Below are 57,671 nucleotides of genomic sequence, written 5' to 3' on the forward strand. Positions count from 1 at the left end.
GCGGGGGCCGGATTTGAACCGACGACCTTCGGGTTATGAGCCCGACGAGCTACCAGGCTGCTCCACCCCGCGTCCGTGGAAGCGCACTATACTCTCCGCGCTGATTGATGCAACCCCTTTTTGCAGATAAAAGCCAAATTAACAGCCAGTTGCTGAAGGATTCCCCCATCTGGCTAATTATTGAACTGTTCCGCGCGAGGTCAAAGCGGATGCATTTCATTCTGCCGGGGGCTTTGCTATCGTCGCGGGGCGAACAGTTATAAAAAGAGAAGAGAATGAAATTACATTGGGTGAAGTATGCACTCACTGGCGCGTTGATTACGCTGCTGGCGGCCTGTAGCTCTAAACCGACCGATCGCGGTCAGCAATATAAAGATGGCAAACTGGAACAGCCGCTGGCGCTGGTGAATCAGCCCAATGCCAAAGGCGCGCCGGTCAATGGCCGGGACTTTGGCGAGCAGGTTCGTCAGATTCAGTCCGCCTCGTCTGCGCTCTATGGTCGCCAGAACGGCACCTACAGCGCGATTGAGAGCTGGCTGATGGCGGGCGCCGACACCCGCCAGCTTCGTCAGTACGGGCTGAACGCCTGGCAGATGGAGGGCACGGATAACTACGGTAACGTGCAGTTTACCGGTTACTATACGCCGGTGGTGCAGGCGCGCTACACCCGCCAGGGTGAATTCCAGTATCCGATTTACCGCATGCCGCCGCGCAAACGTGGTGCAAAACTCCCGAGCCGTGCCTCTATCTATAGTGGCGCACTCGATGACCGCTACATCATCGCCTACAGCAACTCGCTGATTGATAACTTCATGATGGATGTGCAGGGCAGTGGCTACGTCGACTTTGGCGATGGTCGCCCGATGAGCTTCTTTGGTTACGCCGGTAAAAATGGCTGGGGTTATCACAGCATTGGTAAGGAGCTGATCGATCGCGGTGAAGTGAAGCGCGAAGATATGTCGATGCAGGCGATTCGTCAGTGGGCGCAGGAGCACTCGCCGCAGGAAGTGCGTGCGCTGCTGGAGACAAACCCCTCTTTCGTCTTCTTTAAGGCGGAGCCTTTCACGCCGGTGCGCGGTGCCAGTGCGGTGCCGCTGGTAGCGAAAGCCTCTGTGGCTTCTGACCGCTCTATTATTCCGGCAGGCACGGTACTGCTGGCGGAAGTGCCACAGTTGAATGAGAAGGGCAAATTCAACGGCAAGTATGAGATGCGCCTGATGGTGGCCCTCGACGTGGGCGGTGCGATTAAAGGGCAGCACTTTGATATCTATCAGGGTATCGGCCCGGACGCGGCGCATCTGGCGGGCTTCTATAATCACTACGGACGCGTCTGGGTGCTCAAGGCCGCGCCGGGGGCCGGTCAGCCGCTGTTCTCCAGCCCGCAAAACGGCAACAGTGGTTCACTGCTTCTGGGCGCTAACTGATTTCTTCTCTGCGGGCCTGCGGGCCCGCACGACGTAACAGGTTCAACTATGAAAGTGTTAAACGACGCCTGGCATCAGCGCTTTGGCGGCACGGCGCGTCTCTATGGTCAGGATGCGCTGCAACGGTTTGCTGACGCTCACTTCTGCGTGATCGGTATCGGTGGCGTCGGCTCCTGGGCCGCAGAGGCGCTGGTGCGCACCGGCATTGGCAAAATTACCCTGATTGATATGGATGATGTCTGCATCACCAACACCAACCGGCAGCTTCATGCGCTGCAGGGCAACGTCGGTAAGGCGAAAACAGAGGTGATGGCTGACCGTCTGCGCGCCATCAATCCTGACTGTGACGTGATCTGCATTGATGACTTTATTACGCCCGATAACACCGCGGAACTGATGGCAGCCGGTTTCGACTACGTGATTGACGCGATCGACAGCGTGCGGCCTAAAGCGGCGCTGATCGCCTGGTGTCGCCGCAATAAGATCCCGCTGATCACCACCGGTGGCGCAGGCGGGCAGATTGATCCCACCCAGATCCAGGTCGCCGATCTGGCGAAGACCATCCAGGATCCGCTGGCGGCAAAGCTGCGTGAGCGACTGAAAGGTCTGGGCGTGGTGAAAAACAGCAAAGGAAAACTGGGCATCGACTGCGTTTTTTCCACCGAAGCGCTGGTCTATCCGCAGGCGGATGGCAGCGTCTGTGCGTCACGCGCCACGGCAGAAGGGCCAAAGAGAATGGACTGTTCGTCTGGCTTTGGTGCGGCCACCATGGTGACCGCCAGCTTTGGCTTTGTCGCCGTTTCGCACGCGCTGAAGAAATTTCTGGCGCGCGCAGCCCGTCAGGATGCCGTCAGCGCCTGACGCGCGGCCTGCCGGACGGCGTCGGCCAGCGCCTGCAGGCCACTGCTGCGTGAAGCACTGAGCTGAGCGCGCAGTCCCAGCGTATCAAACAGCGTCAGGGGATCGTCTGCCAGCAGCTGGTCAGGCATCCGGCCCTCAACGGCGGTCAGCAGTACCGCCAGCAGGCCACGTACGATGCGTCCTTCGCTGTCACCGTAGAAATGCAGCGCGCCATCCTCACGCAGCTGGCTGCCCAGCCAGACCCGGTTTTCACAGCCGCTCAGCTCAATGTCCGCGGTTTTCAGCGCCTCCGGCAGAGCCGGCAGCTGACGACTCAGCTGAATCAGCTGACGATAGCGATCTTCCCACTGATGAAAGTGGCTGAAACGCTCTGTCAGGCTGGCAACGGTAATCTGCTCGCCAAACGGGTGTGGCGCTAACAGCGATGAACACATAATCAAAACTCCGATAACAGCGCGACGGCGCTCTTCATGGCGCGCACCAGCGCATCAACATCCTGCAGGTTATTATAGGGGGCAAAAGAAGCCCGCAGCGTGCCGCTGACGCCCAGCGCCGCCAGCAGCGGCTGCGCACAGTGCTGACCGGCCCGCAGCGCGATGCCCTGTTCGGCCAGCAGCGTCACCAGATCGCTGTGATGCTGATCGGCAAAATCAAAGGCCAGCAGGCTGGCACTGCCACAGCGGAAGCTGCGGAAACCCGGCAGCTCCGCCAGCTGCTCCTCGGCCAGCGTTGCCAGCTGCTGGCTCCAGCGCTCCATCTGCGTCAGGTCGTACTGCGACAGCCAGCTCAGCGCGGCACTTAAGCCCACCACGCCCGCCACATTCGGTGTTCCTGCCTCGAAGCGCCACGGCACCGGCTGCGGCGTAAAGCCCGTAAAATCGACATCGGTAATCATCTTGCCGCCGCCCTGCCAGGGTTCCATCGCCTCCAGCAGTTCAGCTTTACCATAGAGCGCACCGATGCCCATCGGCGCGTAAATTTTATGGCCGGAAAAGGCGTAAAAGTCGATATCCAGCGCCTGCAGATCGGGCGGGCAGTGCACCACCCCCTGCGCGCCATCGACCATCACCCTGGCACCCACATCGTGCGCCAGCTGAATCGCCCGGGCGAGATCGGGACAACCGCCAGTAACGTTCGACATCTGGCCGACCGCCAGCAGGCGGGTGCGGCGGTTCAGCAGGGCGGGCAACAGGCCGATATCGGGCAGCCGGTCCGGCCCTAAGGGCCATTTCACCACGCGCGCACCGCAGGCCTGGGCGGCCATCAGCCAGGGCACCAGGTTTGCGTGATGCTCTGCTTCGCTGACCACAATCTCGTCGCCGGGCTGTAAGCGCGGACGCAGCCAGCTGTTTGCCACCAGATTGATCGCTTCGGTGGTGCCGCGTGTCCAGACGATCTCACGATCGTCCGCGGCGTTAAGCCAGCGGGCAACCTGAGATCGCGCCTGCTCATAGCGCTGGGTCAGGGCCTGCGCGGCGGCAAACTGACTGCGGTGCACCGTGCCCGCACTCAGGCTGTAAAACTGCTGCGTACTCTCAATAACAGCCTGGGGTTTCAGCGTGGTCGCTGCGCTGTCGAGATAGACACCGGCGTCGGCGAGTGCGGGAAACTGCTGGCGAAATGCGGTGGGATTAAATGCGGTCATGCCTGGCTCATAGTGTGAATAATCAGGACCACACTGAAAGCGTGGTCGGCGTCTGGCAAAGCTGGAAAAGCGCGTTATGCTGAATATTGCAAGGTTTGAACCAAACCCGCATAACGATCGGACGTTCACTGGTCGATCTCACTTATCGGCTGCCTCTGGTTAGCGTAACGCGGGTGGTTTGATGCAATCAATCTACAAGGAGATAGCAGATGAATAAACTTACCGCAGTGCTGGCCGTGTGTACTCTGGCTTTTACCCTGGCGGGCTGTTCAAGCAATTACGTGATGCATACCAATGATGGACGCACCATTGTTGCTGATGGCAAGCCTAAGGTTGATGATGATACCGGTATGATCAGCTATAAAGATGCGAATGGCAACGAGCAGCAGATTAACCGTACTGACGTCAAAGAGATGGTTGAGATGGGCCAGTAAGCAGCAAAAAAAAGCACCGCAATTTGCGGTGCTATTTAAAATCACTATGGACAGACAGGGTAAATCTACAGGAATTAAGAGTTCGATCCGCAATCGTCGGATCAAAAAATTGCAAACACAACATCACGACCACAAGCCAAAAGCTTTCAGAAAATCTGCGAACTCACTCACAAATCTAAAAACTTTTCGTTCCGGCTCAGGAAGTGCGGCAACTATAGGTATTTGCTGGTGGTTCCTCAACGGACAAATTATAATGCCTCGGATTAAAAATTCTAATACGTAAACGCTTTGTATAAGCCCGCGTATTTTTCGCCGATCCGGATACGGAAAACCATGTCGAAACGCCTTCCTCCTCTCAACGCACTGCGTGTTTTTGACGCGGCTGCGCGTCATCTCAGCTTTACCAAAGCCGCTGAAGAGCTGTTTGTCACCCAGGCAGCTGTAAGCCATCAGATAAAGTCTCTGGAAGATTTTCTCGGGTTAAAGCTGTTCAGACGGAGGAATCGTTCGTTATTACTGACGGAAGAAGGACAAAGCTACTACCTCGATATCAAAGAGATCTTCTCGGCGATAAACGAAGCGACCCGCAAGCTGCAGGCGCGCAGCGCCAAGGGGGCGCTGACCGTCAGTTTACTGCCGAGCTTTGCCATTCAGTGGCTGGTTCCCCGTCTCTCCAGCTTTAATATGGCTTATCCGGGGATCGATGTGCGCATCCAGGCCGTAGACCGCGACGAAGAAAAACTGGCCGACGATGTCGACGTGGCGATCTTTTACGGACGCGGTAACTGGCCGGGGCTGCGGGTGGAAAAACTCTATGCCGAATATCTGCTGCCGGTCTGTTCACCGTCGCTGATGACCGGCGATAATCCGCTGAAAACGCCGATGGACCTGTCGCGCTTTACGCTGCTGCATGATGCCTCCCGCCGTGACTGGCAATCCTATATCCGGCAACTCGGCCTGCAGCATATTAATGTGCAGCAGGGGCCGATCTTCAGCCACAGCGCCATGGTGCTGCAGGCGGCGATTCATGGTCAGGGCGTGGCGCTGGCAAATAATGTCATGGCGCAGAGCGAAATCGAAGCGGGGCGGTTAATCTGTCCGTTTAATGATGTCTTAGTCAGTAAAAATGCTTTTTATCTGGTTTGTCATGACAGTCAGGCAGAACTGGGTAAAATAGCGGCCTTCCGACAGTGGATCCTGGCAAAAGCCGCAACCGAACAAGAAAAATTCCGCTTTCGTTACCAACAATAACATCTTGATTTATTTGCATTACGATGCAAAAGCACCCTGAGGATCGGTTAATGTCCAGTCGTGCCATGTTTGTTTTTGCGGCTATCAGCGGTTTTCTGCTGGTGGCTTTTGGCGCATTTGGTGCCCACGTTTTACGTCAGTCGCTGGGCGCGGCTGAAATGGCCTGGATTCATACCGGGCTGGAATATCAGGCTTATCATACGCTCGCGGTGATGGGCCTGGGGGCGGCGATGTTGCGCCGTGCCAATATCTGGTTTTACTGGAGCAGTGCGCTGATGGCGCTCGGCACCGTGCTGTTCAGCGGCAGCCTCTACTGTCTGGCGCTGTCGCATCTGAAGTTTTGGGTTTTTATCACCCCCGTGGGCGGAATCTGTTTCCTCGCCGGTTGGGTATTGATGTTGATTGGCGCGCTGCGTCTTAAACGAAAGGCAGAACGCCATGAATAAAGTTTTACTCTATTGTCGTCCCGGTTTTGAAAAAGAGTGCGCGGCGGAAATCAGCGCCAAAGCGGCAGAACGTGAAGTTTACGGTTTTCCGCGGGTCAAAGAGGATGCCGGCTATGTGCTCTTTGAGTGCTATCAGTTTGAAGATGCTGAGCGTCTGGTGCGGGAACTGCCGTTCCAGGAGCTGATCTTTGCCCGGCAGATGCTGGTCGTGGGCGAACTGCTGCGCGACCTGCCGCAGGAGGATCGCATTACGCCGATTGTCGGTATGCTGACCGGCGTTGTTGAGAAGGGCGGCGAACTGCGTGTTGAAGTGCCGGACACCAACGAAGCCAAAGAGCTGACCAAATTCTGCCGTAAGTTTACCGTGCCGCTGCGCGCGGCCCTGCGTGAAAGTAAGATCCTGCTCAACTACGAAAGCCCGAAACGGCCGGTGGTGCATGTCTTCTTCATCGCACCAGGCACCTGTTATGTCGGCTACTCCCTGCCGGAAAACAGCTCGCCGTTTTACATGGGGATTCCGCGCCTTAAGTTTCCATCGGATGCGCCAAGCCGCTCCACCCTGAAGCTGGAAGAGGCGTTTCACGTCTTTATTCCGGCCGATGAGTGGGATGAGCGCTTAGCCAGCGGTATGTACGCCGTCGATCTGGGTGCCTGTCCGGGCGGCTGGACCTATCAGCTGGTCAGACGCAGCATGATGGTTTACGCGGTCGACAACGGTCCGATGGCCCCGAGCCTGATGGAAACCGGTCAGGTGATGCACGAAAAAGCGGACGGTTTTAAGTTCCGTCCGCCACGCACCAATATCAGCTGGCTGGTGTGTGACATGGTGGAGAAACCGGTTCGCGTGGCAAATCTGATGGCCGACTGGCTGGTCAACGGCTGGTGCCGTGAAGCGATCTTCAACCTCAAGTTGCCGATGAAAAAGCGTTATGAAGAGGTAACGCAGAATCTGGCGATGCTTCAGGAGAGGCTGAATGAGAACGGCATCAATGCTCAGATCCAGGCGCGTCAGCTCTATCACGATCGCGAAGAGGTGACGGTGCACGTCCGTCGCATCTGGGCCGCCACAGGGGGGCGTCGCGACGAACGTTAATCACCGGGCTGAGTGTTGCGGCACTCAGCCACGATAACGCAGCGTGTTCAGATTGCCTGCCAGCAGCAGATCCCGTTTCAGCGTCGCGACCTGACGGCTGATTTCAGCCATCTGCTGTCCTTCCGCGAGCTTTTCCCGCCATTTAGCCGGCACCTTATCGAGTTGCTGATAGATCCCCTCCAGCGTGTGAAACTCTGCGAGCAGCTGTTTCGCGCTTTTCGGGCCGATACCGCTGACACCCGGGATCTTACTGCTGCTGATCCCGCATAATCCCCAGAAGTCGGGCAACCGCTGCGGGGGAACGCCAAATTCGGCGTCGATAAAGGGCTGGTCGAGCCAGCGCTTCTGGAAGTAATCGCGGATGCGGATTTCCGGAGCCAGCAACTGGCAGTAGCCTTTATCCGTGGAGACAATAGTGGCCTGATGGCCGGCCTGGGCCATTTTGACCGCCAGCGTCGCCGCCAGATCATCTGCCTCATCCTCGCCCGCCATCCAGCAGCTTACCCCGGCGGCACGAAAGGCTTCCTGCAGCGCCGGCATCTCCGCCTGCAAATCCTCAGGCATCGGCGGACGCCCGCTTTTGTAATCGGCTAACAGCTGATGACGCCAGCCCTGATGACGCGCGTCGCCATCAAATACGGCCACGGCGTGCGTCGGGCGGGTGTGGCCTAAGACCTGACGCAGCGCGGCGACGCAGCCTTCGACACAGGGGGAGCCCTGAACCGCATGGAGACGGCGTATCAGGTTCAGCGCATCAACAATAACAAGATGAAGAGCCATGAGAGTCCGGGCAGCCCGATGGGCTGCCTCCTGGTTTATTTAATGATTTCGTAGCAGGGGATGTAGGCGGTGCCGGGCAGTTTCATACGCTGCTGAGCAACGAAGCCCTGCAGCAGCTCGTCCATGCGGTGCATGATGTCGGCATCGCCATGCAGCCGGTAACGTCCCTTCTCACGGATTTCGCGGATCCCGATCTCTTTCACGTTACCGGCTACGATGCCTGAGAAGGCCCGGCGCAGGTCAGCAGCCAGCTTTTCAGGAGGCTGGTTGGTGTAGAGATTGAGGTTCGCCATGTTTTCATGGGTCGGCAGGAAAGGGATCTGCAGATCGGGCTCGATGCGGATGGACCAGTTGAAACTATACGCATCGCCGGTTTCGCGACGATTCTCTTTGACCTGCGGCATCGCTTTCTTCATCAGACGCGCCACTTCGGCTGCATCATTAATGATGATCTGATAATGCTTACGCGCCTGCTCGCCCAGCGTGTTAACAATGAAATCATCCAGCACGCGGAAGTAGTCGGCACTCTCTTCCGGTCCGGTCAGGATCAGCGGCAGCACCTGGTCCTTGTTCTGCGGGTTCATCAGAATGCCCAGCAGGTAGAGCAGCTCTTCGGCGGTGCCGACCCCGCCCGGGAAAATGATAATGCCGTGGGCAATACGCACAAAGGCTTCCAGACGCTTCTCAATGTCCGGCATGATGATCAGCTCATTGACCAGCGGGTTAGGCGGTTCCGCCGCAATAATTGAGGGTTCGGTGAGACCAATAAAGCGGCTGTCACGGTAGCGCTGCTGCGCATGGCCGACGGCGGCCCCTTTCATCGGGGCTTCCATGACGCCGGGTCCGCAGCCGGTACAGATATTCAGCTCACGCAGGCCCAGCTGTGTGCCGACATTGCGGCAATACTGATATTCAACCGCGTTAATGGAGTGACCGCCCCAGCAGACCACGGTGTTGGGGTACTCACCGATGTGCAGTGCCCGTGCATTACGCAGAATGGAGAAAACGGTGTTGGTGATCGTGGCGGAGTCATTCTCTTCACCCGCGGTTAAGCGCCCCGGCATGGCGAGCTGGCCGCTGACAAACAGGATGTCGCGCAGTACCGCAAACAGGTTCGCCTGCAGGGAGCGGATGATGCGGCCATCCACAAAGGCCTCTTCCGGTGGGTTGATCAGCTCCAGTTTGACGCCACGCTCACGGCGCAGCACGTTGATGTCGAAGTTTTCAAAGCGGGAGAGCAGTTCGTGGCTGCTGTCAGTCTGGCTGCCAGAGTTAAGCACGGCCAGAGAGCAATTGCGGAACAGCTGATAGAGGTCGCTGCTGGCGGTGCGCTTGAGCATATCGACTTCCAGCTGCGAGAGCAGATCCATTGAGCCAAGGGGGCTGATATGGGTAATCAAATGAACTCCTTTACACCCGCCTGGGTGCGTGTTGGCACTGCAACGGCAGTGACGAAAATCCCTGGTCGGCAACCCGCAGATTGCCGCCATCACCAGAGTAGCCTTGTCGGCCCGCCCAGCTCAAGCGGAACTGCGCTTCCTTCATGCAGCCTGCGAGAGCTCTCGCAAACTACTGACGCACCAGACGCGAAAAACCGGGCGAGAAGGGCACATTCGTGCGCCATGGGTTGATGTCCAGCCCGCCGCGCCGCGTGTAGCGCGCATAGACCGTCAGCGCTTCCGGGTGGCAGAACCGCATCACATCGTTAAAGATGCGTTCGACACACTGTTCATGAAATTCGTTGTGCTGGCGGAAGGAGACCAGATAACGCAGCAGCGCTTCGCGGTGAATGCGCGGACCTTTGTAGCGGATCATCACCGAGCCCCAGTCGGGCTGATGGGTAATCAGGCAGTTTGATTTGAGCAGATGGCTGACCAGCGTCTCTTCCACGATTTCGCTGCCTGCGGCATCGGCCAGATAGTCAGCGTTAAAGCGATAATCCTCGATAGCGATATCCTGCTCATCAATGCAGCTCCCCTCAAAATGGCCGATCGGCTGTCCTTCGATTTCATTCAGACGGAACAGCGCCACCCGCACGTCACCTTCAGCACAGGCGCGGAGATCGCGCTCCAGCGTCTGACGCACCTCACCCCAGTCGGCAAAGCGGGTCTGGTTGAAACTGTTGAGATAGAGCTTGAAGCTTTTCGACTCGATGAGGTTGCGGCTATGCGCATCCAGCACCACTTCACCCACGGCAACCTGCGGCAGCCCCTTGCTGTTCAGCCAGGAGAGCTCATACAGCGTCCAGATATCGCCGCCGGTAAACGGCAGACTTTCAGGAAACAGGCCAAGAGGTTCGCGGTTCAGGCTGCGCGGCACCGCCTGCAATAAGCCATTGTCATAGCGATCGTGATAGGCTGTGGGCTTGCCCAGCGTCAGGTTGCTGAGTGCCTGATCCTGTTCGTGTGTAGTCATTGCGGTTACCACCAGAATTCATCAAAGTGGCTAAGTGTAACCCATCAGAAGTGAGAATATGAATGATGCAGCAAACTGCCGCCGCGTTGCGCGACTTTACCACCCGTTACTGCCAGCACTGGCTGGCGCAGAGGGGTCATGCTCCGGCCAGCCGCGATCTCGCCGGCGTCGCGTCGCCCTGCGCGCTGGAGGAGCGCGAGGAGCAGGTCATCTGGCAGCCGCAGCCTTTTAGTCTGCCGCCGACACTGGATGGAGTAGAGCGGGCCGTGGATCTGCAGCTGCAGCCATCAGTTACCGCCTTCTATACCACCCAGTTTGCCGGCGACATGCTGGCGCGTCATGGTGAGAATCAGCTGACGCTGTTGCAGGTGTGGAGTGAAGAGGATTTCCTGCGGCTTCAGGAGAACCTGATTGGGCATCTGGTTATGCAGCGCCGCCTCCGACAGTCACCGACGCTGTTTATCGCCACGACGGCGTCAGACGAGGAGATCGTCTCCCTCTCTAACCTGACTGGCGAGGTGATTCTGGAACAGCCTGGCCGTAAACAGCGCCAGATTATTGCGGAAAATCTTGAGATGTTTCTTAAGTCATTACAACCGGTTATCATCTGAATTGCAGTGATTTGCCGCCTCGCTTGTGAGAGATCTCTTACATGTGATGTAAGAGATCGCTATATAAAATCTGAGCCATCCGGAAGGCTGCAATGTAAAAATATTGTGAATCATCAACTTAATGGCGATTATCTGAATTTGTGCCGCACATTTTGTAAAGTTCAGCTGTAAGTCACTTGTGTGCGTAACGAGTTCTGTCAAAATATTTCCCACTGCAGGATGCTCAGGAAAAAGATATCGTCAGGATGATGATAAGCCATGAGGCAGGAACGTAACGGAGCTTACGGCACACGGAAGGTTTCAGGATGAAACAGGATCGCTCAGGATTGAGTCAGGGACACCTCCAGGATGGAGAACGGGAGCCCCTCGGACGAGGTGGCGGGCCAGGATGCTTAGGAATCATCAGGACGATGCGCGACAGGAGTTCGCACTGGACAAGTTGTCACGGAAGAGCAGGGAGCATTAACGTAGCAGGATGGCTGCAAACGAACCGGGAGCACTGTTTATACAGTGCTCCCTTTTTTTGTGCCTGTGCCAACAAGTGATATGCTTGCCGCCCATTTTTTGACGGCTAGCCGGAGGAGGCGCATGACGCCTGAACAATTGATTACGCAGCGGCTGGAGCAGCTGGAAGCGGTGATGCGTGAGTACCAGCTCTGGCAGAGCACGCCGCCTGCCGTGGAGGCGCTGGAGAGTCGTGAACCCTTCTGCCTCGATACGCTTGAGCCGCTGCAATGGCTCCAGTGGGTGCTGATTCCGCGGATGCACGCCCTGATGGCGGCCGGCCATCCGCTGCCGCAAAACTTTGCCGTCGCGCCCTATTATGAGGTTGCGCTGGTGCCTGACCAGCCCGGCATTGCGCCGCTGCTGCTCACGCTGCGTCAGCTGGATGCGTTGCTCAGGGATGCGGCCCACTGATGCTGGAGATACTCTATCAGGATGCGTGGCTGGTTGCGGTCAACAAGCCCAGCGGCTGGCTGGTGCATCGCAGCTGGCTGGATCGGCATGAAACCGTGTTTGTGATGCAGACCGTGCGGGATCAGATCGGCCAGCATGTCTTTACCGCCCATCGTCTGGACAAGCCGACCTCCGGGGTGCTGCTGATGGGGCTATCGAGTGAGGTTGGCCGCCAGCTTTCTCAGCAGTTTGAACAGCATCAGATGCAGAAAACCTATCACGCCGTGGTGCGTGGCTGGCTGGAGAGCAGCGGGACGCTGGACTATCCGCTGGTTGAAGAGCGGGACAAAATCGCGGACAAGCACGTCACTGAAGCACGCGCCGCGCAGCCCGCGGTCACCGACTATCAGTCGCTGGCCACGGTCGAGATGCCGGTCGCCATCAGCCGTTACCCCACCTCGCGCTACAGTCTGGTTGAGCTCTCACCTAAAACCGGTCGCAAACATCAGCTGCGCCGTCATATGTCCCACCTGCGTCATCCGATTATTGGCGATTCGGCGCATGGCGACCTGCGTCAGAACCGGGGCGCCGCGCAACATTTTGGCGCTGACCGGCTGATGCTGCACGCCAGCAGCCTGGCCCTGACCCACCCGGTGACCGGCGAGCCACTGGTGCTGCGCGCCGGGCTGGATAGCGTCTGGCAGAGGCTGATGACGCAGTTTGGCTGGCAGGATTGCATTCCTGAGGTGCCGCGGGTTGAGTTTGAGGCCGCGCCAGGACAGGATAACGTTTCAGAATAAGGGAGAGATCAGATGGCAAAGATTGGCATTTTTGTGGGGACGGTTTACGGCAATGCGCTGCTGGTGGCGGAAGAGGCCGAGCCGATTCTGCAGCAGCAGGGGCACAGCGTGACCCTGTTTGATGACCCGACGCTGGCGGACTGGCAGGCCTTTGCAGGCGATGTGGCGTTAATCATCACCTCAACCACCGGGCAGGGCGATTTTCCTGACACCATTTCCGGTCTGTTCCATGCCATAAAGGATCAGCTGGGGCACCAGCCCGCGCTGCGCTATGGCGTCATTGCGCTGGGCGACAGCAGTTACGACCACTTCTGTGGCGCGGGCAAAGCCTTTGATGCGCTGCTGCAGGAGCAGGGCGCACAGCGGGTCGGTGAGGTGCTGCTGGTGGATGCCACCGAAAATCCAGAACCGGAAGCGGTGACCTCGCCCTGGGTCGATGCCTGGGGCGCGCTGCTCTGATCGCCTCGCCCGGGCTCTCTGCCAGCTGACGGCAGGGAGACGCCGGGCACGGCTCACGTCACCGGAGCCGGATTAAAGACCGCCAGCTGATTACGGATACCCCAGCGATCGGACCAGGTCTGCTTCCTGCCACTGGCGATATCAAGAATTAACGCAAACAGCCGCCAGCCGACCTGCTCAATACTCTCTTCTCCGGTGGCAATCGTGCCGGCATTGATATCCATCAGGTCGTGCCAGCGCTCGGCCAGCGCGTTACGGGTTGCCATCTTGATGACCGGAATGGCCGCCAGTCCGTACGGGGTGCCGCGACCGGTGGTGAAGACCTGCAGCGTAATGCCGGAGGCGAGCTGCTGGGTGCCGCAGACAAAATCGCTGGCGGGCGTTGCCGCGTAGATCAGTCCGCGGCGGGTGGGGCGCTGACCGGGGGACAGCACTTCCACAATGGCGCTGCGCCCCGATTTGGCGATGGAGCCGAGCGCTTTCTCCACCACGTTCGCCAGTCCCCCTTTTTTATTGCCCGGTGACGGATTGGCGCTGCGGTCGGTGTTGCCCTGGTCGAGGTAATTGTCATACCAGGCCATCTCTTCAAGTAAACGCCTTCCGACCTCCTCATTAATGACCCGCGGCGTCAGCAGGTGAATGGCATCCCGCACCTCCGTGACCTCAGAAAACATCACGGTAGCCCCGCAGCGCACCAGCAGATCCGAGGCGAACCCCACCGCCGGATTCGCCGTCACGCCGGAAAACGCATCGCTGCCGCCGCACTGCATGCCGACAATCAGTTCCGAGGCGGGACAGGTTTCGCGCTGACGCTGATTCAGCCGCTGAAGATGACGCTCTGCCACCTGCAGAATCGCCTTTACCATCGCACCAAACCCCACCAGCTTTTCATCCTGCAAACGCACGATGTCATCATCATCCAGCGAAATCGCCTGCACGTCGGGGGTGCCGGTCAGCAGACGCTCCGGCTGTAACTTTTCGCAGCCGAGGCTGATGACCATCACTTCACCGCCGAAATTCGCATTCAGCGCCAGGTTGTGAATCGTGCGAATCGGCACCACCGCTGCAGGGGCGTTGATTGCCACGCCGCAGCCGTAGAGGTGATTCAGCGCGACCACGCCATCCACATTCGGATAGCGCGGCAGTAACTCCCGTTCGATGATCTGCACCACATGATCCACCACACCCGCCACACAGTGGACGCTGGTGGTGATGCCGAGCAGGTTACGGGTGCCCACGCTGCCATCCGCATTGCGGTAGCCTTCGAAGGTGTAGCCTTCCAGCGGCGGCAGGTCGGGCGGGACCTGGGTGGCTAACGGCAGGCTCGCCAGCGGCGGCGCCTCCGGCAGCGCCACCAGTGACTCATCGATCCAGCTGCCGCAGGCAATATCCCGCACGGCATAGCCGATCACTTCGCCATAACGCACGATCGCCCCTCCCTGGTGAATCGTCTGCAGCGCGACTTTATGCCCCTGAGGCACATGTTCCGTCAGCGTCAGGCCATCCGCAAACTGCGTGCCAGCGGGCAGACCCAGCGTGTTGACCACAATCGCCACGTTGTCATGCTCATGGACTCTGATGCAGAGCGGCTGTTCATCTGTTGTGGGGGTCATCGCCTATCTCCTGTCGAGCGCACCGGCTTGTCCGGCTCGCATAATCTGACCTGTTACATGCGGTGTATTAGCCAGCTTCAGTATAAAGAGGGGAAGCAGGTCACACATTGTGCAACTGACCACTATTACGCCGATCTGCCGCGCTGTTTTGGGTCGATTCTCCAGAAGCAAGTGAAACGCCTCACAAAGCGGAGGGGAAAGGGCGACCGGGCACGGTTTCTGCGGCGCTATTTGCCGCTTTCGTGAGCCATGCCGCAGGGGTTCGTGCATCCGCCAGACAATCACTTCATAACGGCCGTTATTCCAGGGCGATACGCCAATGTGCTCGCCACAGGCTGTTTTTATACTGAGCGCCGTTAGCCAAAGTCAGGTTATCTGTCACGACGTATTAGCCCGTCCTGAACCAAAGAGATCGCCGTGTTTAACCCAACTTCTCTCTGATACCCAACGCGATGTGTATGCAGTCAGAGCGAATGTAGCTCACGCTATATTTCAGGAGTGCATCATGAATAGTTTCAGCCAGACTGCGGAAGCGGTGCAGAAGCGCACCAACGCCCGTTACTGGATTGTGGTGATGTTATTCATCGTCACCTCATTCAACTACGGCGACCGCGCCACCATTTCGATAGCCGGTTCGGCGATGTCCAAAGATATCGGCCTCGATTCGGTCGGACTGGGCTACATCTTCTCTGCTTTCTCATGGGCGTACGTAATTGGTCAGATCCCAGGCGGCTGGCTGCTCGATCGTTTTGGCTCAAAGCGCGTCTACTTCTGGAGTATTTTTACCTGGTCGCTGTTTACCCTGCTGCAGGGCTTTGTCGATATCTTCAGCGGCTTCGGCATCATCGTGTCACTCTTTCTGCTGCGCTTCCTGGTGGGGCTGGCTGAAGCCCCCTCTTTCCCTGGCAACAGTCGCATCGTAGCCGCCTGGTTTCCGGCGCAGGAGCGTGGCACCGCGGTGGCGATCTTCAATTCAGCGCAATATTTCGCCACGGTGATCTTTGCGCCCATCATGGGCTGGCTGGTGTCGGAAGTGGGCTGGGCACACGTCTTCTGGTTCATGGGCGGGCTGGGGATCATCCTGAGCTTCATCTGGCTGAAGGTGATCCACGATCCCACCGACCACCCCGGCGTAAACAAAGCCGAACTGGCCTACATGGAGCAGGGCGGGGCGCTAATCAATATGGATGTCAAAAAGGAGAGCCGCAGGGTGAGCTGGAGCGAAAAGTGGTTCCAGATCAAACAGCTGCTGACCTCCCGCATGATGCTCGGCATCTACCTCGGCCAGTATTGTGTTAACGCCTTAACCTACTTTTTTATCACCTGGTTTCCGGTCTATCTGGTGCAGGCGCGCGGCATGTCGATTCTCAAAGCGGGCTTTATCGCTTCGGTGCCGGCGGTGTGTGGCTTCCTCGGCGGGGTGCTGGGTGGGGTGATCTCCGACTGGCTGATGCGCAAAACCGGCTCGCTGAATATTGCACGTAAAACGCCGATTGTGCTCGGCATGTTGCTCTCTATCTCAATGGTGATGTGTAACTACACCGAAACCGAGTGGCTGGTGGTCTTCTTCATGGCGCTGGCGTTCTTCGGTAAAGGGATCGGCGCGCTGGGATGGGCGGTGATGGCGGATACCGCCCCCAAAGAGATCAGTGGCCTGAGCGGCGGCCTGTTCAACATGTTCGGCAACTTCTCCGGCATCGTGACGCCCATCGCCATCGGCTACATCATCGCCACCAGCGGCTCCTTTGAGGGTGCGCTGATCTATGTCGGTATCCATGCCTTCGTCGCCGCCTTCAGCTTCCTGGTGATCGCCGGTGATATCAAACGTGTTGAACTGAAAACCCGGCCGGTTAAGGACGCCTCATGACGACGCAAAGTTCACCCGTGATTACGGCGATGCAGGTTATCCCGGTCGCCGGTTACGACAGTATGCTGCTCAACATTGGCGGCGCGCACAACGCCTGTTTTACCCGCAATATCGTGGTGCTCACCGACAGCGCCGGACACACCGGCGTGGGTGAAGCGCCCGGCGGCGACACCATCTATCAGACCCTGGTGGCGGCCATTCCGCAGGTCGAAGGCCAGCAGATTGCCCGCATGAATCGTCTGGTGCAGCAGGTGCACAAAGGGAATGCGTCGGCTGACTTCACCACCTTTGGCAACGGTGCCTGGACCTTTGAGCTGCGGGTCAACGCCGTGGCCGCGCTGGAAGCGGCGCTGCTCGACCTGCTGGGACAGTGTCTGGGCGTGCCGGTGGCGGAACTGCTGGGGCCGGGCAAACAGCGGGATGAAGTCACGGTGCTGGGCTATCTCTTCTATCTCGGTGACCGCCGCAAAACCGATCTGCCCTATCAGAGTGGCGAGCAGGCCAGCCACGACTGGTATCACCTGCGTCATCAGGAGGCGCTCACCAGCGAAGCGGTAGTGCGACTGGCGGAGGCGGCGGCGGATCGCTATGGCTTTAAAGATTTCAAACTTAAAGGGGGCGTGCTGCCGGGCGAGCAGGAGATCGCCACGGCGGTGGCGCTGAAGCAGCGTTTTCCCGGCGCGCGCATCACGGTGGACCCCAACGGGGCATGGCGGCTGGATGAGGCCATCATGCTCTGTAAGGGGATGCAGGATGTGCTGAGCTACGCCGAAGACCCCTGCGGGGCAGAGCAGGGCTATTCGGGACGTGAAGTGATGGCCGAGTTCCGGCGCGCGACCGGCCTGCCGGTCGCCACCAATATGATCGCCACCAACTGGCGGGAGATGAACCACGCGGTGATGGTTAACGCGGTCGACATCCCGCTGGCGGACCCGCACTTCTGGACGCTGAGCGGGGCCGTGCGGGTCGCCCAGCTGTGCGATGAGTGGGGCCTGACGTGGGGCTGCCATTCCAATAACCATTTCGATATTTCGCTGGCGATGTTCACCCATGTCGGTGCGGCCGCGCCAGGTAACCCGACCGCGATTGACACCCACTGGATCTGGCAGGAGGGCGATCAGCGCCTGACGAAAAACCCGCTGCAAATCCGCAACGGAAAGATTGCCGTGCCGGATGCGCCGGGTCTGGGGATCGAGCTCGACTGGGACCAGGTGCACAAAGCCAGTGAGCTCTATCAGTCACTGCCCGCCGGTGCGCGCAACGACGCCACGGCGATGCAGTATCTGATCCCCGGCTGGACATTTGATCGCAAGCGCCCGGCATTTGGCCGTGCAACAGCATAAGGAGCAGGAGATGAGTTCAACACCTAAAGTGACCGCCATGCAGGTGATCCCGGTTGCCGGCTACGACAGTATGCTGCTGAATCTCAGCGGCGCGCACTCGCCATTCTTCACCCGCAACATTGTCATTATCAAAGATAACGCCGGACATACCGGTGTCGGTGAAATCCCCGGCGGGGAGAAAATTCGTCAGACGCTGGAAGATGCCGCCTCGCTGGTGGTCGGCAAAACGCTGGGCGAATATAAAAATACCCTCAGCCTGGTGCGCACGACCTTTGCCGATCGGGATGCGGCCGGTCGCGGCAACCAGACCTTTGATCTGCGCACCACAATCCATGTGGTCACCGGCATTGAGGCAGCACTGCTGGATCTGCTGGGTCAGCACCTGGGCGTTAACGTCGCCTCGCTGCTGGGTGACGGGCAACAGCGCGACCGCGTGGAGATGCTCGGCTACCTCTTCTATATCGGCGACCGCAGAAAAACCGCCCTGCCATATCAGAGCCAGCCGGACGATCCGTGCGACTGGTATCGCCTGCGTCATGAAGAGGCGCTGACCCCTGAGGCCGTGGTGCGCCTGGCGGAGGCCGCCTATGAGAAATATGGCTTCAACGACTTCAAACTCAAAGGCGGTGTGCTGCGCGGCGGCGAAGAGGCCGAAGCGGTGACGGCGCTGGCAAAACGCTTTCCCACGGCGCGTATTACCCTCGATCCCAATGGTGCCTGGTCGCTCAATGAGGCGATCCTGCTCGGCAAACAGCTCAAGGGCGTGCTCGCCTACGCAGAAGATCCCTGTGGCGCGGAGCAGGGCTACTCCGGGCGGGAAGTGATGGCGGAGTTCCGCCGCGCGACCGGCATGCCTACCGCCACCAATATGATCGCCACCGACTGGCGGCAGATGGGACACACCCTGTCGCTGCAGTCGGTCGATATTCCGCTGGCCGACCCCCATTTCTGGACGATGCAGGGCTCGGTGCGGGTCGCACAGATGTGCCACGACTTCGGCCTGACCTGGGGCTCCCACTCTAATAATCACTTCGACATTTCGCTGGCGATGTTTACCCACGTTGCCGCGGCCGCGCCGGGCGCGATCACCGCCATCGATACCCACTGGATCTGGCAGGAGGGGAATCAGCGTCTCACCAGAGAGCCGTTCCTGATCAAAGGCGGCATGGTGCAGGTGCCGCAGAAGCCCGGTCTCGGTATCGAGCTGGATATGGATCAGGTGATGCAGGCCCACGCGCTTTATCAGAAGCAGGGGCTGGGCGCGCGTGACGATGCCGAAGCGATGCAGTTCCTGGTGCCAGGCTGGACTTTCGATAACAAACGTCCGTGCCTGGTTCGTTAATCTTTCTGGCTCACGCGGAGCCGTCGTCACAGGAGTTCAACCATGAGTAATGCAGCCTGGCCCAACGGATTTCGTCGTCGCCTGTTAGCGGGTGAAACCCTGATTGGCAGCTGGTGCGCGCTGGCCAGTCCGATCTCTACCGAAATCCTGGGGCTGGCCGGTTTTGACTGGCTGGTGCTGGATGGGGAGCATGCGCCCAACGATATCACCACGTTTGTGCCACAGCTGATGGCGCTGAAAGGGAGCCACAGTGCGCCGGTCGTACGGCCGCCCTGCAACGAGCCGGTGATCATCAAGCGCCTGCTGGATATCGGGTTTAACAACTTCCTCGTGCCCTTTGTTGAGACAGAAGAGGAGGCGCGGCGCGCGGTCGCCTCAACCCGCTATCCGCCCGCCGGTATTCGCGGCGTGTCGGTCTCCCATCGCAGCAACATGTACGGCACCCTGCCGGATTACAACCAGAGCATCAATGACAACATCACCGTGCTGGTGCAGATCGAAACCCGGCAGGCGGTTGACCACATCGACGCCATAGCCGCAGTCGACGGCGTGGACGGCATCTTCGTCGGGCCGGGCGATCTCTCTGCGGCGCTGGGCTACCTCGGCCAGCCCGCCCACCCGGAGGTGCTGGACGTGATTAAACACATTTTTGACCGTGCCAGAGCGGCCGGGAAGCCGGCGGGCATTCTGGCCCCGGTGGAGGCGGACGCCCGTCGTTATCTGGAGTGGGGAGCCACCTTTGTGGCGGTCGGCAGCGATCTCGGGGTATTCCGCAGCGCCACCCAGGCGTTGTGCGACAAATTTAAGCGCTAAGCAGCAAGGAGACATGCAATGAAGATTGGATTTATTGGCCTGGGCATCATGGGTAAACCCATGAGCAAAAATCTGCTGAAAGCGGGCTATTCACTGGTGGTGCGCGATCACCACGCCAGCAATGAAGCTGAACTGGCTGAACTGGGCGCGACCGTGGCAACCTCGCCGAAAGAGGTGGCTGAGCAGTGCGAGGTGGTCATTACCATGGTGCCCAACTCGCCGCAGGTGAAAGCGGTCTGTCTGGGAGAGGGCGGCATTATCGAAGGCGCGAAGCCGGGCCTGGTGGTGATCGACATGAGCTCGATTGCGCCGCTGGCGAGCCGGGAAGTGCACGATGCGCTGGCAGAGAAAGGGATCAGCATGCTGGACGCCCCGGTCAGCGGCGGGGAGCCGAAAGCGATTGAAGGCACGCTTTCCGTCATGGCCGGCGGAGAGAAAGCGGTGTTTGATCGCTGTTACGACATCATGAAGGCGATGGCGGGATCGGTGGTGCACACCGGTGATATCGGCGCAGGCAACGTCACCAAGCTGGCCAATCAGGTGATTGTCGCGCTGAACATCGCGGCGATGTCCGAAGCCCTGTCGCTGGCGACCAAAGCGGGGGTCAGTCCGGAGCTGGTGTTCCAGGCGATTCGTGGCGGCCTGGCGGGCAGCACGGTGCTGGAGGCGAAAGCGCCGATGGTGATGGATCGCAACTTCAGACCAGGCTTCCGCATCGACCTGCATATCAAGGATCTGGCGAACGCCCTGGATACCTCGCACACGCTGGGCGCACATCTGCCGCTGACGGCGGCGGTGATGGAGATGATGCAGGCGCTGCGTAATGATGGCCAGGGAACGTCCGACCACAGTGCGCTGGCCTGCTATTATGAGAAGTTAGCGAAGGTTGAAATCGCCCGCTAAATCCCGGTGCCGGTCTCCGCGGAAACCGGCCGGGTTCAGCACCGTTTCAATGACTCAACTGTGCTCGGATTGCCTATGAAAATCGTAATCGCACCGGATTCATATAAAGAGAGTTTATCCGCCCTGGAGGTGGCATCGGCGATTGAAGCGGGATTCCGTGACATCTTTCCCGATGCCCACTACGTGAAAATACCGGTCGCCGACGGCGGCGAAGGAACGGTAGAAGCGATGGTCGCGGCGACGAAAGGAAACATCGTCAGGCTGAAGGTGACCGGGCCACTGGGCACACAGGTCGAGGCTTTCTATGGCCTCTCCGGCGATGCGTCCACCGCCTATATCGAAATGGCGGCGGCCAGCGGACTGGAGCGCGTGCCCGCCGCCCAGCGCGATCCGCTGATCACCACCTCGTTCGGCACCGGCGAGCTGATCCGGCATGCGCTGGATAAAGGGGTCGGCCACATCATTATTGGCATTGGCGGTAGTGCGACCAACGATGGCGGCGCCGGGATGATGCAGGCGCTGGGCGCCCGGCTGCTGGATGATCGCGGCCAGCAGATTGGTTACGGCGGCGGGTCGCTGCCTGACCTCGCTTCCATTGAGATTGATGCACTGGATGCCCGTCTTCGGCAGTGCCGCATTGAGGTGGCGTGTGACGTCACCAATCCGCTGACCGGAAAAGAGGGCGCTTCGGCTGTTTTCGGTCCGCAGAAAGGGGCGACACCGGCACTGGTGCAGCAGCTCGATCAGGCGCTGACCCACTACGCCGCGATTATTCAGCGCGACCTCGATATCGACGTGCTGCATATCCCCGGCGGCGGTGCGGCGGGCGGCATGGGGGCGGCGCTGCACGCCTTTTGCCAGGCAGAACTGCGGCGCGGCATCGAAATTGTCACGGAGGCGCTGGGGCTGGCGGAGCAGGTAAAAGATGCCGACCTCGTGATCACCGGGGAAGGCCGCATCGACAGCCAGAGTATCAATGGCAAGGTGCCGGTGGGGGTCGCCAGCGTGGCAAAGCGCTTCAACAAGCCGGTGATAGGCATCGCCGGCAGCCTGACGGCGGATGTGGGGGTGGTGCATCAGCATGGTATCGATGCGGTGTTCAGCGTGCTCTACAGCATCTGCACGCTGGATGAGGCGCTCGCCACGGCCGGCAAAAATGTAACGATGACGGCGCGTAACGTCGCCGCCACGCTAAAGCTGGCCGGCTTTCACTGATCCTGCGGCCAGCCCCGGATTACCCGATGCCCAGCAGCTGCCGGGCTTCACGCGCCACGTTCTCCATCTCATCCTGCAGCTCCAGCAGTTCCGGCTCCAGGGCGGCAATATCGCTGGCCTGCAGCAGCTCTCTCTCCAGCTGGTGGCAGAGCTGCTTCATGCGCGGCACGCCGCTGTAGCTGGCACTGCCGTGCAGCTTGTGAATAATCTCCCGCAGGGCCGTGACCTCATTGGCGGCCATAAACTGCGCCATCTTCGCGTGAACTTCCGGTAAAAACTCCAGCAGCATCCGCAGCAGATCCCGTGCCAGGTCGGGTTTATTCGCCGCCTGCCGCAGTGCCAGCTGCCAGTCGAGCGTCGGCAGTATCGGCGGCAGTTCCGGCACGGCGACCACCGGTGCGGGCGTATAGCGCGCCAGCAGCTGCCTCAACTTGCTCTCATCAATTGGTTTGGCAAGATAGTCATTCATGCCCGCTTTGATGAGCTGCTCGCGTTCGCCATCAATGGCGTGAGCGGTCACCGCCACGATGGGGGTCGTGGCGTGCAGCGGCAGACCACGGATGATTTCGCTGGCGCGAATACCATCAATGTCAGGCATCTGAATATCCATCAGAATCACATCCAGCGACTGCTGGCGCGCCTCGCGGATAGCGTGTTCGGCGCTGCTGCACAGCAGGATATTCTGCACCTGCTCCTCCAGCAGCGCACCAATCAGCTTGAGGTTGGCAGGGTTATCATCCACTGCCATCACCGTCAGCGGCAGGCGCGGGGAGAAGGGCAGCTCGCTGATCTGGCGGGTGTGCAGATCCAGCAGCATCGGCAGGAGTCGCGTCAGGGAGATTGGCTTCGCAATGCAGCCGTCAATGCCGCGCACCTTCAGTTCATCAGCCAGCAGCATCATCGGGCTGGGCAGGGCCATCAGCACATTATCTGCCCGATCCAGCAGCGCATTGATCCTCCCCTCGTTCAGCAGCTCGGGCTGGCTGATGCTGACCGGCATCGCCATCAGCAGCAGCGGATAGTGGGACGCCGGCAGGCCCTCCAGCGTTTCGCTGTAGTCGATCTGCAACGGCGTGGCGCTCAGCATCTCCAGCGCCGCGCGGGCGACGGTGGCATCCGCCTCGACATAGGCGATGCGGGACTGTGACAGCGCTTCCAGCACGCGCGGCATACCGGGCGCGTTGGGGTTGAGATCCAGCTGCACGCGAATCACAAAGGTAGAGCCCTGATCCGGCTGGCTGCTGAAGGTGATATCCCCGCCCATCTCCCGCACCAGTTTCTGGGTGATGACCAGCCCCAGCCCGGTGCCGCCATGACGGCGCGAAATACTGGCGTCGGCCTGGCGGAACGCCTGAAACAGCTGCGTCTGCTGCTGCTCAGAGATACCGATGCCGCTATCCTCTACCTGAATCTCCAGCTCGACGCGCGTCTGGGTCATAACGCGCTGCGTGACGCGCAGGCCGATATGGCCCTGTTCAGTAAACTTGATGGCGTTGCCAATCAGGTTGATCAGAATCTGCTGCAGGCGCAGCGCATCGCCGATGACGTTGTCCGGCACGCTGCTGTCGCACACCACCGTCAGCTCCAGCCCCTTGTCATGCGCCGACGGGGCCAGCAGCACCAGGGTCTCATCCAGGGTGGCACGCAGAGGGAAGGGGATCGCCTCCAGCATCAGCTTGCCCGCTTCCAGCTTCGAAAAATCGAGCACGTCGTTAATGATGCTGAGCAGGTTGTTTGCCGAGCGCTCGATGGTCTGCATGTAGTCGCGCTGGGTCGTGCGCAGCTGAGTTTTCAGCATCTGGCGGGTAAAGCCCAGCACGCCATTAAGCGGCGTTCGCAGCTCGTGCGACATGTTTGCCAGGAACTCCGATTTGATGCGCGCCGCTTCCTGAGCGCGCTTCTTCGCCAGATCCAGTTCGACGTTCTGAATCTCCAGCTGCTCCAGCGTTTCCCGCAGATCGTACGTCGCCTGGTCGATGTTGTGCTGCATCTCTTCGTGATAGGCGGTCAGCGACATCGCCATGGCGTTGATGCCGTTTTTCAGCGTGCTGAGTTCGCCCAGCATGTACCCCTCAACGCGGCTGTCGAGCTGACCGCGGCGGATGCGGTCAACGGTGGTCACCATGTTGCGGATCGGGCCGGTGACATCACGCATCAGCCGATAGGCAAACAGCATCGCAAGGCAGAGGCAGAAGAGCAGCATCAGGGTGGCGACAAACACCTCTTTATACTGCTGCAGGCGCACCGACTGCAGATCGAGTTCAATCGCCACATAGCCCAGGGGGTTACCCGAGGGTTTGACCTTTTCATCGGGTAATTCATCCAGATCGTAACGCTCGGCCGTGATCGGCGTGCGCAGAATCAACAAATTACCGTGACGCTCCATGGAGACATCATCGGGCAGGGCGTGGATATCTTCCTGCTGCAGCAGGCTGAGATTCTGCCGGTTATTGGAGGTCACGTAGAGCTGGTTATGATTATCAAACACGGAGATCGCCCGGACGATGCCGGAGTGGCGGCGGTGCAGTAAACTCACCAGCTCCCGCATCGCATCGCGATCGTCCCAGGTCATGCTGTATTCGCTGGAGATAGCCAGCGGTTCGATGATATTCGCCCCAGCATCGATCACCTGGCGCTGCAGTTCATTGTAGCGATGGACCACAAAAAATGAGCTGAGCAGCAGGCCAACCATCAGCGTGGGTGCCAGAATTAAAATCATCATTCGCGCCCGCAGGCTGTATTTGGTCATAATAGTCGCCTGGCTACTCCGGCATTAACCTCCCTGCACATCCTGTCGACAGCACCGTGCAGGTCGTTTCGATAAAGAGAACTGATAACACTATGGCGCAATTTTACGTTGCAAAACAGCGCGTGGCGACACAACAGCGGATCACCGTCACCATCGATGAGCTCGATCCGTTCGGTCAGGGCGTGGCGCGTCACAAAGGCAAAACGATTTTTGTCGCCGGTGCCTTGCCGGGTGAGCAGGCGGAGATCACGCTGACAGAGGATAAACGCCAGTTTGCCCGGGGGAAAGTGAAACGGCTGCTCAGCCGCAGTCCGGCACGCGTTGCACCGCGCTGTCCCCACTTTGATCGCTGCGGTGGCTGCCAGCAGCAGCATGCAGAGGTGGAGCTGCAGCAGCAGAGCAAAGCTCAGGCGCTGAGCCGGATGCTGAGCCAGGCCGCCGCGCAGACGATCGCGGTGGAGGAGGTGATCGCCGGTGAACCCTGGGGCTACCGGCGTCGCGCCCGTCTGGGTCTGCAGTGGCAGAATAAAGCGCAGCGGCTGCAGATGGGATTTCGCCAGGAGGCGAGCAACGATCTGGTCGATATTCAGCACTGCCCCGTTTTAGTGCCCGAACTTGAGGCATTGCTGGTGCCGCTGCACCACTGCCTGAGTGCACTGCGCGCCGTCAGGCGTCTCGGTCATGTGGAACTGGTGCTGGCGGATAACGGCCCGCTGATGATCCTGCGCCATCTTGATGCGCTGCACCCGGACGACCGTGAAAAACTGGAACAGTTTTCGCATAAGCATCAGCTGATGCTCTTCCTGGATGCGGGTGATGAAGGGTTAACGTCGCTAACGACTCAGACACCTTTTTATCACTCTCACCAGCTTAAGCTAACCTTCAGTCCACAGGACTTTATTCAGGTTAACGATGCGGTGAATCAGCAGATGGTGGCAAAGGCGATAGCCTGGCTCGATCTGCAACCGGAAGACCGGGTTCTGGATCTCTTTTGCGGCATGGGAAACTTCACACTTCCTATAGGAATCTTCGTACAAAATGTGGTTGGTGTGGAGGGGGTTGCAGCATTAGTGCGGCAGGCAGCGTATAATGCTGATTCGAATAATCTTAAAAACGTCAGTTTTTTTCAGCATAATCTGGAAGAGACGGTGTCGCGCCAGCCGTGGGCGGCACAGGGATTTAACAAGGTATTACTCGATCCGGCACGCGCCGGGGCTGCGGGCGTAATGGCACATGTGGTTAAACTTGCGCCAGAACGCGTGGTCTATGTGTCGTGTAATCCAACAACACTCGCCCGCGACAGTCAGGTCTTGCTGTCGGCAGGCTACCAATTGGAAAGGGTCGCGATGCTGGATATGTTCCCTCATACCCGTCATCTCGAATCCATGGTGCTGTTCAGAAAAACATAAGCGATGTATGTCGTTGTGCAGGAGAGGTTATGGTTGCGGTCAGAAGTGCGCATTTAAATACTGAGGGGGAATTTGCCCTCGACCAGTGGATCGCCAGTCTCGGTATCGCCAACCCGCAATCATGTCAACGCGTTGCCGATACCTGGCGCTACTGTGAAGCGCAGACGCAGGACCATCCCGATCAGTCGCTGCTGCTGTGGCGCGGGATCGAGATGGTGGAAATCCTCTCCATGCTCAGCATGGATATCGAAAGCCTCTGTGCGGCGCTGATCTTCCCGCTGGCTAACGATGAAGTGGTGAGTGAGGAGGAGCTGGAAACCGCCGTCGGCAAAGGCATCGTCTCGCTGGTGCACGGCGTGCGCGACATGGACGCCATCCGCCAGCTGAAAGCGATTCACAACGACTCCATGGCCTCTGAACAGGTCGATAACGTCCGCCGTATGCTGCTGGCGATGGTCGAAGATTTCCGCTGCGTGGTGCTGAAGCTGGCCGAACGCATCATGAACCTGCGCGAAATGAAAGATGCGCCGGAAGATGAGCGGGTGCTGGCGGCCAAAGAGAGCACCAACATCTATGCCCCGCTGGCCAATCGTCTCGGCATCGGTCAGCTCAAATGGGAGCTGGAAGATTACTGCTTCCGCTACCTGCATCCCGACGAATACAAGCATATCGCCCGGTTACTGCATGAGCGGCGTATCGACCGCGAGCAGTATATCGACAACTTCGTCAGCAACCTGCGCAAAGAGATGGCCAAAGAGGGCGTGCGAGCCGAGGTCTACGGTCGTCCGAAACATATCTACAGCATCTGGCGTAAGATGCAGAAAAAGTCGCTGGCCTTTGATGAGCTGTTTGATGTGCGGGCGGTGCGCATCGTGGCCGATCGCCTGCAGGATTGCTACGGCGCGCTGGGCACGGTGCATACGCTCTATCGCCATCTGCCCAGCGAGTTTGATGACTATGTCGCCAACCCGAAACCCAACGGCTATCAGTCGATTCATACCGTGGTGTTAGGCCCGCAGGGCAAAACGGTGGAGATCCAGATCCGTACCCGCCAGATGCATGAAGATGCGGAGCTGGGGGTGGCGGCGCACTGGAAATACAAAGAGGGCCCAACCTCGAGCAGCGCGCGTGGTGCTGCCGGCCACGAAGAGCGCATCGCCTGGCTGCGTAAGCTGATTAGCTGGCAGGAGGAGATGGCGGACTCGGGCGAGCTGCTTGAAGAGGTGCGCAGCCAGGTGTTTGATGACCGGGTCTACGTCTTTACTCCGAAAGGGGACGTGGTGGATCTGCCTGCCGGATCGACACCGCTCGACTTTGCCTACCATATTCACAGCGACATCGGTCACCGCTGCATCGGCGCAAAAATCGGCGGCCGCATTGTGCCGTTTACCTATCAGTTGCAGATGGGCGACCAGGTTGAGGTGATTACCCAGAAGCAGCCGAACCCGAGTCGCGACTGGCTCAACCCGAACCTGGGCTACATCACCACCAGCCGCGGACGCTCGAAGATCCACAACTGGTTCCGCAAGCAGGATCGCGACAAGAACATTGCCGCCGGACGGCAGATTCTGGATAACGAGCTGAACCAGTTCGATATCAGCCTGCGCGAGGCGGAAAAACTGCTGCTGCCGCGCTATAACGTGACCTCGCTTGAAGAGCTGCTGGCGGCGATTGGCGGCGGCGATATTCGTCTCAACCAGATGGTGAACTTCCTGCAGGCGAAGCTGAACAAGCCGAGCGCCGAAGAGGAAGATCGCGAGGCGCTGCGCCAGCTGACGCAGAAAGCCTACACTCCGCCAGCGCGCAAAGAGAGCGGGCGTGTGGTCGTGGAAGGGGTGGGCAATCTGATGCACCATATCGCCCGCTGCTGCCAGCCGATCCCGGGCGACGATATTGTCGGTTTCATCACCCAGGGGCGCGGCATCTCTATCCACCGCGCCGACTGCGACCAGCTGGCCGAACTGATTTCCCATGCCCCGGAACGCATCGTCGATGCGGTGTGGGGCGAAAGTTACTCCAGCGGCTATTCGCTGGTGGTGCGGGTGACGGCCAACGATCGCAGCGGGCTGCTGCGCGACATCACCACCATTCTTGCCAATGAGAAAGTGAATGTGCTGGGCGTGTCGAGCCGCAGCGACACCAAAAAACAGCTCGCCACCATCGACATGGACATCGAGATCTACAACCATCAGGTACTGGGACGTGTCCTGGCGCGTCTGAACCAGGTCTCTGATATCATTGACGCCCGTCGCCTGCACTGATTGTCAGTCAGGCCCTGCGGCAACCGGCAGCGTGCGGTTGCGCGGGCGCAATCTGCACCCCGGGGCGCTGCCGGACGCGCGTTACTGCATCCGTCAGCGCCTGTCATGCGCCTCTCTGTTTCCTGTCATCTGACCATCAATCAAGGATCTACCCGAATGAACGCTATTGAGCGCCTGCTTGGCATTATGAAAACCCTGCGCGATCCCGAGCATGGCTGTCCGTGGGATCGTGAACAGACCTTTGCCACCATCGCGCCCTATACGCTGGAAGAGACCTATGAGGTGCTGGACGCCATCCAGCGCGAAGATTTCAGTGACCTGCGCGGCGAGCTGGGCGACCTGCTGTTTCAGGTGGTCTTTTATGCCCAGATGGCGAGTGAAGCGGATCGATTCAACTTTGAGGATGTCTGCCACGCCATCAGCGACAAGCTGGAGCGCCGTCATCCGCACATCTTTGGCGAGGCCACGGCGGAAACCAGCACGGAGGTGCTGAAAAACTGGGAAGCGATTAAGAGCGCCGAACGGGCAGAGAAAGCGCAGCATTCGGCGCTGGACGATATCCCCAAAGCACTGCCTGCGCTGATGCGCGCCCATAAAATCCAGAAGCGTTGCCATAATGTCGGCTTCGACTGGACCACCCTGGGACCGGTGGTGGCGAAAGTGCATGAAGAGATTGATGAGGTCATGCACGAGGCGCAGCAGAGCGTGGTGGACAGCGAAAAACTGGAAGAGGAGATTGGCGATCTGCTGTTCGCCACCGTCAACCTGTCGCGCCATCTGGGCAGCAAAGCAGAAACCGCGCTGCAGAAGGCCAACGACAAGTTTGAGCGCCGCTTCCGCGCGGTGGAAGCGATAATTGCCGCGCAGGGACTGAGTATGCCGGGGGCGACGCTGGAACAGATGGAGGCCGCCTGGCAGCAGGTCAAAGCCGGGGAGAAGTGATGATTATTCCAGCGCTGTGCATAAAGTCGCCGTTTGCGCTTACACGATTCAGCGCGCCATCAACTTTGTGACGTACGTCAACATTTCTTTGGCGGCTATCCGCTATGTTAGCCGCAGCAATGCGTTGGAGGATGGCTGTGATTCATCAATTGTGGCTGATAGCGGTTTCCAGTATACTGTTTTCCCGTCCTGGTTATTCCACCGTCTTTAAACCTAAACTCTCAGGTTCAGCATGACAACGAATTATATTTTTGTGACCGGCGGGGTCGTTTCCTCTCTGGGTAAAGGCATTGCCGCAGCCTCCCTCGCAGCCATTCTCGAAGCCCGTGGTCTGAACGTGACCATCATGAAGCTGGACCCGTATATCAACGTGGATCCAGGCACCATGAGCCCGACGCAGCACGGCGAAGTTTTCGTCACTGACGACGGCGCCGAAACTGACCTGGATCTGGGTCACTACGAGCGCTTCATCCGCACCAAAATGACGCGTCGCAACAACTTCACCACGGGTCGTATCTACTCAGATGTCCTGCGCAAAGAGCGCCGGGGCGACTATCTGGGCGCAACCATTCAGGTTATCCCGCACATCACCAACGCCATCAAAGAGCGCATCATTGAAGGTGGCGAAGGTCATGATGTCGTGCTGGTCGAAATCGGCGGCACGGTAGGCGATATCGAATCGCTGCCGTTCCTGGAAGCGATTCGTCAGATGGCCGTCGATGTGGGCCGCGAGCACACCATGTACATGCACCTGACGCTGGTGCCTTATATGGCGGCGGCGGGTGAGGTGAAAACCAAACCGACTCAGCACTCTGTTAAAGAGCTGCTGTCGATCGGTATCCAGCCAGACGTGCTGATTTGCCGTTCTGACCGTGCCGTACCGGCTAACGAACGCGCCAAAATCGCCCTGTTCTGTAACGTCCCTGAAAAAGCGGTGATCTCGCTGAAGGACGTCGATTCCATCTACAAGATTCCTGGCATGCTGAAATCGCAGGGCCTGGATGACTATATCTGCAAGCGCTTCAACCTGAACGCACCGGAAGCCAACCTGGCCGAGTGGGAGCAGGTGATTTACGAAGAAGCCAATCCGGGTGGCGAAGTCACCATCGGTATGGTGGGCAAGTATGTTGAGCTGCCGGATGCCTACAAGTCCGTGATCGAAGCGCTGAAACATGGCGGCCTGAAAAATCGCGTGACCGTGAACATCAAACTGATCGATTCGCAGGATGTGGAATCACGCGGTGTCGAATTGCTGAAAGATCTGGATGCGATTCTGATTCCGGGTGGCTTCGGTTACCGCGGTGTGGAAGGCAAGCTGATGACTGCGCAGTACGCGCGTGAAAACAATGTGCCGTACCTGGGTATCTGCCTGGGCATGCAGGTCGCGCTGATGGAGTTTGCGCGCAATGTCGCCGGGATGCCGGGCGCCAACTCCACCGAATTTGTGCCAGACTGTAAATACCCGGTGGTGGCGTTAATCACCGAATGGCGTGACGAAGAGGGCAACGTCGAAGTCCGCAGCGAGCAGAGCGATCTGGGCGGCACCATGCGTCTGGGCAGCCAGCAGTGTCAGTTAACGCCGGGCAGCCAGGTTCGCCAGCTCTACGGCTCTGACACCATCGTTGAGCGCCATCGCCACCGCTATGAAGTCAACAATATGCTGTTAAAGCAGATTGAAGCAGCCGGTCTGCGCGTGGCGGGTCGCTCTGGTGATGATCAGCTGGTTGAGATCATCGAGATCCCGAACCATCCGTGGTTTGTGGCTTGCCAGTTCCACCCGGAGTTCACCTCGACACCACGCGACGGCCATCCGTTGTTTGCCGGCTTTGTGAAAGCCGCGCATGAGCATCAGAAGCGTTTAGCGAAGTAAGTTTCACAAACAGCGCGCGAACTTTTCGCGCGTTGTTTGTCTTAGGATTGACTAACTTGTACTGAGGAAAATCGTAATGTCCAAAATCGTAAAAGTCATCGGTCGCGAAATTATCGACTCACGTGGTAACCCGACTGTTGAAGCTGAAGTGCATCTGGAAGGCGGTTTCGTAGGCCTGGCCGCTGCGCCATCAGGTGCTTCTACCGGTTCACGCGAAGCGCTGGAACTGCGTGACGGTGACAAATCACGTTTCCTGGGCAAAGGCGTAACCAAAGCCGTTGCTGCAGTAAACGGTCCGATTGCTGAAGCGGTAAAAGGCAAAGACGCGAAAGATCAGGCGAACATCGACAAGATCATGATCGACCTGGACGGTACTGAGAACAAATCTAACTTCGGTGCAAACGCCATTCTGGCTGTTTCCCTGGCAGCGGCAAAAGCGGCGGCGGCGTCTAAAGGTCAGCCACTGTATGAGCACATCGCTGAACTGAACGGCACCCCAGGCAAATACTCTATGCCTCTGCCAATGATGAACATCATCAACGGTGGCGAACATGCCGACAACAACGTCGACATCCAGGAGTTCATGATTCAGCCGGTTGGCGCAGCTAACGTGAAAGAAGCCATCCGTATGGGTTCTGAAGTGTTCCACAACCTGGCAAAAGTGCTGAAAAGCAAAGGCATGAGCACCGCTGTCGGTGACGAAGGCGGCTACGCACCAAACCTGGGTTCCAACGCTGAAGCACTGGCTGTTATCGCAGAAGCGGTAAAAGCAGCAGGCTACGAGCTGGGCAAAGACATCACCCTGGCGATGGACTGTGCGGCATCTGAGTTCTACAAAGATGGCAAATATGTTCTGGCCGGTGAAGGCGGTAAAGCGTTCACCTCTGAAGAGTTCACCCACTTCCTGGAAGATCTGACTAAACAGTATCCGATCGTCTCTATCGAAGATGGCCTGGACGAATCTGACTGGAACGGCTTCGCTTACCAGACCAAAGTTCTGGGCGACAAAATCCAGCTGGTGGGTGATGACCTGTTCGTAACCAACACCAAAATCCTGAAAGAAGGTATCGAAAAAGGTATCGCTAACTCCATCCTGATCAAATTCAACCAGATCGGTTCTCTGACCGAAACTCTGGCTGCGATCAAAATGGCGAAAGACGCGGGCTACACTGCGGTGATTTCTCACCGTTCAGGTGAAACCGAAGATGCGACCATCGCTGACCTGGCGGTTGGTACTGCAGCAGGCCAGATCAAAACCGGTTCAATGAGCCGCTCTGACCGTGTTGCTAAGTACAACCAGCTGATCCGTATCGAAGAAGCGCTGGGTTCTAAAGCGCCATTCAACGGTCTGAAAGAAGTTAAAGGTCAGTAATGACCCGGTGCTGATGCCACGTTGCGTGGCATCGCATAAACAGAAAGCCCCGCCCTGTGCGGGGCTTTTTGTTTATGCAGTGTACAGTCACGGATGGCAGGGCCCGATCAAGCGGCAATCCTGCCGGCCCGTGCAGTTCCCTGCGCGCGGAGAAAAGGCACAACGCGTGGTTGAGCTGCGCGACAAATCTGCCATAATCAGCGCCCCGATTTATCCAGGCGAGTAAAAAATGTTCTACCCGATTAACGAAATGTTCCAGACACTGCAGGGCGAAGGTTACTACACCGGCGTGCCTGCTCTCTTTATCCGCCTGCAGGGATGCCCGGTGGGCTGTAGCTGGTGCGATACCAAACATACCTGGGACAAACGGGCAGATCGGGAGACCTCGCTGGGCGACATTTTGATCAAAACGGTGGAGAGTGACGCCTGGGGCGATGCCGACGCGGCGACCCTGCTTCGCGCCATCGAACAGCAGGGCTGGACGGCGCGGCACGTGGTGATTACCGGCGGTGAACCGGCGATATACGATCTGCGCCCGTTAACCGCTGCGCTGGAACAGCAGGGTTTTCAGTGCCAGATTGAGACCAGTGGCACTCACGAAATCCACTGCTCTGAACGGACCTGGGTGACGGTGTCGCCGAAGGTGAACATGCGCGGCGGCTACGACGTGTTGCCGCAGGCCCTGAGCCGGGCTGATGAAATCAAACATCCGGTGGCGCGCCAGCGTGATGTCGAGGCACTGGATGCGCTACTGGCGGGCATTGAGGACAGCAAACCGCGCATCATCGCGCTTCAGCCCATCAGCCGCAAAGAGGAGGCGACCCGCCTCTGCATTGAGACCTGCATCGCCCGCAACTGGCGTCTGTCGATGCAGACCCACAAATATCTCAATATCGCCTGATTTTCATCGCGGCGGTTTCTGCGCGCGGAGGGGGGCGTGCAGAGCAGGGGATAGCAGAGGCGAAAAAGGGGAGCCGCGTCGGATCGAAGGATTCGATCCGACAGGGTCAGCCGCGGTAAACGCAGCCCGCAGTACAGGTTTCTTTGATCATGACCGCGCTTAACAGCGGCAGTTGCGGCTTCATCTGATCCCAGATCCATTTCGCCAGCACTTCGCTGGTGGGATTTTCCAGGCCGGGAATATCGTTCAGGTAGTAGTGGTCCAGCCGATCGTAGACCGGCTTAAACGCCGCTTTCAGTTCAGCAAAATCCATAACCCAGCCGGTATGCGCATCCACTTCGCCGGTAATCTCCAGACGAACCAGGAACGAATGACCGTGCAGACGGCCACATTTGTGTCCGGCCGGCACATTCGGAAGATGGTGCGCGGCCTCGAACTGGAATTCTTTAAACAGGGTGGTAGACATAGTGGTTCTCAGACATTAAAAAACCGCTGGATTCTACCTGATTACCGCTTTTTTCGCACCCGCTGCGCACGAAGCGTTCTTTTTCTTCACCCCTCTTCCTCTGATGTCCAGCTAATTAACTGATATAGCGCCGCTTTGCTTACCACTTTTGCTGATTAATCCTACCTGAAAAACCATTTAGTCATTTTGGTTATTTGATATGTCGAAGGCGTATTTAATCGTTAATATACAGCCCGGTAACCTACGCACTCTTCCGCCATTTTACGGTCCGGACTTCTGATACTGGAATTTTTAACGCGATGACGACTCAGGCACCTGGTTCAATGCTTCCGCTCTCTCCGGAACAACTCGCCCGCTTACAGGCGGCGACGACAGATTATTCCCCGACTCAACTGGCGTGGCTGTCAGGCTATTTCTGGGGCAGGGTAGAACAGGCACCGGGTAGTGCCGTCGCCAGCAGCACACCGCCTGCGGCGGCCGCTGAAGCACCGGTTATCACACTGCTTTCCGCCTCACAGACCGGCAATGCCCGTCGTCTGGCCGAGCAGCTGCGTGATGACCTGCTGGCCGCGAAGCTGAACGTCAACCTGGTGAACGCCGGTGATTACAAGTTCAAACAGATTGGCCAGGAAAAGATGCTGGTCGTCGTCACCTCGACCCAGGGCGAGGGCGAACCGCCTGAAGAGGCGGTGGCGCTGCATAAGTTCCTGATGTCGAAAAAGGCACCGAAAATGGACGGGGCCGCCTTTGCCGTGTTTGGCCTGGGCGACACCTCCTATGAATTCTTCAGTCAGGCGGGCAAAGATTTTGACAGCCGACTGGCCGAGCTGGGCGGCGAGCGCCTGCTTGATCGCGTGGATGCGGATGTCGAGTATGCGGAGCAGGCCACGGCCTGGCGCAGTGCGCTGACAGCGATCCTCAAAGCGCGCGTGCCGACTGAATCGCCGGCGCAGGCGGCCGCGACAGTGGCAGGCAGCGTCAACGAAGTGACCACCAGCCCCTACAGCAAAGAGGCGCCGCTCAGCGCCAGCCTGGCGGTGAATCAGAAAATCACCGGACGGGATTCCGACAAAGATGTGCGCCATATCGAAATCGATCTGGGCGACTCCGGTCTGCGCTACCAGCCCGGCGATGCACTGGGCGTCTGGTATGAAAACGACGCGGCGCTGGTTAGCGAACTGCTGGAGCTGGTCTGGCTGAAAGGCGATGAACCGGTTGAGGTTCAGGGCCGCACGCTGCCGCTGGCCGAGGCGCTGCAGAAGCATTTCGAGCTGACGGTGAATACGGCGCAGATTGTTGCGCAGTACGCTCAGCTGTCGCGTAACGCCGAACTGCTGGCACTGGTGGATGATAAAGCCAGGCTGCAGCACTATGCGCAGCAGTACCCCATCGTCGACATGGTGCGCCTGGCTCCGTCTGAGCTCAGCGCAGAACAGCTGACCGGACTGCTGCGTCCGCTGACGCCGCGACTCTACTCTATCGCCTCCTCTCAGGCAGAGACCGATACCGAAGTGCATATCACCGTGGGTGCCGTTCGCTTTGATATCGAAGGTCGCCAGCGTGGCGGCGGCGCATCTACCTGGCTGGCCGATCGGATCGAAGAAGAGGGCGAGGTCCGGGTGTTCATCGAACATAACGACAACTTCCGCCTGCCGGCCGATCCGGATGCTCCGGTCATCATGATCGGGCCGGGCACCGGCATCGCTCCCTTCCGCGCCTTTATGCAGCAGCGCGATAACGACGGTGCGGGCGGCAAAAACTGGCTATTCTTTGGCAATCCCCACTTCACCGAGGATTTCCTCTATCAGGTCGAGTGGCAGAAATATGTGAAGGATGGTCTGCTGACCCATATCGACCTCGCCTGGTCACGCGATCAGGCTGAAAAGATTTACGTTCAGGATAAGATCCGCGCGAAAGGTGCCGAAGTGTGGCGCTGGATTCAGGAGGGCGCGCATCTTTATGTCTGTGGCGACGCCAATCGCATGGCAAAAGACGTCGAGCAGGCATTGCTGGATGTGGTGGTCGAACACGGCGGAATGGATCGTGAAACGGCCGACGAATTTTTAAGTGAGCTGCGCATTGAGCGCCGTTATCAGCGAGACGTTTACTAATGAGCGATAAACACCCTGGACCGCTGGTTGTAGAAGGCAAATTAACCGACGCTGAGCGTCTGAAGAAGCAGAGCAACTATCTGCGCGGCACCATTAAAGAAGATCTGGAAGAGGGTCTGACCGGTGGATTTACCGGCGACAACTTCCTGCTGATCCGTTTCCACGGCATGTACCAGCAGGACGATCGCGACATCCGTGCCGAGCGTGCTGAGCAGAAGCTGGAGCCGCGCCACGCCATGATGCTGCGCTGCCGTCTGCCGGGCGGGATCATTACGCCGACCCAGTGGCTGGCTATCGACAGATTTGCCACCGACAAAACCCTTTATGGCAGCATCCGTCTGACCAACCGTCAGACCTTCCAGTTTCACGGCATTCTGAAAAAGAACGTGAAGCCGACGCATCAGATGCTGCACGAAGTGGGGCTGGACGCGCTGGCGACCGCCAACGACGTCAACCGTAACGTGCTCTGCACCTCGAACCCGGTTGAGTCGGAGCTGCATCAGGAAGCGTATGAGTGGGCGAAGAAGCTCTCTGAGCATCTGCTGCCGCGCACCCGTGCCTATGCCGAGATCTGGTGGGATAAGGAAAAGATCGCGACCACCGATGAAGAGCCAATCCTCGGTGAAACCTATCTGCCGCGTAAGTTCAAAACGACGGTGGTGATCCCGCCGCACAACGACGTGGATCTGCACGCCAACGATCTGAACTTCGTAGCGATCGCTGAAAACGGCAAGCTGGTGGGCTTCAACCTGCTGGTGGGCGGCGGCCTGTCGATTGAGCACGGCAACAAAGCGACCTACGCACGCACCGCCAGCGAGTTTGGCTACTTCCCGGTGGATAAGATCCTCGACGTGGCTGAAGCGGTTGTCACCACCCAGCGCGACTGGGGTAACCGTACCGACCGTAAAAACGCCAAAACCAAGTACACCCTGGAGCGCGTGGGCGTCGAGACCTTTAAGGCGGAAGTGGAAAAACGGGCCGGCGTGACCTTTGAGCCGATCCGCCCGTATGAATTCACCACCCGTGGCGATCGCATTGGCTGGATTAAAGGCATCGACAATAAATGGCACCTGACGCTGTTTATCGAGAATGGTCGCCTGCTCGACTATCCGGGCCGTCCGCTGAAGAGCGGCATTGCTGAAATTGCGAAAGTCCATCAGGGCGATTTCCGCCTGACCGCCAACCAGAACCTGATTGTGGCGGGCGTGCCGGAGAGCGAGAAAGCGAAGATTGAAGCGATCGCCCGTGAACATGGTCTGATGGATCACGTCACGCCGCAGCGCGAAAACTCGATGGCCTGCGTGGCCTTCCCGACCTGTCCGCTGGCGATGGCGGAAGCAGAACGCTTCCTGCCCGCCTTCGTGACCAAAGTCGAGGGCATCATGCATGCGCACGGCGTCGGTGATGAGCACATAGTGTTACGCGTTACCGGTTGTCCGAACGGTTGTGGTCGTGCCATGCTGGCAGAGCTGGGTCTGGTGGGTAAAGCGCCAGGCCGCTATAACCTGCATCTGGGCGGAAACCGCACCGGAACGCGTATTCCCCGCATGTACCGTGAGAACATTAACGAAAGCGAAATTCTCGCCACCATTGATGAGCTGGTGGGACGCTGGGCCACCGAGCGCCAGGCCGCAGAAGGCTTTGGTGACTTCACCATCCGCGCGGGCATTGTCGCGCCGGTGCTGGACCCGGCACGCGACTTTTGGGAGGAGGCAAAATGAGTCATCCTGACCTCGCAGCACTGAATGAGATGTCCAAAGTCCAGCGTGCAATGGCGCTGGCGGCGACCAATGCGCAGCTGGAGAAGGCGTCAGCAGAAGAGCGGGTCAGCTGGGCGCTGGAGCATCTGCCGGGCGCCTATGTGCTCTCCTCCAGCTTCGGTATTCAGGCCGCGGTGTCGCTGCACCTGGTGACGCGTCAGCAGCCCGATATTCCGGTGATCCTGACCGACACCGGCTATCTCTTCCCGGAGACTTATCGTTTTATTGATGAGCTGGCTGACCAGCTCAATCTCAACCTCAAAGTGTTCCGCGCCGAAACCTCTCCGGCCTGGCAGGAAGCGCGCTACGGCAAACTGTGGGAGCAGGGCGTCGAGGGGATTGAGAAGTACAACGAGATCAACAAAGTCGAACCGATGAACCGCGCGCTGGAAACCCTGGGCGCGCAGACCTGGTTTGCCGGTTTGCGCCGCGATCAGTCGGGCAGCCGGGCGAATCTGCCGGTGCTGGGCGTGCAGCGCGGCGTCTTTAAGGTGCTGCCGATTATCGACTGGGATAACCGGAAGATTCATCAGTATCTGGAACAGCATAAGCTGAAATACCATCCGCTGTGGGATGAGGGCTATCTCTCGGTGGGCGATACCCACACCACCCGCAAGTGGGAGCCGGGTATGGCAGAAGAAGAGACCCGCTTCTTCGGTCTTAAGCGTGAGTGCGGCCTGCACGAAGGCTGAATCCCGCGCCTCTTCTCTCCCCCCTGGCTGGCGGGAGAGAAGGGCGTCACTGCCCGGTCTCAGACGCCGGTTAAGCCACTGAAGGCTTCCGCTGCCCGCGTTACATTCACCTTTGTCACCTCATACTGCGCCACGGCGACAAAAGGATCTTCCGCTAAGATCGCCTCCAGCCGTTCACGCTCAATATCCCTCACCAGCAGCATGCCGCCGGTGCGCGGATCTTTACGTCCCGCCGCAATAAAAATGTCCGCGTCAAAATAGCGATTGAGCCAGTCGATATGGCCAGCCAGCAGGGTTTCAACTTCCTCTACCGGACGAATGTAATTCAGAAAGACGACGTACATGTCAGATCCTCACACGTTGGGATTGGTCAGTTCTCTGAGCAGCGGCAGCAGCACGCTGACACTGTCATGGGTTCGCCGGGCTATCTGACCCGGCAGCCAGCGGTCAAGGTAGTTCAGATTATCCAGGTCAGTCTGATGGAGGGTGACGCCATCGGGAAAGTGGCGGCTGCGGTGACGCTGCAGCGCGCCATCTTTATTTCCCAGCGTCCAGTTACTGGCGGTCACATCCAGCAGCGGAAAGCCCGCCCTGTCAAAGGCATTCAGCCCGCTGACATCTTTGCGGGTCAGCTGATGACTGGCGGCGGGAATGCCGAGCTGGCGGGCCAGCAGCAGCGCCCGATCGCTGGTCTGCTTGCGTACCGCCCGGGGCGTATTCATGCCGCTGTTAAAATAGAGGTGATCGCCGGTGATCAGGCTGTTGAGATCGATGACCAGCAGGGTGTTCTTCTTCTCACGCGCGCTCATCCGCTCCACGTAGTCATCCATGCCGTGCAGATCGGCTTCTCCGGCGCTCAATGCCACAAAGCGGACGCCATAGTGCAGCGGTTTCTGACTCAGCTGCTGCGCCAGTTCCAGCATCACGCCCAGCCCTGAGGCGTTATCATCCACCCCCTGCAGACGCAGGCCGCCCAGATTGCGGTGAACCTGGGCGCTGTTCAGCGGCGTCCAGGTATCCAGATGGGCCACGATCAGGATCTCCTGCGGCACGCTGCCGGCGCGTGCGGCAATGACCGAGGTGGCGGTCAGCTTGTGCCAGCGCCGCGAGCCATCCTCTTCCTGCCAGTTGTAACCGGTGTTGAACTGGCGGGTATTGGTCTGATAACCCAGCGCGGTAAATTGCTGCTGCAGATAGTCAGCCGCCATCAGCTCGGCCGGGCTGCCGCTCATCCGGCCCGGGAAAAAGGTGGCGATGTGCCGGACCTGCTGCTCGGCAAACTGGCCGGGCGGCGTGGCCAGTGCCAGTGCCAGCGGGGAGAGGAGTGCGCCAGACAAAAGAGTGGCAACCCTCAGACGGAGGGAACAAAACATAGTGCATCCTTTTTTTTATTTGTCCGGAGCGGGCCTGTACAGGGGTCAGGGCCGCTCATGCCGGGCGTATTATACGCTTTTTGTTCCGCAATCCTGTTAGTGGAATCGGGCGCTGTCGCCTCCGGCACAGAGAGGCAGACCTTTGCGCTGGCACTTATCTGCTTTTGCAGCGCAGCAGGTGCGGAGGAATCTGTGAGCCTGTTCACGAAAAAGCCATTACATTTCATCTGTTAAGATCAAATTATTCTGTGCTTTGCGACACCGTTATTCCATTCGGTAACTACTCATTCCAATTCGTAATTTCATCTGGATAAACTCAGCGACGTATAGTCCCGTTAATACAAAGTTAAAACATCAGGGTTAACGTGGACTATTTGCCTCTTTTTGCCGATCTCTCTGGCCGCCCGGTTCTGGTTGTCGGCGGTGGAGATATTGCGGCGCGAAAAATTGAACTGCTGCGTCGCGCCCGCGCGCGCGTTCAGATCGCCTCTCGTGAACTCTGCCCGGAACTGCAGGAACTGCTGGATAAGCAGGAGCTGGAGTGGGTGGCGACCGAATTTGATCCGGCTCAGCTGGATGGCGTTTTCCTGGTGATTGCTGCCACCGACGATAACCATCTCAACACCCAGGTTTTTGAAGCCGCTAACGCGCGGCATAAGCTGGTTAACGTGGTCGACGACCAGCCAAAATGCACCTTTATCTTCCCGTCGATTGTTGACCGCTCACCGCTGGTAGTAGCGATCTCCTCCAGCGGCACCGCGCCGGTACTGGCACGCATGCTGCGCGAAAAAATCGAAACGCTGCTGCCCGCCAGTCTGGGTCAGATGGCGGAGGTAGCCGGACTCTGGCGCGATAAGGTCAAACAGCGCTTCAGCCGCATGTCCGATCGTCGGCGTTTCTGGGAGCGGGCCTTCGACGGTCTGTTCGCCAGTCAGATGTCCGCCGGTAACGTCGAAGAGGCGAAGCGCACGCTGGATCGTGAACTGCTGGAAGAGCCAACCCGTCAGGGCGAGATCTTTCTGGTCGGTGCCGGGCCGGGCGACAGCGGCCTGCTGACGCTGCGTGGCCTGCAGGTAATGCAGTTAGCCGATGTGGTGCTCTATGACCATCTGGTCAGCGAAGAGGTGCTGGACCTGGTGCGTCGTGACGCCGACCGCATCTGCGTCGGTAAACGCGCCAGCGCGCATACGTTGCCGCAGGAAGAGATTAATCAGTTGATGGTTTCACTGGCGCTGAAAGGTAAGCGCGTTGTCCGCCTCAAGGGCGGCGATCCCTTTATCTTTGGCCGCGGCGGCGAAGAGCTGCAGGCGGCACAGCAGGCGGGCGTGCCGTTCCAGGTGGTGCCGGGCGTCACCGCGGCTGCCGGTGCGACGGCCTATGCCGGGATTCCGCTGACCCACCGCGATTATGCCCAGAGCGTGATGTTTATTACCGGTCACTGCCGTCCCGATGGCGATGATATTGACTGGCCATCGCTGGCGCGTGCGCGTCAGACGCTGGCGATCTACATGGGCACGGTTAAAGCGGCTGCTATCAGCGCGGCGCTGATTCAGCATGGTCGTGCACCATCAACGCCAGTGGCGGTGATCAGTCGCGGCACCCGTCAGGATCAGCAGGTGCTGACCGGCACCTTAGAACACCTTGAGGCGCTGGCCGCCTCGGCACCTACTCCGGCGCTGCTGGTGATCGGAGAGGTGGTTAATCTGCACGGGCAACTCGCCTGGTTTAAACATTCAGCACAGCAGGGGGCTCGCGAGTCCGCCGTTGTCAATCTGGCTTGAGGGAAAATCATGGACCAAAAACGACTCACTCATCTGCGTCAGCTGGAGGCGGAGAGCATCCATATCATTCGCGAAGTGGCTGCAGAGTTCAGCAACCCGGTGATGATGTACTCCATCGGCAAAGACTCTTCGGTCATGCTGCACCTGGCACGCAAAGCGTTCTATCCGGGCACGCTGCCGTTTCCGTTGCTGCATGTGGACACCGGCTGGAAATTCCGCGAGATGTATGAATTTCGTGACCGCACCGTGAAAGCGATGGGTGCCGAGCTGATCGTTCACCGCAACCCGGAAGGGGTGGCGATGGGCATTAACCCGTTTGTCCACGGCAGCGCCAAACACACCGATATCATGAAAACGGAAGGGCTGAAGCAGGCCCTGGACAAATATGGTTTTGACGCGGCCTTCGGCGGCGCACGTCGCGATGAAGAGAAGTCGCGCGCCAAAGAGCGTATCTACTCGTTCCGTGACCGCTTCCATCGCTGGGATCCGAAAAACCAGCGTCCTGAGCTGTGGCACAACTACAATGGTCAGATCAACAAGGGCGAAAGCATCCGCGTTTTTCCGCTGTCGAACTGGACCGAACTGGATATCTGGCAGTACATCTTCCTGGAAAACATCGAGATCGTGCCGCTCTATCTCGCCGCGCCGCGTCCGGTGCTGGAGCGTGACGGCATGCTGATGATGATTGATGACGATCGTATCAATCTGCAGCCGGGTGAAGAGATCACCCAACGGATGGTCCGTTTCCGTACCCTCGGCTGCTGGCCGCTGACCGGCGCAGTAGAGTCCGAAGCGCAGACGCTGCCGGAGATCATCGAAGAGATGCTGGTGTCCACCACCAGTGAGCGTCAGGGCCGCATGATCGACCGCGACCAGTCCGGTTCGATGGAACTGAAAAAACGCCAGGGTTATTTCTAAGGAGACGCCAGATGAATACCGTAATTGCACAACAGATTGCCGACCAGGGCGGCGTTGAAGCCTGGCTGACCGCTCAGCAACACAAGAGCCTGCTGCGTTTTCTGACCTGCGGCAGCGTGGACGATGGAAAAAGTACCCTGATTGGGCGTCTGCTGCACGACACCCGTCAGATCTATGAAGACCAGCTCTCTTCACTGCACAACGACAGCAAACGTCACGGCACCCAGGGCGAGAAGCTCGATCTGGCGCTGCTGGTGGACGGTCTGCAGGCGGAGCGTGAGCAGGGCATTACCATCGACGTGGCCTACCGCTACTTCTCGACCGAAAAGCGTAAATTCATTATTGCCGACACGCCGGGCCATGAGCAGTACACCCGCAACATGGCGACCGGGGCGTCTACCTGCGACCTGGCGATCCTGCTGATCGACGCGCGAAAAGGCGTGCTGGATCAGACCCGTCGTCACAGCTTTATCTCGACGCTGCTGGGCATTAAGAACCTGGTGGTGGCGATTAATAAGATGGATCTGGTGGACTACAGTCAGGAGCGCTTCGAGGCGATCAAACAGGATTATCTCGATTTCGCCGCCCAGCTGCCGGACGATCTCGACATCCGCTTTGTGCCGATGTCGGCGCTGGAAGGGGATAACGTTGCGACGGCCAGCCAGACCATGCCGTGGTACACCGGCCCGACGCTACTGGACGTGCTGGAGACCGTGGAGCTGAAGCGCGTTGTCGACCATCAGCCGATGCGTTTCCCGGTGCAGTATGTGAACCGTCCTAACCTCGATTTCCGTGGCTATGCCGGTACCCTGGCGTCAGGCAGCGTGCAGGTGGGTCAGCGCGTTAAAGTGCTGCCGTCTGGCGTGGAGTCGACGATTGCCCGCATTGTGACCTTTGATGGCGATCTGCAGGACGCGGGAGCAGGGGAGGCGATTACCCTGGTGCTGCAGGATGAGATTGATATCAGCCGTGGCGATCTGCTGGTGGACGCCAGCGAAACGCTGACGGCGGTGCAGTCGGCCAGCGTAGACGTGGTGTGGATGGCGGAGCAGCCGCTGCAGGCGGGTCAGAGCTACGATCTGAAAATCGCCGGTAAGAAAACCCGTGGCCGGGTCGAAAAGGTGCTGCACCAGGTCGACATCAACTCGCTGGCGACCCATCAGGTCGATGCGCTACCGCTGAACGGAATCGGTCGCATTGAGATCGTCTTCAATGAACCGATGGTGCTCGACAGCTATCAGCAGAACCCGGTGACCGGCGGCATGATCTTTATCGATCGCCTGAGCAACGTCACGGTCGGGGCGGGCATGATCCATCAGCCCAACCAGGATGTGCCGGCCAGTACAGGTGAATTCAGCGCCTTTGAGCTGGAACTGAATGCGCTGGTGCGCCGTCACTTCCCACACTGGAACGCGCGCGATCTGCTGGGCGGTCAATAATGGCGCAGCACGACGACAACGTGGTGTGGCATGACCATCCGGTCACCCGCGCGGCACGCGAACAGCAGCACGGCCATCAGGGCGTGGTGCTGTGGTTCACCGGGCTGTCGGGCTCGGGGAAATCCACGGTCGCCGGTGCGCTGGAGCAGGCGCTGCACCGCATCGGTGTCAGCACCTATCTGCTGGATGGGGATAATGTGCGTCACGGCCTGTGCCGTGACCTCGGTTTCAGCGATGACGACCGTAAAGAGAATATCCGTCGGGTCGGCGAAGTGGCGAAACTGATGGTGGATGCCGGATTAGTGGTGCTCACCGCCTTTATTTCACCGCATCGCGCCGAGCGGCAGATGGTGCGCGATCTGCTGGAACCGGGACAGTTTATCGAGGTGTTTGTCGATACGCCGTTAGCGGTGTGCGAGGCGCGCGATCCTAAAGGGTTATACCGCAAAGCCCGTGCCGGAGAACTGCGAAACTTCACCGGCATCGACAGCGTTTACGAAGCCCCGGAGAGCCCGGAAATTCAGCTGGATGGCGAACAATTGGTTACAAAACTGGCCGCCCAATTGTTAGACCTGCTGCGTGACCGCGATATCATCAGATCCTGAAGAGACAGCGGCAAATCGTCTCTGATTTGCCGCCCTCGCACCAACAGGATGCCTATGCAGAACATAACCCCACTGCTCGCTCGTAAAGATGACACCACCCCGGATGAGCCGCGCTCACTGCTGCCGGGCTGCGTGATCGGCTTTCTCGCTTACTGGTGTGCGCTGGCGATCCCGTTCCTGCTGTTCGGCTCCAACACGCTGTTTTTCTTTCTTTATACCTGGCCATTCTTTCTGGCGCTGCTGCCGGTTGCGGTGGTCGCCGGTATTGCCCTGAATACCCTGCTCAGCGGACAGTGGCTCTGGACCGCACTCGCCACCGTGATTCTGGTGGTCTCTCTCTTCTGGTTAATGTTCTCTTTTCTCTCCGGCTGGTAAGCGCTGATGCCCCTGCGCTGATGTGCAAACGCATCGGCCGGTTACAAATCTTTTCCCCCTGGAATCGCTGCTGATTCATATTTTGTGCAGACGCGCGGCAAAGCGCGCCATTTTCTCCGCTGGTGTGGAGTCCTGTGCAAAGTTATGGGATGATTGGGCCGTTTTAAGGGGGCGGGATGGGAAAACTGACGTTACTGTTACTGGTGCTGCTCGGCTGGCTGCAATATTCATTGTGGCTGGGGAAAAATGGCATCCACGACTATACGCGCGTCAATGATGATGTCGCGGTGCAACAGGCTAACAATGCCAAACTGAAATCGCGCAACGATCAGCTGTTTGCCGAAATTGATGACCTCAATGGCGGCTCGGAAGCGATCGAGGAGCGTGCACGCAATGAGCTGGGCATGATTAAGCCCGGTGAGACCTTCTATCGTCTGGTGCCTGACCAGAACAAACGCAACGCGCAACAATCAGCGCAAAACCAACAACGATAAAACATGAATACTCTGGCCTCCCTTGCGGATGTGATTGCCGTGGTGCCCGCGGCCGGGATCGGCAGCCGCATGCAGGCAACCTGTCCTAAGCAGTATCTGACGATTGGTCAGCACACCCTTCTGGAACACAGCATTGCACGTCTGTTTTCCCATCCTGCCATTAAACAGGTTATTGTCGCCCTCAGTCCCGACGATCAGCACTTCGCCTCACTGCCGCTGGCGCGCGATCCGCGCGTGCTCAGGGTTACCGGCGGAGAGACCCGCGCCGAATCGGTGCTGGCTGGCCTGCAGGCCGCGCAGGGTTCCGCGTGGGTTCTGGTTCACGATGCTGCCCGTCCCTGTCTGCATCCCGACGACCTGCAGCAGCTGCTCAACGTGCGCGAACAGAGCCACGTCGGCGGGATTCTGGCCGCACCGGTGCGCGACACCATGAAACGTGGCGAGCCGGGCAAAGCCGCGGTGGCCCACACGGTAGAGCGTGACGATCTCTGGCACGCCTTAACCCCCCAGTTTTTCCCGCATGCGCTGCTGACAGCCTGCCTGACGCGGGCACTGACCGAGGGCGCAACCATTACGGATGAGGCCTCGGCGCTGGAGTATTGCGGCTACCATCCGCTGCTGGTCAGCGGACGCAGTGATAACATCAAAGTCACCCGGCCAGAAGATCTGGCGCTGGCGGCTTTTTATCTGAGTCAGATTCAATTAAAGGAGAGCGCATGATGCGTATCGGTCACGGTTTTGACGTTCACGCCTTTGGCGGAGAGGGTCCGTTAGTGATTGGCGGTGTGCGGATCCCGTTTGAGCAGGGGTTTATCGCCCATTCCGATGGTGATGTGGCGCTGCATGCGCTGACGGATGCGCTGCTGGGCGCGGTCGCCATGGGCGATATTGGCAAGCTGTTTCCGGATACCGATCCCGCGTTTAAAGGCGCGGACAGCCGCGGCCTGCTGCGCGAGGCCTGGCGTCGTATCGAAGCCAAAGGCTATCGCATCGGTAACGTGGATGTCACCCTGATTGCCCAGGCGCCGAAAATGCTGCCGCATGTGCCGCAGATGCGCATCAACATCGCGGAGGATCTGGGATGTCACATGGATGCGGTCAATGTCAAAGCCACCACGACCGAAAAGCTGGGCTTTACCGGGCGCGGTGAAGGGATCGCCTGCGAAGCGGTGGCCCTGCTGCTGAAAGCCGACACTCAATGACGCTTCACTATCTGCACGGCACGCCCGTTGCCACCGGCGTCATCAAAGCCAGCCCGGAAGATTTTGTAGTGGTTGAAGATCTCGGTTATGGCCCGGATGGGGAAGGTGAGCATCTGCTGGTGCGCATCCGTAAAGTGGGCGCGAATACCCGCTTCGTGGCGGAGGCGCTGGCGAAATATCTCGGTGTGCATCAGCGTGACATGAGCTATGCCGGGATGAAAGATCGCCATGCCGTGACGGAGCAGACGCTCTGTTTACGTCTGCCGGGGAATGCGATGCCCGATCTGCGCGGTTTTGCGCTGGAGGGGGTTGAGATCCTGCAGGCGGTACGCCACAAGCGCAAGCTGCGCACCGGCGCGCTGGCCGGAAATGCGTTCCGGCTGGTCATCCGCCAGATCAGTGACCGTGAGGCGGTTGAGACGCGCCTGACGCAGATTCGTGACGCGGGTGTGCCGAACTATTTCGGTGAGCAGCGTTTCGGGCGCGGCGGCAATAACCTGGTGATCGCAGAGAAGTGGGCGCGTAACGAGATTATCCTGCGCGATCGCAACAAGCGCAGCCTGATGCTCTCTGCCGCGCGCAGTGCGCTGTTTAATCAGGTGACCAGTGCGCGTCTGGCGCAGCAGGGTGGCCTGAGTCAGGTCCTTAACGGCGATGCCCTGCAGCTGACCGGGCGAGGCAGCTGGTTTGTTGCGCAGCCGGATGAGCTGGAAGCGTGCCAGCGTCGGGTTGAACAGCATGAACTGCGCATCACCGCGCCGCTGCCGGGGCGGGGCGAGCCGGGTCCGCAGGCGGATGCGCTGGCTTTTGAAGAGCAGGTGCTGGCTGGCGAAACCCTGCTGACCGGCCTGATTGAGCGCGAACGGGTGGATGCCGCACGCCGTGCCATGCTGGTCGTGCCGCGCGATCTGCGCTGGAGCTGGTGGGATGAGGTGACGCTGGAGCTGACGTTCTGGCTGCCCGCAGGCAGCTTCGCCACCAGCGTCGTCAGAGAACTGCTGGTTCAGGCCGACGCGTCCGATCAGATTGATGAGTAATCTTCGCCGCAACCTGACCCGCTGTGTGGGGAATGTTGCGGCAACCCCCCTCTGCTGTGTGATTTACGCCTACCACTTCCTTGCGTGCCTCGCTAGAATGCAAAAATCGCCGCCCATTCCTCACCTGTTGCCATGCCGTTCAGACAGGTTCAGTCGCGGCGACCAGTCGAATAAAAAAAGGTCAGAACGAAATGCGGATATTGCTCAGCAACGATGACGGCATTCATGCGCCAGGTATTCAGACTCTGGCGAAAGCCCTGCGGCAGATTGCTGACGTGCAGGTGGTTGCCCCCGATCGTAACCGAAGCGGTGCGTCAAACTCGCTCACCCTGGAAACGCCCCTGCGAACGTTCACCCATGAAAACGGCGATATCGCGGTGCAGATGGGTACCCCGACCGACTGTGTCTATCTGGGGGTGAATGCCCTGATGCAGCCGCGGCCCGATATTGTGGTGTCAGGCATCAATGCCGGTCCCAACCTGGGGGATGATGTGATTTACTCCGGTACAGTCGCGGCGGCGATGGAGGGGAGACACCTGGGCTTACCGGCGATCGCCGTTTCGCTCAATGGTCATCAGCACTACGAGACAGCCGCGGCGGTGACCTGTGCGCTTCTCCGGGCGCTGACGCATGAGCCGCTGCGCACCGGTCGCATTCTCAATATCAACGTGCCCGATCTGCCGCTCTCCGAACTCCGGGGCATTCGCGTGACGCGCTGTGGCAGCCGCCATCCGGCCGATCAGGTGATTGCGCAGCAGGACCCGCGCGGCAATACCCTCTACTGGATTGGCCCGCCGGGTGAAAAACTGGATGCCGGGCCGGATACGGACTTCGCCGCCGTGGATCAGGGTTATGTCTCTGTCACCGCGCTGCACGTCGATTTAACGGCGCACAGTGCACAGGAGGTGCTCAGCGACTGGCTGGCGAAAGCTGAGGTGAATCTGGCATGGTGAATCGGCGTATTGAGACGTTGCTGTCACAACTGCGTCAGCAGGGCATCCATGACGAAAACCTGCTGAAAGCCATCAGCGAGGTGCCACGCGAACGCTTTATCGATGAGGCGTTCGAGCACAAGGCCTGGGACAATGTCGCCCTGCCTATCGGCTCCGGTCAGACCATCTCACAGCCTTACATGGTAGCGCGGATGACCGCGCTGCTCGGGCTGAATCCCCATTCGCGGGTGCTGGAAATCGGCACCGGTTCGGGTTATCAGACCGCCATTCTGGCCCACCTGGTTGATCACGTCTATTCCGTGGAGCGGATTAAAGGGCTGCAGTGGCAGGCCAAGCGCCGGCTGAAACAGCTCGATCTGCACAATGTCTCCACCCGCCATGGCGACGGCTGGCAGGGCTGGCCATCCCGAGGCCCGTTCGATGCGATTATCGTCACGGCGGCCCCGCCGGAAATTCCGATTGCGCTGATAGCGCAGCTGGCAGAAGGCGGCATTATGGTGCTGCCGGTGGGGGAAGATCAGCAGGTACTGAAACGGCTGCGTCGTCAGGGAAAAGAGGTGACGGAAGAGACCATCGAGCCGGTGCGTTTTGTTCCGCTGGTGCAGGGCGACCTGGCCTGACCCTCTACGTATTTCTTCACAACTGTTTCATGGCACCACGTACCTGATGTTGTTACTATCCGGTTTACCTAACGAAAACACAGCTTTTATCGCGTCACGCAGAGCATTCTGCTGGCAGATACAGTGAAACAGATAGATCAGAGTTGCCATCACGGGGGATTAATGAGCACGGGAAGCACACTTTTTCAGTTACGCCGTCTGGCGGCGCTTTCACTGGTAGGTTTCTGGCTGGCAGGCTGCAGCTCCAGCGACAACTCGCAGGCGCCCATCAGTCGCGTGGGCGACAATGGCGGCATGAACAGCAGCCCGTCTGACACAGGCATGGTTTCGGGCGGCGTACCTGCCACACCTGCCCAGGGACAAATGTTAAGCACAAATTCAGGATCTGCTCCCCGTAGCGGTGGAATGATTAGTACCAGCGATAATGTTGAGACACAAAATGGCCGGATTGTGTACAACCGCAGTTATCAGAATATTCCAAAGGGCAGTTACTCCGGTGAAACATATACCGTTAAGCGCGGTGACACATTGTTTTACATTGCCTGGATTACCGGCAACGACTTCCGCGATTTAGCCCAGCGCAACAACGTTCCGGCGCCCTATAGCCTGAATGTGGGGCAAACGCTGCAGATTGGAAATGGGTCAGGTCAGCCGATTACGGGCGGAAATCCCATTACCGTTGCTGATGCAACGCAGAGCGGTGTTCCGGCGTCGCCACAAATTAAAGCGCCTGTTGTTGCACAGCAACCTGTTATTACGTATTCTGATGATTCGGGTAATTCGGGTGGCAGCAAATTGTTGCCTTCGAAAGGAGCAAATGTTGCAACGACAACAGCTCCAGTCGTTACCGCCCCCCCAACGGTGAGCAGTACCACCAACAGTTCAACGCCGGTCGGAAGCTGGCGCTGGCCGACCGATGGGAAGATTATCGATAACTTCTCTGCCGCCGAAGGTGGCAATAAAGGGATCGATATCGCCGGAACGCGCGGACAATCTGTCGTTTCCACCGCATCAGGACGCGTGGTTTACGCAGGTAACGCACTCCGGGGGTACGGTAATTTAATCATCATTAAACACAACGATGATTACCTGAGTGCCTACGCCCACAACGATACAATGCTGGTTCGGGAACAACAGGAAGTTAAGGCGGGGCAGAAGATCGCTACCATGGGTAGCACCGGAACCAGTTCAGTCAGATTACATTTTGAAATTCGTTACAAGGGGAAATCCGTAAACCCGTTGCGTTATTTACCGCAGCGATAATCCGGCAGAACAGACCCTTTTTATGTTCTGCCCTGGAATCACGGGTAGGAGCCGCTTATGAGCCAGAATACGCTGAAAGTAAACGAGTTACATGAGAACGCGGAATTCGATGAGAACGGAGCTGAAATTTTTGACGAGAAAGCACTCGTTGAAAACGAAGCCAGTGATAGCGACGTAGCGGAAGAAGAGTTGCTATCACAGGGTGCGACGCAGCGTGTTTTAGATGCGACGCAGCTCTATCTTGGGGAGATTGGCTATTCTCCGTTGTTAACGGCAGAGGAAGAAGTTTTCTTCGCTCGCCGTGCATTGCGGGGTGATATTCCTTCCCGTCGCCGTATGATCGAAAGTAACTTACGCCTGGTGGTGAAAATCGCCCGTCGTTACAGCAATCGTGGTTTAGCCCTGCTGGACCTGATTGAAGAAGGTAACCTCGGCCTGATTCGCGCCGTTGAGAAATTTGACCCGGAGCGCGGGTTCCGTTTCTCAACGTACGCCACCTGGTGGATTCGTCAGACCATTGAACGGGCGATCATGAATCAAACCCGTACTATCCGTCTGCCGATTCACATTGTTAAAGAACTGAACGTTTATCTGCGTACTGCGCGTGAACTGTCCCACAAGCTCGACCATGAGCCGAGTGCGGAAGAGATCGCGGAGCAGCTTGATAAACCGGTTGATGACGTAAGCCGTATGTTGCGTCTCAACGAACGCATTACCTCGGTTGACACGCCATTAGGCGGGGATTCTGAAAAAGCGCTGCTGGATATTCTGGCCGATGAGAAAGACAACGGCCCGGAAGACACCACGCAGGACGATGACATGAAACAAAGCATCGTCAAATGGCTGTTCGAACTGAACGCCAAGCAGCGTGAAGTGCTGGCACGTCGTTTCGGCCTGTTGGGCTATGAAGCGGCAACGCTTGAGGATGTCGGCCGTGAAATCGGCTTAACCCGTGAGCGTGTCCGTCAGATTCAGGTTGAAGGTTTGCGCCGTCTGCGCGAAATCCTGCAGGCGCAGGGCCTCAACATTGAAGCACTGTTTCGTGAATAACTGATCTGAGCTTGAATGCGAAAAGCGGTGGTGAAAACCACCGCTTTTTTTATGCCTGCAGAAAAAGTCAGGCAGAAACGTAGCGGGCCGGTCCGCGCTTTCACGCGGCACGGCGAACCTTCAGACCAGCGACTTAAGGCGATAGATCCAGTCGAGCGCCTGACGCGGCGTCAGCGTATCCGGGTCCAGCGCCTCCAGGGCTTCTACCGCCGGAGAGGTCTCTTCAACCAGCAGCGGCAGCTGAGAACCATCGACCGTCGATGAGGCGGAGTGACTGGAGACGGTCTCCAGCTCTTTCAGCTTGCTGCGCGCGCGTCTGATGACCTCTTTGGGCACCCCCGCCAGCGCTGCCACGGCCAGACCATAGCTCTTGCTGGCGGCCCCCTCCTGCACGCTGTGCATAAAGGCGATGGTGTCACCGTGCTCCACCGCGTCCAGGTGAACGTTGACCACGCCCTCCATTTTCTCCGGCAGGGTGGTCAGCTCGAAGTAATGGGTCGCGAACAGCGTCATCGCCTTGATGCGGTTGGCCAGGTTTTCGGCACAGGCCCAGGCCAGCGATAAGCCGTCGTAGGTGGAGGTACCGCGTCCAATCTCATCCATCAGCACCAGACTGTTTTCGGTGGCGTTGTGCAGGATATTGGCGGTTTCGGTCATCTCCACCATAAAGGTCGAGCGTCCGGAAGCGAGATCGTCAGCGGCACCCACGCGGGTGAAGATGCGATCCAGCGGGCCAATCAGCGTCTCATCGGCGGGAACAAAACTGCCAATCCAGGCCATCAGCGCAATCAGCGCCGCCTGACGCATATAGGTACTTTTACCGCCCATGTTCGGACCGGTGATGATCAGCATTCTGCGCTGGGGGGCCAGGGAGAGCGGGTTCGCAATAAACGGCTCTTTCAGCACCTGTTCGACCACCGGATGGCGACCGCCGCTGATTTTAATCCCGGCTTTATCCTGCAACACCGGCCGGCAGTAGTTCAGCGTCCAGGCACGCTCGGCCAGATTGCTCAGCACATCCAGCTCTGCCAGCGCCGCGGCACTCAGCTGCAACGCTTCAAGATGCGGCAGCAGCTGATCGAACAGCGCCTCATAGAGGCTTTTTTCCAGCGACAGCGCTTTCCCCTTCGAGGTCAGTACTTTGTCTTCGTACTCTTTCAGCTCCGGGATAATGTAGCGTTCCGCATTTTTCAGGGTCTGACGACGGACATAGTGCATCGGCACCTGATGGCTCTGCGCGCGGCTTACCTGGATGAAGTAGCCGTGTACGCCGTTAAAGCCAACTTTGAGGGTATCCAGCCCCAGCTTCTCGCGTTCGCGAATCTCCAGCCTGTCGAGATAGTCCGTTGCACCATCGGCCAGCGCACGCCACTCATCCAGCTCGGCGTTGTAACCGGGGGCAATCACGCCGCCGTCGCGGATCAGCACCGGCGGGGAGTCGATGATCGCCTGCTCCAGCAGCTCACGCAGCGCGGCGAACTCGCCCATCTGGGTGCGCAGCTTCTGCAGCTGTGGCGCTTCAACATCGGCCAGCAGCTGGTTAAGCTCCGGCAGCTGCTGAAAAGCGTGCCGCATGCGGGCCAGATCGCGCGGACGGGCGGTTCGCAGCGCCAGGCGGGCCAGGATTCGTTCCAGATCGCCGACCTGACGCAACACCGGCTGAAGCACCTCACTGAGAGGCTGCAGTTCTGCAATCGACTCCTGACGCTGGGTGATCGTGCGCACGTCGCGCAGCGGCATATGCAGCCAGCGTTTGAGCATGCGGCTTCCCATCGGGGTGACCGTTTTGTCCAGCACGGCCGCCAGGGTGTTGTCGGTGCCGCCTGCCAGGTTCTGGGTGATCTCCAGATTACGGCGGGTGGCCGCGTCCATAATGATGCTGTCCTGCTGCCGCTCCATGCTCAGCGAGCGGATGTGCGGCAGGGTGGTGCGCTGGGTATCTTTGGCATACTGCAGCAGACAGCCCGCCGCACTCAGTCCGAGCTGCGCATTCTCCACGCCAAACCCGTTAAGGTCACGGGTGCCGAACTGCAGATTGAGCTGCTGCCGGGCGGTGTCGATCTCAAACTCCCACAGCGGACGGCGGCGCAGGCCACGACGCTGATCGATCAGTGACATCGCCTGGAAATCTTCAGGGTAGAGCAGCTCGGCCGGGTTGGTGCGCTGCAGCTCTGCCGCCATAGTTTCGGCATCGGCAGGTTCGCTGAGGCGAAAACGGCCCGAGCTGATGTCGAGCGTGGCATAGCCAAACCCCCGCGGACTTTGCACAATCGCCGCCAGCAGGTTGTCGTGTCGCTCCTGCAACAGCGCCTCATCGCTGATGGTTCCCGGCGTAACGATACGCACCACTTTGCGCTCAACCGGACCTTTGCTCAGCGCCGGGTCACCGATCTGCTCGCAGATCGCCACGGATTCGCCCAACTGCACCAGCTTAGCCAGATACCCTTCAACCGCATGATAGGGTACACCGGCCATCGGAATCGGTTCACCCGCCGACGCGCCGCGCTTGGTCAGCGAAATCTCCAGCAGCTGTGAGGCACGTTTCGCGTCGTCATAAAACAGCTCGTAGAAGTCACCCATACGGTAAAACAGCAGAATGTCAGGGTGCTCGGCCTTGAGGCGCAGGTACTGCTGCATCATTGGCGTGTGAGAAGGAAAGTCCTTTTCGGTTGGCTCTTGCATAAGGTTTTAACTCATCTTTGATGCGGTAAATTTCTGGCGGTCAACGCCCATGAAACCGAAAGGGATTCCAGGCGCGCGGGATAATCAGATGATAACGAATAGGGCAGGGCATATGCCAGCCTGATGCGCAGACCGTGAACCTGACCGGCCAGGAGCCATCCTGGCAAATGGCAGGGCGGCTGGCGACAGAAAAGTGTCACTTTTGCACTCTCTGATGTGCTGCTGCGAGGCGGCTCGCGATTTCTGACAGGATAGCGCACCGGGGGATTGCCGATCAGGCGGCTGCGCGCGGAGCGTGCGGTTCACCGGCAGGGTCGCGCGGATTAAAGGAAATCAGTCCGCCGTGCCCGCCTGAAAAAGAGACACCGGTCAAAGAAGCGGCACGCACATCTGCACCCGGCGGACAAAAGTGGTTGAATCAACGGGTTACATTTTCAGCGCGCAAAATTTGCCCGGCGCAGTCAGGTCAGCATAACGCCGTCATAGCGGCGACCGGGAGAGTTTGCCGGGATGATGACGTCGCGCTCAGGATGGAACGGAAAGTCTGGATAACGGCTTTAATGACCTTAATTATCAGGAGGATAAATGTCACTAACCCGTCGGCATTTCTTACACTCAGGCGCGGCGCTGGCTTTCGCGGCGACGTTTCCCGCTTTCGCAAACGTGCCTTACAGTTCGGGCGAGAAAAAACCTCAGCTGATTCCACCGCCAGGCAGCGTCGATTGCCATATGCATCTGTACGACAGCCGCTGTCCTGCCGTGCCTGGCACAAAACTGATGAACCCGGCGAACGCTTCACTGGAAGACTATCGGAAGCTTCAGCAGAGACTGGGCATCAACCGGATGGTGATTGTCACGCCCTCCCGCTACGGAACCGATAACAGCGTCCTGCTGAATGGCCTGGCGGCGAGCGGGGGAAATGCGCGCGGCGTGGTGGTGCTGGATTCGTCGGTCACCGATGATGAACTGCAGAAGCTGCATCAGGCGGGCGTCAGGGGGATCCGGTTCAATCTGCGTTACAGCGCGGTTAACCTCGATGATATGGAGAAGTTAGCAGCACGCGTGAATCCCCTGAACTGGCATATTCAGGTGGTGACCTCTGGTAAACATTTAACCGAACTGGAAAGCCGGCTGCAAAAACTCCCGACCCCGGTGGTGATCGATCATATGGGGCACGTGCCGCAGCCGGAGGGCATTACGTCGCCGGTGTTTACCACGCTGCAGCGGATGCTGGATGGCGGGAAAAGCTGGATAAAACTCTCCGGGGTTTATATCGACTCCTTAACCGGCGCGCCGGGCTATAACGATGTGACGCCGGTGGCACAGAAGCTGGTACAGATTAACCCGGAACGGCTGCTGTGGGGCAGCGACTGGCCGCACCCGACCGAACCGGACAGCCATAAGCCGGACGATGCGGTGTTACTCGATCTGATGCAGGTCTGGGCGCCGGAGAGCCGGGATCGGCAGAGAATACTGCGTGATAATCCCGTTAAGCTCTATGACTTCTGACGCATCATTTACATCTGGTCGCCAGGTCAGTTCAGCCCGTGCTGCAGCGCCCAGACCGCGGCTTCCAGCCGGGATTTAAGGTTCATCTTCTTCAGCAGATATTTGACGTGGACCTTAACGGTGCTTTCGCTGATGGCCAGCTTACGGGCGATCGCTTTATTGGTCATCCCGTCGCTGATCAGCTGCAGGATTTCGCGTTCGCGTCGGGTCAGCTGCGTGATGTCACGCGGCCGGGCAGGCCGGGCGTCGCGCAGCCGGGTGACCAGCATCGGCGTTAACGCCTCGCTCAGCACGATCTGACCGGCGGCCGCCTGATGCAGGGCTTTCAGCAACGCTTCCGGCTCCATATCCTTCAGCAGATAGCCATCGGCGCCGCGCTGCAGTGCGCTGACGACATCCTCTTCCTCATCCGACACGCTGAACACCACCACCCGCCCGGAGAGGGGGGCTTCGCGCAGTCGGGTCAGGGTATCCAGCCCATTCAGTCCCGGCATATTCAGATCCAGCAGGATCAGGTCAGGATCGTGCTGCTGCGCCAGCGCCACGCCCTGCGCACCGTTTCCCGCCTCGGCAACCACCTGCAGTCTCTCATCCAGCGCGATTAGCTGCTTCAGCCCGTTGCGCAGCATGGGGTGGTCGTCGATCAATAAAAGCGTAAATGTCTCTGCCGTCACCATGACTCCTGTTCCTGTCGCCGCTGCCCGTCCGGATCGGGTGTGGGCCTATCTTACCGGTGAGGCGGGGGCGCTATATACCCCCAAAGGACTACTCCTTTATTTCCATTTTTACCTCTTCCCGGCACGCCATTTTCAGTGCAGCCGATTAACCCTATGATTTGCAATGACTCTCTGCTGCCTCTCCGCTACTTATCCCGGCTGAGACAGGATGACCACGCCCGGATAACCTGCATTGCCGTTGATTTGTATCAAGCAAGCGGGCAGGGCGGATACGCAGGATATGCCCCATTATTCTTCTGCTGATGAGAGAGTCATGACCCAATCTGCCCCTTTGCAAACCCCGACGCGCGGCGCACCGATCCAGGAGTGGCAACCGGAAAATGCGGCCTTCTGGCAGGCGCGGGGTAAACGCATCGCCAGCCGCAACCTCTGGATCTCTGTCTTCTGTCTGCTGTTGAGCTTCTGTGTCTGGATGCTGTTCAGCACCGTCGCGGTTAACCTGAATAAGGTCGGCTTCCGCTTCAGTACCGAACAGCTCTTTCTGCTGACCGCGCTGCCGTCGGTCTCCGGCGCGCTGTTGCGTGTGCCTTACTCATTTGTAATTCCCGTCTTTGGCGGACGCCGCTGGACCGCCTTCAGCACCGGCATCCTGATCGTCCCCTGTCTGTGGCTCGGTTTTGCAGTGAGGGACAGCCAGACCTCCTTCGCCACCTTTATGGCGATCGCTCTGCTGTGCGGTTTCGGGGGAGCGAACTTCGCCTCCAGCATGGGCAATATCAGCTTCTTCTTTCCCAAAGCCCGTCAGGGCGGCGCGCTGGGCATCAATGGCGGCCTGGGGAATCTCGGCGTCAGCGTTATGCAGTTTGTTGCCCCGCTGGCGATCTCCTGCGCCATTTTTGGTTTTGCCGATGGGGGGCAAGTCACCGCGAGCGGCGATAGCCTCTGGCT

At 58.8% G+C, this 57,671-nt stretch carries 52 protein-coding genes (1 of these 52 running past the window's edge); 40 read left to right on the forward strand and 12 right to left on the reverse strand.

The window, feature by feature from the left end; genetic code table 11:
• Positions 1–275: 275 nt before the first annotated feature.
• The gene (gene mltA / locus HFD92_RS19515) at positions 276–1,424 is read left to right on the forward strand and encodes a murein transglycosylase A (RefSeq protein WP_009087006.1); all 1,149 of its coding nucleotides are present in this window, start codon (positions 276–278) and stop codon (positions 1,422–1,424) included.
• Between the two features lie 48 nt (positions 1,425–1,472).
• Positions 1,473–2,285: a tRNA cyclic N6-threonylcarbamoyladenosine(37) synthase TcdA gene (tcdA, locus tag HFD92_RS19520; protein WP_167429529.1), complete on the forward strand. Its 813-nt coding sequence runs from the start codon at positions 1,473–1,475 to the stop codon at positions 2,283–2,285.
• Here tcdA and csdE read toward each other — a convergent pair.
• Both csdE and csdA read right to left on the reverse strand, forming a co-directional pair.
• Positions 2,264–2,719, reverse strand: coding sequence for a cysteine desulfurase sulfur acceptor subunit CsdE (gene csdE, locus HFD92_RS19525; protein WP_046102473.1), 456 nt, complete (start codon positions 2,717–2,719; stop codon positions 2,264–2,266). The genes tcdA and csdE overlap by 22 nt on opposite strands.
• 2 nt (positions 2,720–2,721) lie before the next feature.
• Positions 2,722–3,930: a cysteine desulfurase CsdA gene (gene csdA / locus HFD92_RS19530; protein WP_058958273.1), complete on the reverse strand. Its 1,209-nt coding sequence runs from the start codon at positions 3,928–3,930 to the stop codon at positions 2,722–2,724.
• A gap of 209 nt (positions 3,931–4,139) precedes the next feature.
• On the opposite strand from csdA, the gene HFD92_RS19535 reads away from it, so the two are divergent.
• From HFD92_RS19535 to rlmM, 4 genes are all read left to right on the forward strand, one after another.
• The gene (locus HFD92_RS19535) at positions 4,140–4,364 is read left to right on the forward strand and encodes a YgdI/YgdR family lipoprotein (protein ID WP_009087002.1); all 225 of its coding nucleotides are present in this window, start codon (positions 4,140–4,142) and stop codon (positions 4,362–4,364) included.
• Between the two features lie 333 nt (positions 4,365–4,697).
• Positions 4,698–5,615, forward strand: coding sequence for a transcriptional regulator GcvA (locus tag HFD92_RS19540; protein ID WP_046102471.1), 918 nt, complete (start codon positions 4,698–4,700; stop codon positions 5,613–5,615).
• Positions 5,616–5,665: 50 nt separating this feature from the next.
• Positions 5,666–6,061 (forward strand): DUF423 domain-containing protein, encoded by a 396-nt coding sequence (locus HFD92_RS19545; RefSeq protein ID WP_009087000.1) that lies wholly within the window; start codon positions 5,666–5,668, stop codon positions 6,059–6,061.
• Entirely contained in the window at positions 6,054–7,154 is a 1,101-nt protein-coding gene (gene rlmM / locus HFD92_RS19550) for a 23S rRNA (cytidine(2498)-2'-O)-methyltransferase RlmM (protein WP_009086999.1), read from the forward strand. Before HFD92_RS19545 ends, rlmM begins: the two co-directional genes overlap by 8 nt.
• A gap of 24 nt (positions 7,155–7,178) precedes the next feature.
• Here the strand turns inward: rlmM and xni are convergent, their stop codons facing one another.
• The 3 genes from xni to queF form a co-directional block, all read right to left on the reverse strand.
• A complete protein-coding gene (gene xni / locus HFD92_RS19555) occupies positions 7,179–7,934 on the reverse strand; it encodes a flap endonuclease Xni (protein ID WP_046102470.1) in 756 nt (251 codons plus the stop codon).
• A 35-nt stretch (positions 7,935–7,969) separates the two neighbouring features.
• Positions 7,970–9,334, reverse strand: coding sequence for a nucleotide 5'-monophosphate nucleosidase PpnN (gene ppnN / locus HFD92_RS19560; protein ID WP_009086997.1), 1,365 nt, complete (start codon positions 9,332–9,334; stop codon positions 7,970–7,972).
• A 169-nt stretch (positions 9,335–9,503) separates the two neighbouring features.
• Positions 9,504–10,349 carry an NADPH-dependent 7-cyano-7-deazaguanine reductase QueF gene (gene queF / locus HFD92_RS19565; protein ID WP_154929330.1) on the reverse strand — a complete coding sequence of 282 codons (846 nt, stop codon included), beginning with the start codon at positions 10,347–10,349 and terminating at the stop codon, positions 9,504–9,506.
• Between the two features lie 62 nt (positions 10,350–10,411).
• On the opposite strand from queF, the gene syd reads away from it, so the two are divergent.
• From syd to HFD92_RS19585, 4 genes are all read left to right on the forward strand, one after another.
• The gene (gene syd, locus HFD92_RS19570) at positions 10,412–10,960 is read left to right on the forward strand and encodes a SecY-interacting protein (protein WP_009086995.1); all 549 of its coding nucleotides are present in this window, start codon (positions 10,412–10,414) and stop codon (positions 10,958–10,960) included.
• A gap of 588 nt (positions 10,961–11,548) precedes the next feature.
• A complete protein-coding gene (locus HFD92_RS19575; RefSeq protein ID WP_046102467.1) occupies positions 11,549–11,878 on the forward strand; it encodes a YqcC family protein in 330 nt (109 codons plus the stop codon).
• A complete protein-coding gene (gene truC, locus HFD92_RS19580) occupies positions 11,878–12,657 on the forward strand; it encodes a tRNA pseudouridine(65) synthase TruC (RefSeq protein ID WP_167429530.1) in 780 nt (259 codons plus the stop codon). Before HFD92_RS19575 ends, truC begins: the two co-directional genes overlap by 1 nt.
• Before the next feature lie 12 nt (positions 12,658–12,669).
• Positions 12,670–13,116 carry a flavodoxin gene (locus HFD92_RS19585; protein WP_167429531.1) on the forward strand — a complete coding sequence of 149 codons (447 nt, stop codon included), beginning with the start codon at positions 12,670–12,672 and terminating at the stop codon, positions 13,114–13,116.
• Between the two features lie 53 nt (positions 13,117–13,169).
• Here HFD92_RS19585 and garD read toward each other — a convergent pair whose 3' ends face one another.
• Positions 13,170–14,729 (reverse strand): galactarate dehydratase, encoded by a 1,560-nt coding sequence (gene garD, locus HFD92_RS19590; RefSeq protein ID WP_167429532.1) that lies wholly within the window; start codon positions 14,727–14,729, stop codon positions 13,170–13,172.
• 505 nt (positions 14,730–15,234) lie between these two features.
• On the opposite strand from garD, the gene HFD92_RS19595 reads away from it, so the two are divergent.
• From HFD92_RS19595 to HFD92_RS19620, 6 genes are all read left to right on the forward strand, one after another.
• Positions 15,235–16,596, forward strand: a complete 1,362-nt coding sequence (locus HFD92_RS19595) for an MFS transporter (protein WP_009086984.1) — start codon at positions 15,235–15,237, stop codon at positions 16,594–16,596.
• Positions 16,593–17,939 carry an enolase C-terminal domain-like protein gene (locus tag HFD92_RS19600; RefSeq protein WP_167429533.1) on the forward strand — a complete coding sequence of 449 codons (1,347 nt, stop codon included), beginning with the start codon at positions 16,593–16,595 and terminating at the stop codon, positions 17,937–17,939. Before HFD92_RS19595 ends, HFD92_RS19600 begins: the two co-directional genes overlap by 4 nt.
• A gap of 10 nt (positions 17,940–17,949) precedes the next feature.
• Complete coding sequence (gudD, locus tag HFD92_RS19605) at positions 17,950–19,281, forward strand: glucarate dehydratase (protein WP_009086980.1); 1,332 nt, start codon at positions 17,950–17,952, stop codon at positions 19,279–19,281.
• A gap of 42 nt (positions 19,282–19,323) precedes the next feature.
• Positions 19,324–20,094, forward strand: a complete 771-nt coding sequence (gene garL / locus HFD92_RS19610) for a 2-dehydro-3-deoxyglucarate aldolase (protein ID WP_058958278.1) — start codon at positions 19,324–19,326, stop codon at positions 20,092–20,094.
• A gap of 18 nt (positions 20,095–20,112) precedes the next feature.
• Entirely contained in the window at positions 20,113–20,997 is an 885-nt protein-coding gene (gene garR, locus HFD92_RS19615; RefSeq protein ID WP_140029479.1) for a 2-hydroxy-3-oxopropionate reductase, read from the forward strand.
• 75 nt (positions 20,998–21,072) lie between these two features.
• Positions 21,073–22,212 (forward strand): glycerate kinase, encoded by a 1,140-nt coding sequence (locus HFD92_RS19620; protein WP_167429534.1) that lies wholly within the window; start codon positions 21,073–21,075, stop codon positions 22,210–22,212.
• 19 nt (positions 22,213–22,231) lie between these two features.
• On the opposite strand, the gene barA is transcribed toward HFD92_RS19620, so the two are convergent.
• Entirely contained in the window at positions 22,232–24,961 is a 2,730-nt protein-coding gene (barA, locus tag HFD92_RS19625; protein WP_009086972.1) for a two-component sensor histidine kinase BarA, read from the reverse strand.
• A 92-nt stretch (positions 24,962–25,053) separates the two neighbouring features.
• On the opposite strand from barA, the gene rlmD reads away from it, so the two are divergent.
• The 6 genes from rlmD (at position 25,054) to queE (ending at position 33,716) form a co-directional block, all read left to right on the forward strand.
• Positions 25,054–26,370: a 23S rRNA (uracil(1939)-C(5))-methyltransferase RlmD gene (gene rlmD, locus HFD92_RS19630; RefSeq protein WP_167429535.1), complete on the forward strand. Its 1,317-nt coding sequence runs from the start codon at positions 25,054–25,056 to the stop codon at positions 26,368–26,370.
• Between the two features lie 29 nt (positions 26,371–26,399).
• The gene (relA, locus tag HFD92_RS19635; protein ID WP_009086968.1) at positions 26,400–28,631 is read left to right on the forward strand and encodes a GTP diphosphokinase; all 2,232 of its coding nucleotides are present in this window, start codon (positions 26,400–26,402) and stop codon (positions 28,629–28,631) included.
• Between the two features lie 156 nt (positions 28,632–28,787).
• Entirely contained in the window at positions 28,788–29,573 is a 786-nt protein-coding gene (gene mazG, locus HFD92_RS19640) for a nucleoside triphosphate pyrophosphohydrolase (protein WP_009086966.1), read from the forward strand.
• Between the two features lie 232 nt (positions 29,574–29,805).
• Positions 29,806–31,443 carry a glutamine hydrolyzing CTP synthase gene (pyrG, locus tag HFD92_RS19645; RefSeq protein ID WP_009086964.1) on the forward strand — a complete coding sequence of 546 codons (1,638 nt, stop codon included), beginning with the start codon at positions 29,806–29,808 and terminating at the stop codon, positions 31,441–31,443.
• Positions 31,444–31,519: 76 nt separating this feature from the next.
• The gene (gene eno, locus HFD92_RS19650) at positions 31,520–32,815 is read left to right on the forward strand and encodes a phosphopyruvate hydratase (RefSeq protein ID WP_009086962.1); all 1,296 of its coding nucleotides are present in this window, start codon (positions 31,520–31,522) and stop codon (positions 32,813–32,815) included.
• A gap of 229 nt (positions 32,816–33,044) precedes the next feature.
• Positions 33,045–33,716, forward strand: a complete 672-nt coding sequence (gene queE / locus HFD92_RS19655; protein ID WP_046102459.1) for a 7-carboxy-7-deazaguanine synthase QueE — start codon at positions 33,045–33,047, stop codon at positions 33,714–33,716.
• Positions 33,717–33,822: 106 nt separating this feature from the next.
• Here queE and queD read toward each other — a convergent pair whose 3' ends face one another.
• Positions 33,823–34,182 (reverse strand): 6-carboxytetrahydropterin synthase QueD, encoded by a 360-nt coding sequence (gene queD, locus HFD92_RS19660; protein ID WP_009086958.1) that lies wholly within the window; start codon positions 34,180–34,182, stop codon positions 33,823–33,825.
• Positions 34,183–34,481: 299 nt separating this feature from the next.
• On the opposite strand from queD, the gene cysJ reads away from it, so the two are divergent.
• From cysJ to HFD92_RS19675, 3 genes are read left to right on the forward strand one after another with little or no spacing between them, the layout of a single operon-like run.
• Positions 34,482–36,293 carry an NADPH-dependent assimilatory sulfite reductase flavoprotein subunit gene (gene cysJ, locus HFD92_RS19665; protein WP_046102458.1) on the forward strand — a complete coding sequence of 604 codons (1,812 nt, stop codon included), beginning with the start codon at positions 34,482–34,484 and terminating at the stop codon, positions 36,291–36,293.
• Positions 36,293–38,014: an assimilatory sulfite reductase (NADPH) hemoprotein subunit gene (cysI, locus tag HFD92_RS19670; RefSeq protein WP_009086953.1), complete on the forward strand. Its 1,722-nt coding sequence runs from the start codon at positions 36,293–36,295 to the stop codon at positions 38,012–38,014. Before cysJ ends, cysI begins: the two co-directional genes overlap by 1 nt.
• Positions 38,011–38,745, forward strand: coding sequence for a phosphoadenylyl-sulfate reductase (locus HFD92_RS19675; protein ID WP_009086951.1), 735 nt, complete (start codon positions 38,011–38,013; stop codon positions 38,743–38,745). Before cysI ends, HFD92_RS19675 begins: the two co-directional genes overlap by 4 nt.
• 59 nt (positions 38,746–38,804) lie before the next feature.
• Here the strand turns inward: HFD92_RS19675 and HFD92_RS19680 are convergent, their stop codons facing one another.
• On the reverse strand, positions 38,805–39,089 hold the full coding sequence (locus tag HFD92_RS19680; RefSeq protein WP_009086949.1) for a YciI family protein: 285 nt from the start codon (positions 39,087–39,089) through the stop codon (positions 38,805–38,807).
• A gap of 9 nt (positions 39,090–39,098) precedes the next feature.
• Positions 39,099–40,118: an aminopeptidase gene (locus tag HFD92_RS19685; RefSeq protein ID WP_167429536.1), complete on the reverse strand. Its 1,020-nt coding sequence runs from the start codon at positions 40,116–40,118 to the stop codon at positions 39,099–39,101.
• Between the two features lie 365 nt (positions 40,119–40,483).
• On the opposite strand from HFD92_RS19685, the gene cysG reads away from it, so the two are divergent.
• The 13 genes from cysG to rpoS all read left to right on the forward strand — a co-directional run bounded on the left by cysG (position 40,484) and on the right by rpoS (position 51,855).
• Positions 40,484–41,899 (forward strand): siroheme synthase CysG, encoded by a 1,416-nt coding sequence (gene cysG, locus HFD92_RS19690; protein ID WP_167429537.1) that lies wholly within the window; start codon positions 40,484–40,486, stop codon positions 41,897–41,899.
• 9 nt (positions 41,900–41,908) lie between these two features.
• On the forward strand, positions 41,909–42,817 hold the full coding sequence (gene cysD / locus HFD92_RS19695) for a sulfate adenylyltransferase subunit CysD (protein ID WP_009086943.1): 909 nt from the start codon (positions 41,909–41,911) through the stop codon (positions 42,815–42,817).
• Between the two features lie 11 nt (positions 42,818–42,828).
• The gene (gene cysN / locus HFD92_RS19700; RefSeq protein ID WP_167429538.1) at positions 42,829–44,256 is read left to right on the forward strand and encodes a sulfate adenylyltransferase subunit CysN; all 1,428 of its coding nucleotides are present in this window, start codon (positions 42,829–42,831) and stop codon (positions 44,254–44,256) included.
• The gene (gene cysC / locus HFD92_RS19705; protein ID WP_046102454.1) at positions 44,256–44,861 is read left to right on the forward strand and encodes an adenylyl-sulfate kinase; all 606 of its coding nucleotides are present in this window, start codon (positions 44,256–44,258) and stop codon (positions 44,859–44,861) included. Before cysN ends, cysC begins: the two co-directional genes overlap by 1 nt.
• A 54-nt stretch (positions 44,862–44,915) precedes the next feature.
• Complete coding sequence (locus HFD92_RS19710) at positions 44,916–45,236, forward strand: DUF3561 family protein (protein WP_140925056.1); 321 nt, start codon at positions 44,916–44,918, stop codon at positions 45,234–45,236.
• Between the two features lie 176 nt (positions 45,237–45,412).
• Positions 45,413–45,730 (forward strand): cell division protein FtsB, encoded by a 318-nt coding sequence (gene ftsB / locus HFD92_RS19715; protein WP_009086936.1) that lies wholly within the window; start codon positions 45,413–45,415, stop codon positions 45,728–45,730.
• Between the two features lie 3 nt (positions 45,731–45,733).
• Positions 45,734–46,450: a 2-C-methyl-D-erythritol 4-phosphate cytidylyltransferase gene (ispD, locus tag HFD92_RS19720; protein WP_058958443.1), complete on the forward strand. Its 717-nt coding sequence runs from the start codon at positions 45,734–45,736 to the stop codon at positions 46,448–46,450.
• Positions 46,450–46,932 carry a 2-C-methyl-D-erythritol 2,4-cyclodiphosphate synthase gene (gene ispF, locus HFD92_RS19725; RefSeq protein ID WP_009086933.1) on the forward strand — a complete coding sequence of 161 codons (483 nt, stop codon included), beginning with the start codon at positions 46,450–46,452 and terminating at the stop codon, positions 46,930–46,932. Before ispD ends, ispF begins: the two co-directional genes overlap by 1 nt.
• Entirely contained in the window at positions 46,929–47,969 is a 1,041-nt protein-coding gene (truD, locus tag HFD92_RS19730; RefSeq protein WP_167429539.1) for a tRNA pseudouridine(13) synthase TruD, read from the forward strand. The genes ispF and truD overlap by 4 nt, the downstream gene beginning before the upstream one ends.
• A gap of 191 nt (positions 47,970–48,160) precedes the next feature.
• Positions 48,161–48,922 carry a 5'/3'-nucleotidase SurE gene (gene surE / locus HFD92_RS19735; RefSeq protein ID WP_009086929.1) on the forward strand — a complete coding sequence of 254 codons (762 nt, stop codon included), beginning with the start codon at positions 48,161–48,163 and terminating at the stop codon, positions 48,920–48,922.
• Positions 48,916–49,542 (forward strand): protein-L-isoaspartate(D-aspartate) O-methyltransferase, encoded by a 627-nt coding sequence (locus tag HFD92_RS19740; RefSeq protein ID WP_009086927.1) that lies wholly within the window; start codon positions 48,916–48,918, stop codon positions 49,540–49,542. The genes surE and HFD92_RS19740 overlap by 7 nt, the downstream gene beginning before the upstream one ends.
• Before the next feature lie 162 nt (positions 49,543–49,704).
• The gene (gene nlpD / locus HFD92_RS19745) at positions 49,705–50,805 is read left to right on the forward strand and encodes a murein hydrolase activator NlpD (protein WP_167429540.1); all 1,101 of its coding nucleotides are present in this window, start codon (positions 49,705–49,707) and stop codon (positions 50,803–50,805) included.
• 57 nt (positions 50,806–50,862) lie between these two features.
• Positions 50,863–51,855 (forward strand): RNA polymerase sigma factor RpoS, encoded by a 993-nt coding sequence (rpoS, locus tag HFD92_RS19750; protein WP_009086923.1) that lies wholly within the window; start codon positions 50,863–50,865, stop codon positions 51,853–51,855.
• Positions 51,856–51,975: 120 nt separating this feature from the next.
• Here rpoS and mutS read toward each other — a convergent pair whose 3' ends face one another.
• Positions 51,976–54,537, reverse strand: coding sequence for a DNA mismatch repair protein MutS (gene mutS, locus HFD92_RS19755; protein WP_009086921.1), 2,562 nt, complete (start codon positions 54,535–54,537; stop codon positions 51,976–51,978).
• A gap of 585 nt (positions 54,538–55,122) precedes the next feature.
• On the opposite strand from mutS, the gene HFD92_RS19760 reads away from it, so the two are divergent.
• Positions 55,123–56,046 (forward strand): amidohydrolase family protein, encoded by a 924-nt coding sequence (locus tag HFD92_RS19760; protein ID WP_167429541.1) that lies wholly within the window; start codon positions 55,123–55,125, stop codon positions 56,044–56,046.
• A 26-nt stretch (positions 56,047–56,072) separates the two neighbouring features.
• Here the strand turns inward: HFD92_RS19760 and narL are convergent, their stop codons facing one another.
• Positions 56,073–56,723: a two-component system response regulator NarL gene (gene narL / locus HFD92_RS19765; RefSeq protein ID WP_111208205.1), complete on the reverse strand. Its 651-nt coding sequence runs from the start codon at positions 56,721–56,723 to the stop codon at positions 56,073–56,075.
• A gap of 313 nt (positions 56,724–57,036) precedes the next feature.
• Here narL and HFD92_RS19770 point away from each other — a divergent pair, with 313 nt between their 5' ends.
• Positions 57,037–57,671, forward strand: the 5' end (the start) of a protein-coding gene (locus tag HFD92_RS19770; protein ID WP_140925067.1) for a NarK family nitrate/nitrite MFS transporter. It continues 760 nt past the right edge of the window; 635 of the gene's 1,395 nt are visible here — the first part of the coding sequence; the start codon lies at positions 57,037–57,039; its stop codon lies off the right edge, out of view.

This window comes from Pantoea sp. EKM101V, assembly GCF_011800325.1.
Classification (GTDB): Bacteria; Pseudomonadota; Gammaproteobacteria; order Enterobacterales; family Enterobacteriaceae; genus Pantoea; species Pantoea anthophila.

Coding starts and splice junctions, on each gene's coding strand:
- xni (WP_046102470.1), bottom strand. CDS start 7,934: ATGGCTCTTCATCTTGTTATTGTTGATGCGCTGAACCTGATACGCCGT.
- cysD (WP_009086943.1), top strand. CDS start 41,909: ATGGACCAAAAACGACTCACTCATCTGCGTCAGCTGGAGGCGGAGAGC.
- syd (WP_009086995.1), top strand. CDS start 10,412: ATGATGCAGCAAACTGCCGCCGCGTTGCGCGACTTTACCACCCGTTAC.
- mutS (WP_009086921.1), bottom strand. CDS start 54,537: ATGCAAGAGCCAACCGAAAAGGACTTTCCTTCTCACACGCCAATGATG.
- truD (WP_167429539.1), top strand. CDS start 46,929: ATGACGCTTCACTATCTGCACGGCACGCCCGTTGCCACCGGCGTCATC.
- cysN (WP_167429538.1), top strand. CDS start 42,829: ATGAATACCGTAATTGCACAACAGATTGCCGACCAGGGCGGCGTTGAA.
- HFD92_RS19620 (WP_167429534.1), top strand. CDS start 21,073: ATGAAAATCGTAATCGCACCGGATTCATATAAAGAGAGTTTATCCGCC.
- garL (WP_058958278.1), top strand. CDS start 19,324: ATGAGTAATGCAGCCTGGCCCAACGGATTTCGTCGTCGCCTGTTAGCG.
- HFD92_RS19760 (WP_167429541.1), top strand. CDS start 55,123: ATGTCACTAACCCGTCGGCATTTCTTACACTCAGGCGCGGCGCTGGCT.
- mazG (WP_009086966.1), top strand. CDS start 28,788: ATGAACGCTATTGAGCGCCTGCTTGGCATTATGAAAACCCTGCGCGAT.
- queD (WP_009086958.1), bottom strand. CDS start 34,182: ATGTCTACCACCCTGTTTAAAGAATTCCAGTTCGAGGCCGCGCACCAT.
- mltA (WP_009087006.1), top strand. CDS start 276: ATGAAATTACATTGGGTGAAGTATGCACTCACTGGCGCGTTGATTACG.
- queE (WP_046102459.1), top strand. CDS start 33,045: ATGTTCTACCCGATTAACGAAATGTTCCAGACACTGCAGGGCGAAGGT.
- cysC (WP_046102454.1), top strand. CDS start 44,256: ATGGCGCAGCACGACGACAACGTGGTGTGGCATGACCATCCGGTCACC.
- garD (WP_167429532.1), bottom strand. CDS start 14,729: ATGACCCCCACAACAGATGAACAGCCGCTCTGCATCAGAGTCCATGAG.
- HFD92_RS19535 (WP_009087002.1), top strand. CDS start 4,140: ATGAATAAACTTACCGCAGTGCTGGCCGTGTGTACTCTGGCTTTTACC.
- HFD92_RS19545 (WP_009087000.1), top strand. CDS start 5,666: ATGTCCAGTCGTGCCATGTTTGTTTTTGCGGCTATCAGCGGTTTTCTG.
- nlpD (WP_167429540.1), top strand. CDS start 49,705: ATGAGCACGGGAAGCACACTTTTTCAGTTACGCCGTCTGGCGGCGCTT.
- HFD92_RS19575 (WP_046102467.1), top strand. CDS start 11,549: ATGACGCCTGAACAATTGATTACGCAGCGGCTGGAGCAGCTGGAAGCG.
- rlmM (WP_009086999.1), top strand. CDS start 6,054: ATGAATAAAGTTTTACTCTATTGTCGTCCCGGTTTTGAAAAAGAGTGC.
- tcdA (WP_167429529.1), top strand. CDS start 1,473: ATGAAAGTGTTAAACGACGCCTGGCATCAGCGCTTTGGCGGCACGGCG.
- HFD92_RS19600 (WP_167429533.1), top strand. CDS start 16,593: ATGACGACGCAAAGTTCACCCGTGATTACGGCGATGCAGGTTATCCCG.
- ftsB (WP_009086936.1), top strand. CDS start 45,413: ATGGGAAAACTGACGTTACTGTTACTGGTGCTGCTCGGCTGGCTGCAA.
- HFD92_RS19595 (WP_009086984.1), top strand. CDS start 15,235: ATGAATAGTTTCAGCCAGACTGCGGAAGCGGTGCAGAAGCGCACCAAC.
- ispF (WP_009086933.1), top strand. CDS start 46,450: ATGCGTATCGGTCACGGTTTTGACGTTCACGCCTTTGGCGGAGAGGGT.
- relA (WP_009086968.1), top strand. CDS start 26,400: ATGGTTGCGGTCAGAAGTGCGCATTTAAATACTGAGGGGGAATTTGCC.
- eno (WP_009086962.1), top strand. CDS start 31,520: ATGTCCAAAATCGTAAAAGTCATCGGTCGCGAAATTATCGACTCACGT.
- HFD92_RS19675 (WP_009086951.1), top strand. CDS start 38,011: ATGAGTCATCCTGACCTCGCAGCACTGAATGAGATGTCCAAAGTCCAG.
- HFD92_RS19680 (WP_009086949.1), bottom strand. CDS start 39,089: ATGTACGTCGTCTTTCTGAATTACATTCGTCCGGTAGAGGAAGTTGAA.
- gudD (WP_009086980.1), top strand. CDS start 17,950: ATGAGTTCAACACCTAAAGTGACCGCCATGCAGGTGATCCCGGTTGCC.
- cysI (WP_009086953.1), top strand. CDS start 36,293: ATGAGCGATAAACACCCTGGACCGCTGGTTGTAGAAGGCAAATTAACC.
- rlmD (WP_167429535.1), top strand. CDS start 25,054: ATGGCGCAATTTTACGTTGCAAAACAGCGCGTGGCGACACAACAGCGG.
- cysJ (WP_046102458.1), top strand. CDS start 34,482: ATGACGACTCAGGCACCTGGTTCAATGCTTCCGCTCTCTCCGGAACAA.
- HFD92_RS19685 (WP_167429536.1), bottom strand. CDS start 40,118: ATGTTTTGTTCCCTCCGTCTGAGGGTTGCCACTCTTTTGTCTGGCGCA.
- csdA (WP_058958273.1), bottom strand. CDS start 3,930: ATGACCGCATTTAATCCCACCGCATTTCGCCAGCAGTTTCCCGCACTC.
- ispD (WP_058958443.1), top strand. CDS start 45,734: ATGAATACTCTGGCCTCCCTTGCGGATGTGATTGCCGTGGTGCCCGCG.
- truC (WP_167429530.1), top strand. CDS start 11,878: ATGCTGGAGATACTCTATCAGGATGCGTGGCTGGTTGCGGTCAACAAG.
- HFD92_RS19710 (WP_140925056.1), top strand. CDS start 44,916: ATGCAGAACATAACCCCACTGCTCGCTCGTAAAGATGACACCACCCCG.
- rpoS (WP_009086923.1), top strand. CDS start 50,863: ATGAGCCAGAATACGCTGAAAGTAAACGAGTTACATGAGAACGCGGAA.
- barA (WP_009086972.1), bottom strand. CDS start 24,961: ATGACCAAATACAGCCTGCGGGCGCGAATGATGATTTTAATTCTGGCA.
- narL (WP_111208205.1), bottom strand. CDS start 56,723: ATGGTGACGGCAGAGACATTTACGCTTTTATTGATCGACGACCACCCC.
- surE (WP_009086929.1), top strand. CDS start 48,161: ATGCGGATATTGCTCAGCAACGATGACGGCATTCATGCGCCAGGTATT.
- HFD92_RS19740 (WP_009086927.1), top strand. CDS start 48,916: ATGGTGAATCGGCGTATTGAGACGTTGCTGTCACAACTGCGTCAGCAG.
- HFD92_RS19585 (WP_167429531.1), top strand. CDS start 12,670: ATGGCAAAGATTGGCATTTTTGTGGGGACGGTTTACGGCAATGCGCTG.
- HFD92_RS19540 (WP_046102471.1), top strand. CDS start 4,698: ATGTCGAAACGCCTTCCTCCTCTCAACGCACTGCGTGTTTTTGACGCG.
- queF (WP_154929330.1), bottom strand. CDS start 10,349: ATGACTACACACGAACAGGATCAGGCACTCAGCAACCTGACGCTGGGC.
- csdE (WP_046102473.1), bottom strand. CDS start 2,719: ATGTGTTCATCGCTGTTAGCGCCACACCCGTTTGGCGAGCAGATTACC.
- pyrG (WP_009086964.1), top strand. CDS start 29,806: ATGACAACGAATTATATTTTTGTGACCGGCGGGGTCGTTTCCTCTCTG.
- garR (WP_140029479.1), top strand. CDS start 20,113: ATGAAGATTGGATTTATTGGCCTGGGCATCATGGGTAAACCCATGAGC.